At 67.2% G+C, this 56,703-nt stretch carries 51 protein-coding genes (2 of these 51 running past the window's edge); 22 read left to right on the top strand and 29 right to left on the bottom strand.

The window, feature by feature from the left end; genetic code table 11:
* On the bottom strand, positions 1-1,841 hold the 5' portion of the coding sequence (locus tag DWF00_RS23875; protein WP_114830999.1) for a class I SAM-dependent DNA methyltransferase. 1,579 nt of this gene lie to the left of the window's left edge; the window shows 1,841 of its 3,420 coding nt (coding positions 1-1,841); it begins with the start codon at positions 1,839-1,841; its stop codon lies off the left edge, out of view.
* A gap of 141 nt (positions 1,842-1,982) precedes the next feature.
* Between DWF00_RS23875 and uvrB the strand changes: the two genes are divergently transcribed.
* A complete protein-coding gene (gene uvrB, locus DWF00_RS23870) occupies positions 1,983-4,685 on the top strand; it encodes an excinuclease ABC subunit UvrB (RefSeq protein WP_114831000.1) in 2,703 nt (900 codons plus the stop codon).
* 57 nt (positions 4,686-4,742) lie between these two features.
* On the opposite strand, the gene DWF00_RS29185 is transcribed toward uvrB, so the two are convergent.
* From DWF00_RS29185 to DWF00_RS23840, 5 genes are all read right to left on the bottom strand, one after another.
* Positions 4,743-5,228, bottom strand: coding sequence for a hypothetical protein (locus tag DWF00_RS29185; protein WP_147283758.1), 486 nt, complete (start codon positions 5,226-5,228; stop codon positions 4,743-4,745).
* 928 nt (positions 5,229-6,156) lie between these two features.
* Positions 6,157-6,513 carry a GIY-YIG nuclease family protein gene (locus DWF00_RS23855; RefSeq protein WP_425453175.1) on the bottom strand — a complete coding sequence of 119 codons (357 nt, stop codon included), beginning with the start codon at positions 6,511-6,513 and terminating at the stop codon, positions 6,157-6,159.
* 160 nt (positions 6,514-6,673) lie between these two features.
* Complete coding sequence (locus DWF00_RS23850; RefSeq protein WP_114831003.1) at positions 6,674-6,955, bottom strand: DUF3175 domain-containing protein; 282 nt, start codon at positions 6,953-6,955, stop codon at positions 6,674-6,676.
* Positions 6,956-7,064: 109 nt separating this feature from the next.
* Complete coding sequence (locus DWF00_RS23845; RefSeq protein ID WP_114831004.1) at positions 7,065-8,795, bottom strand: type VI secretion system contractile sheath domain-containing protein; 1,731 nt, start codon at positions 8,793-8,795, stop codon at positions 7,065-7,067.
* Between the two features lie 88 nt (positions 8,796-8,883).
* Positions 8,884-10,086 carry a TIGR03862 family flavoprotein gene (locus tag DWF00_RS23840; RefSeq protein WP_114831005.1) on the bottom strand — a complete coding sequence of 401 codons (1,203 nt, stop codon included), beginning with the start codon at positions 10,084-10,086 and terminating at the stop codon, positions 8,884-8,886.
* Between the two features lie 148 nt (positions 10,087-10,234).
* On the opposite strand from DWF00_RS23840, the gene DWF00_RS23835 reads away from it, so the two are divergent.
* On the top strand, positions 10,235-10,555 hold the full coding sequence (locus tag DWF00_RS23835) for a YnfA family protein (protein WP_114831006.1): 321 nt from the start codon (positions 10,235-10,237) through the stop codon (positions 10,553-10,555).
* Between the two features lie 9 nt (positions 10,556-10,564).
* Here DWF00_RS23835 and phoB read toward each other — a convergent pair whose 3' ends face one another.
* From phoB to DWF00_RS23800, 7 genes are all read right to left on the bottom strand, one after another.
* A complete protein-coding gene (gene phoB / locus DWF00_RS23830) occupies positions 10,565-11,263 on the bottom strand; it encodes a phosphate regulon transcriptional regulator PhoB (RefSeq protein ID WP_114831007.1) in 699 nt (232 codons plus the stop codon).
* A 67-nt stretch (positions 11,264-11,330) separates the two neighbouring features.
* Positions 11,331-12,047 (bottom strand): phosphate signaling complex protein PhoU, encoded by a 717-nt coding sequence (gene phoU / locus DWF00_RS23825; RefSeq protein WP_114831008.1) that lies wholly within the window; start codon positions 12,045-12,047, stop codon positions 11,331-11,333.
* 40 nt (positions 12,048-12,087) lie between these two features.
* Entirely contained in the window at positions 12,088-12,894 is an 807-nt protein-coding gene (pstB, locus tag DWF00_RS23820) for a phosphate ABC transporter ATP-binding protein PstB (RefSeq protein WP_114831009.1), read from the bottom strand.
* A gap of 39 nt (positions 12,895-12,933) precedes the next feature.
* A complete protein-coding gene (gene pstA / locus DWF00_RS23815; RefSeq protein ID WP_114831010.1) occupies positions 12,934-13,824 on the bottom strand; it encodes a phosphate ABC transporter permease PstA in 891 nt (296 codons plus the stop codon).
* A 13-nt stretch (positions 13,825-13,837) separates the two neighbouring features.
* The gene (gene pstC / locus DWF00_RS23810; RefSeq protein WP_114831011.1) at positions 13,838-14,809 is read right to left on the bottom strand and encodes a phosphate ABC transporter permease subunit PstC; all 972 of its coding nucleotides are present in this window, start codon (positions 14,807-14,809) and stop codon (positions 13,838-13,840) included.
* Positions 14,810-14,919: 110 nt separating this feature from the next.
* Positions 14,920-15,945, bottom strand: a complete 1,026-nt coding sequence (pstS, locus tag DWF00_RS23805; protein ID WP_114831012.1) for a phosphate ABC transporter substrate-binding protein PstS — start codon at positions 15,943-15,945, stop codon at positions 14,920-14,922.
* A 140-nt stretch (positions 15,946-16,085) separates the two neighbouring features.
* Entirely contained in the window at positions 16,086-17,159 is a 1,074-nt protein-coding gene (locus tag DWF00_RS23800) for an ATP-binding protein (RefSeq protein WP_245974248.1), read from the bottom strand.
* A 141-nt stretch (positions 17,160-17,300) separates the two neighbouring features.
* On the opposite strand from DWF00_RS23800, the gene ppk2 reads away from it, so the two are divergent.
* A complete protein-coding gene (gene ppk2, locus DWF00_RS23795; RefSeq protein ID WP_114831013.1) occupies positions 17,301-18,269 on the top strand; it encodes a polyphosphate kinase 2 in 969 nt (322 codons plus the stop codon).
* A gap of 6 nt (positions 18,270-18,275) precedes the next feature.
* Here ppk2 and DWF00_RS23790 read toward each other — a convergent pair whose 3' ends face one another.
* From DWF00_RS23790 to DWF00_RS23770, 5 genes are all read right to left on the bottom strand, one after another.
* On the bottom strand, positions 18,276-19,223 hold the full coding sequence (locus tag DWF00_RS23790; protein ID WP_181832784.1) for a lysylphosphatidylglycerol synthase domain-containing protein: 948 nt from the start codon (positions 19,221-19,223) through the stop codon (positions 18,276-18,278).
* A gap of 202 nt (positions 19,224-19,425) precedes the next feature.
* Positions 19,426-19,851 carry a GNAT family N-acetyltransferase gene (locus DWF00_RS23785; RefSeq protein WP_114831146.1) on the bottom strand — a complete coding sequence of 142 codons (426 nt, stop codon included), beginning with the start codon at positions 19,849-19,851 and terminating at the stop codon, positions 19,426-19,428.
* 74 nt (positions 19,852-19,925) lie between these two features.
* Positions 19,926-20,489 carry a hypothetical protein gene (locus tag DWF00_RS23780; protein WP_210207914.1) on the bottom strand — a complete coding sequence of 188 codons (564 nt, stop codon included), beginning with the start codon at positions 20,487-20,489 and terminating at the stop codon, positions 19,926-19,928.
* 50 nt (positions 20,490-20,539) lie between these two features.
* The gene (locus DWF00_RS23775) at positions 20,540-22,411 is read right to left on the bottom strand and encodes an ABC transporter ATP-binding protein/permease (RefSeq protein ID WP_181832785.1); all 1,872 of its coding nucleotides are present in this window, start codon (positions 22,409-22,411) and stop codon (positions 20,540-20,542) included.
* A 298-nt stretch (positions 22,412-22,709) separates the two neighbouring features.
* The gene (locus DWF00_RS23770) at positions 22,710-23,012 is read right to left on the bottom strand and encodes a DUF6958 family protein (protein ID WP_114831016.1); all 303 of its coding nucleotides are present in this window, start codon (positions 23,010-23,012) and stop codon (positions 22,710-22,712) included.
* A gap of 251 nt (positions 23,013-23,263) precedes the next feature.
* Here DWF00_RS23770 and DWF00_RS23765 point away from each other — a divergent pair, with 251 nt between their 5' ends.
* The 3 genes from DWF00_RS23765 to DWF00_RS23755 are packed head-to-tail and all read left to right on the top strand — an operon-like array spanning position 23,264 to position 24,475.
* Complete coding sequence (locus DWF00_RS23765; protein WP_114831017.1) at positions 23,264-23,533, top strand: hypothetical protein; 270 nt, start codon at positions 23,264-23,266, stop codon at positions 23,531-23,533.
* Positions 23,523-23,840 carry a hypothetical protein gene (locus DWF00_RS23760; RefSeq protein WP_114831018.1) on the top strand — a complete coding sequence of 106 codons (318 nt, stop codon included), beginning with the start codon at positions 23,523-23,525 and terminating at the stop codon, positions 23,838-23,840. The genes DWF00_RS23765 and DWF00_RS23760 overlap by 11 nt, the downstream gene beginning before the upstream one ends.
* Positions 23,841-23,851: 11 nt before the next feature.
* A complete protein-coding gene (locus DWF00_RS23755) occupies positions 23,852-24,475 on the top strand; it encodes a nitroreductase family protein (protein ID WP_114831019.1) in 624 nt (207 codons plus the stop codon).
* Between the two features lie 15 nt (positions 24,476-24,490).
* Here the strand turns inward: DWF00_RS23755 and DWF00_RS23750 are convergent, their stop codons facing one another.
* The gene (locus DWF00_RS23750) at positions 24,491-25,393 is read right to left on the bottom strand and encodes an AraC family transcriptional regulator (protein WP_114831020.1); all 903 of its coding nucleotides are present in this window, start codon (positions 25,391-25,393) and stop codon (positions 24,491-24,493) included.
* A gap of 473 nt (positions 25,394-25,866) precedes the next feature.
* Here DWF00_RS23750 and DWF00_RS29180 point away from each other — a divergent pair, with 473 nt between their 5' ends.
* Positions 25,867-26,175: a hypothetical protein gene (locus tag DWF00_RS29180; protein ID WP_114831021.1), complete on the top strand. Its 309-nt coding sequence runs from the start codon at positions 25,867-25,869 to the stop codon at positions 26,173-26,175.
* 6 nt (positions 26,176-26,181) lie between these two features.
* Here DWF00_RS29180 and DWF00_RS23745 read toward each other — a convergent pair whose 3' ends face one another.
* Positions 26,182-27,420 (bottom strand): glycosyltransferase, encoded by a 1,239-nt coding sequence (locus DWF00_RS23745; protein ID WP_114831022.1) that lies wholly within the window; start codon positions 27,418-27,420, stop codon positions 26,182-26,184.
* Positions 27,369-27,878: a MarR family transcriptional regulator gene (locus tag DWF00_RS23740; RefSeq protein ID WP_114831023.1), complete on the bottom strand. Its 510-nt coding sequence runs from the start codon at positions 27,876-27,878 to the stop codon at positions 27,369-27,371. Before DWF00_RS23740 ends, DWF00_RS23745 begins: the two co-directional genes overlap by 52 nt.
* A 468-nt stretch (positions 27,879-28,346) precedes the next feature.
* Here DWF00_RS23740 and DWF00_RS23735 point away from each other — a divergent pair, with 468 nt between their 5' ends.
* The 14 genes from DWF00_RS23735 (at position 28,347) to DWF00_RS23670 (ending at position 47,255) form a co-directional block, all read left to right on the top strand.
* Positions 28,347-30,104 (top strand): type I secretion system permease/ATPase, encoded by a 1,758-nt coding sequence (locus DWF00_RS23735; protein ID WP_114831024.1) that lies wholly within the window; start codon positions 28,347-28,349, stop codon positions 30,102-30,104.
* Positions 30,101-31,453 carry an HlyD family type I secretion periplasmic adaptor subunit gene (locus DWF00_RS23730; RefSeq protein ID WP_114831025.1) on the top strand — a complete coding sequence of 451 codons (1,353 nt, stop codon included), beginning with the start codon at positions 30,101-30,103 and terminating at the stop codon, positions 31,451-31,453. The genes DWF00_RS23735 and DWF00_RS23730 overlap by 4 nt, the downstream gene beginning before the upstream one ends.
* 327 nt (positions 31,454-31,780) lie before the next feature.
* Positions 31,781-32,575, top strand: a complete 795-nt coding sequence (locus DWF00_RS23725; RefSeq protein WP_114831026.1) for a calcium-binding protein — start codon at positions 31,781-31,783, stop codon at positions 32,573-32,575.
* Positions 32,576-32,635: 60 nt separating this feature from the next.
* A complete protein-coding gene (locus tag DWF00_RS23720; protein WP_114831027.1) occupies positions 32,636-34,915 on the top strand; it encodes a glycosyltransferase in 2,280 nt (759 codons plus the stop codon).
* Positions 34,912-35,748, top strand: coding sequence for a class I SAM-dependent methyltransferase (locus DWF00_RS23715; RefSeq protein WP_114831028.1), 837 nt, complete (start codon positions 34,912-34,914; stop codon positions 35,746-35,748). The genes DWF00_RS23720 and DWF00_RS23715 overlap by 4 nt, the downstream gene beginning before the upstream one ends.
* A complete protein-coding gene (locus tag DWF00_RS23710; protein ID WP_114831029.1) occupies positions 35,745-36,998 on the top strand; it encodes a glycosyltransferase family 4 protein in 1,254 nt (417 codons plus the stop codon). The genes DWF00_RS23715 and DWF00_RS23710 overlap by 4 nt, the downstream gene beginning before the upstream one ends.
* Positions 36,995-37,744, top strand: a complete 750-nt coding sequence (locus DWF00_RS23705; protein ID WP_114831030.1) for a hypothetical protein — start codon at positions 36,995-36,997, stop codon at positions 37,742-37,744. The genes DWF00_RS23710 and DWF00_RS23705 overlap by 4 nt, the downstream gene beginning before the upstream one ends.
* 4 nt (positions 37,745-37,748) lie before the next feature.
* Entirely contained in the window at positions 37,749-39,932 is a 2,184-nt protein-coding gene (locus DWF00_RS23700) for a glycosyltransferase family 2 protein (RefSeq protein WP_114831031.1), read from the top strand.
* The gene (locus tag DWF00_RS23695; RefSeq protein WP_114831032.1) at positions 39,932-41,239 is read left to right on the top strand and encodes a glycosyltransferase family 4 protein; all 1,308 of its coding nucleotides are present in this window, start codon (positions 39,932-39,934) and stop codon (positions 41,237-41,239) included. Before DWF00_RS23700 ends, DWF00_RS23695 begins: the two co-directional genes overlap by 1 nt.
* Positions 41,240-41,283: 44 nt before the next feature.
* Positions 41,284-42,492 carry a polysaccharide pyruvyl transferase family protein gene (locus DWF00_RS23690; protein ID WP_114831033.1) on the top strand — a complete coding sequence of 403 codons (1,209 nt, stop codon included), beginning with the start codon at positions 41,284-41,286 and terminating at the stop codon, positions 42,490-42,492.
* A 173-nt stretch (positions 42,493-42,665) separates the two neighbouring features.
* Positions 42,666-43,829: a hypothetical protein gene (locus DWF00_RS23685; protein WP_114831034.1), complete on the top strand. Its 1,164-nt coding sequence runs from the start codon at positions 42,666-42,668 to the stop codon at positions 43,827-43,829.
* A complete protein-coding gene (locus DWF00_RS23680; protein ID WP_114831035.1) occupies positions 43,826-45,286 on the top strand; it encodes a polysaccharide pyruvyl transferase family protein in 1,461 nt (486 codons plus the stop codon). The genes DWF00_RS23685 and DWF00_RS23680 overlap by 4 nt, the downstream gene beginning before the upstream one ends.
* An 18-nt stretch (positions 45,287-45,304) precedes the next feature.
* On the top strand, positions 45,305-46,165 hold the full coding sequence (locus DWF00_RS23675) for a glycosyltransferase family 2 protein (protein WP_114831036.1): 861 nt from the start codon (positions 45,305-45,307) through the stop codon (positions 46,163-46,165).
* A gap of 55 nt (positions 46,166-46,220) precedes the next feature.
* Entirely contained in the window at positions 46,221-47,255 is a 1,035-nt protein-coding gene (locus DWF00_RS23670) for a GSCFA domain-containing protein (protein WP_114831037.1), read from the top strand.
* A gap of 212 nt (positions 47,256-47,467) precedes the next feature.
* Here DWF00_RS23670 and DWF00_RS23665 read toward each other — a convergent pair whose 3' ends face one another.
* From DWF00_RS23665 to DWF00_RS23640, 6 genes are all read right to left on the bottom strand, one after another.
* Entirely contained in the window at positions 47,468-48,004 is a 537-nt protein-coding gene (locus DWF00_RS23665) for a hypothetical protein (protein ID WP_114831038.1), read from the bottom strand.
* Between the two features lie 280 nt (positions 48,005-48,284).
* Positions 48,285-49,889 carry an ABC transporter substrate-binding protein gene (locus DWF00_RS23660; protein WP_114831039.1) on the bottom strand — a complete coding sequence of 535 codons (1,605 nt, stop codon included), beginning with the start codon at positions 49,887-49,889 and terminating at the stop codon, positions 48,285-48,287.
* A 48-nt stretch (positions 49,890-49,937) separates the two neighbouring features.
* On the bottom strand, positions 49,938-50,930 hold the full coding sequence (locus DWF00_RS23655) for an ABC transporter ATP-binding protein (protein ID WP_114831040.1): 993 nt from the start codon (positions 50,928-50,930) through the stop codon (positions 49,938-49,940).
* Positions 50,930-52,012: an ABC transporter ATP-binding protein gene (locus tag DWF00_RS23650; RefSeq protein ID WP_245974246.1), complete on the bottom strand. Its 1,083-nt coding sequence runs from the start codon at positions 52,010-52,012 to the stop codon at positions 50,930-50,932. The genes DWF00_RS23655 and DWF00_RS23650 overlap by 1 nt, the downstream gene beginning before the upstream one ends.
* 11 nt (positions 52,013-52,023) lie before the next feature.
* Positions 52,024-52,971: an ABC transporter permease gene (locus DWF00_RS23645; RefSeq protein ID WP_114831041.1), complete on the bottom strand. Its 948-nt coding sequence runs from the start codon at positions 52,969-52,971 to the stop codon at positions 52,024-52,026.
* 16 nt (positions 52,972-52,987) lie between these two features.
* Entirely contained in the window at positions 52,988-53,920 is a 933-nt protein-coding gene (locus DWF00_RS23640; RefSeq protein WP_114831042.1) for an ABC transporter permease, read from the bottom strand.
* 195 nt (positions 53,921-54,115) lie between these two features.
* Here DWF00_RS23640 and DWF00_RS23635 point away from each other — a divergent pair, with 195 nt between their 5' ends.
* A complete protein-coding gene (locus tag DWF00_RS23635) occupies positions 54,116-54,826 on the top strand; it encodes a cysteine hydrolase family protein (RefSeq protein WP_181832786.1) in 711 nt (236 codons plus the stop codon).
* 373 nt (positions 54,827-55,199) lie between these two features.
* Here DWF00_RS23635 and DWF00_RS23630 read toward each other — a convergent pair whose 3' ends face one another.
* The gene (locus DWF00_RS23630) at positions 55,200-56,624 is read right to left on the bottom strand and encodes an amidase (RefSeq protein WP_114831044.1); all 1,425 of its coding nucleotides are present in this window, start codon (positions 56,622-56,624) and stop codon (positions 55,200-55,202) included.
* A 4-nt stretch (positions 56,625-56,628) separates the two neighbouring features.
* Positions 56,629-56,703: the final stretch of a hypothetical protein gene (locus DWF00_RS23625; RefSeq protein WP_114831045.1), read on the bottom strand. 114 nt of this gene lie beyond the right edge of the window; the window shows 75 of its 189 coding nt (coding positions 115-189); its start codon lies beyond the right edge, outside the window; the stop codon is at positions 56,629-56,631.

The following is a 56,703-nucleotide window of genomic DNA, read 5'->3' as shown; positions in this document are numbered from 1 at the left end:
AGCACCGTGCCGGTCCGCGTCAGCAATTCGGCGGCGCGGTCCCACCAGTACATCACGAGGTCGGCGCTCTCGTTCATCTGCGGATGCGCCGCCCGGAGCGCCTCGACATAGGCGTCGCCCTGGCGGGCGCGGATGTCCTTGCCGCCCATGAAGGGCGGGTTACCGACGATGAACTCGGCCTCCGGCCAGTCCGGACGGCGCGGGTTCGGCAGCGCCTCCTTGCCATCAAGCCATTGCGGGATCGGCCAGCCATCCCAGCACAGCACGGCGTCGCGCTTGTAGATATGGTCGAGCTTTTCGAGGATCGGCTCCCGGGACGCCAGGCCGCGCGTGCGAAAGTGCCATTGCAAGTGACCGATCCAGAGCACGAGATCGGCGATCGCCACCGCCCGCCGGTTCATGTCCATGCCGAGGAACTGGTGCGGCCCGACATAGAGGTCGGCAATGCCGCCCAGCCGCTCGCGGCTGCCGAGCTCGCCCGCCGCTTCCAGCACCTCGGCTTCGAGCTTCTTCATCAGCTCCTGCGCGACATGGAGGAAATTCCCCGTCCCGCAGGCGGGATCGAGCACCCGCGTCCGGCAGAGCTCGGCGTGAAAACCCTCGACCAACACCAGCGCCTTCTTGGCGTCGCCGGTATCGCGCGCCTGCTGGGCGGCGCCGAGCACGGCGCGCCAATCCTCGCGCAGCGGCGCGATCACGGTCTCCACCACGAGCCGCTCGACATAGGCGCGCGGCGTGTAGTGCGCGCCGAGCCTGGCCCGCTCGGTCGGATCGAGCGCCTGCTCCAGCAAGGTGCCGAAGATCGCCGGCTCGACCTCCTTCCAATCGTGCTCGGCCGCGGCCAGCAATTCTCCGATCTCCTCGCGTCCAAGCGGAAAGACCCTGGCGTCCTCGTAGAGCTTGCCGTTGAAGCGCTTCATCCGCTCGCGGACGGAGGTCGAGTACTCGCCCTTGTCCATGGCCTGCCAAAGCTCCGAGACCAGCGGCAGGAAGGAGGACGGGTCGTCGCGGCATTCGCGCAGCAGGGTCTTGAACGAGTCCTTGCGGATCAGCGCGACGTCCTCGGCGAACATCGTGAACAGGCAGCGCATCAGGAACAGCGCCACCTCCTCCGGGTCATGCTGGCGCTCCAGCGCCTTCGACACCGCCGCCAGCCGCTCGGCGATGCCGCGGGTCACCCGCGCCGCGTAGCGCGTCGGGTCGAGCGTCTGCGGCTCGGTCCAGATCGTGGCGATGCGCTGGCGGATCTCCGGCTTGTGGAGGTCGTCGAGATAGACGCGATAGCTCTGCCGGTCGGGGAACTGGACGTAGTTCTTCCCCTGCCCGGTGAAGTCGGCATAGAATTCGAAGCAGTGCCCGACATCGCAGATGATCAGGAAGGGCGGCCAGCCATGCGCCGCCGGCAGCGCCTTGGCGTAATCCTCCGCCTGCCTGCGGGCGTTGAGCATCAGCACGTCCCAGGCGCGGTCGGCGCCGCGCCGGCCGCGCGGCCCGGCCGGCTCGGCCAAGGGCAGATCGCCCTGCGCCGGCAGCACCTCCTTGCTCCCGCCCTTCAGCCGGCTCTGCTTGGCCTCCAGCACGAAGCAGCCCTTGCTGTAGAGGTCGATGCGGCCGGTCGAGCTGCCCCCGGCGGCATCGTGGAACTTCACCGGGTATTCGAAGCGATAGGTCACCGCCTCCGGATCGCTGGTCGGCGGCTGCGGCCCGCCGACGCCAAGCAGCGCGCAGAATTCGTCAAGGAACTGGGCGTAGGCCGCGCGCTCCGCCCCTTCCGAGATGCGCCAGCGCGCGACGAAGGCCTCGACCTCCGCGCTGCTCGCCCCGGCCCCGCCCCCCGACATGGCCGCACTCCCAATGCGTGCTAGAATTGCTATATGCAATCTAACGTTGCGTAACGTACTGCTGTCAACTCCTGTCAGCTATCCGCCCTCCGCAGGCGCTTACCCCTCGCGCCCGGCCGCGTTCCGCCCCATATTGCGGCCATGCCAAAAGCACCCGATGCCGCCGCCAAGGCGAAGCCCGCCAAGAAGCCGTCCAGCGCCCGCACGCCGAACTCCAAGGCCTCGCGCGAAGAGCTGAAGCCGCTCGAGGGCTATCTGGCCGATCTGCTCAATCCCGCGATCAACCGCGGCAATGCCGTGCCCGGCGGCGCCTCGGGCTTCAGCGACCAACCGCAGGCGGGCTATGGCCAAGACAACTTGGGCCAAGCCGATGCGCCTGACGCCCGCCCCGGCGATCCGAACGTCAAGAAGAAGCAAAAGAAGAAGAACGACCCGGCCTCGGCCTTCGACGATGCCGAGAGCGAGACCGCCGCCTCGGTGACGGCGCTCGCCCTGCGCGGCCTGCTCGAGAGCGGCAGCCCGTTCATCGATCCCGGCAAGGCCTGGACGCCGCACCGGCCGCCGCGCCCGGACAAGTCCGAGGGCGGCATCGCCTTCCGCATGCAGGCCGATTTCGAGCCCGCCGGCGACCAGCCGACCGCGATCGCCGATCTCGTCGACGGCATCAGCCGGCAGGAGCGCGACCAGGTCCTGCTCGGCGTCACCGGCTCCGGAAAAACCTTCACCATGGCGCAGGTCATCGAGAAGACGCAGCGCCCGGCGCTGATCCTGGCGCCGAACAAGACGCTGGCGGCGCAGCTCTACGGCGAGTTCAAGAGCTTCTTCCCCGACAACGCGGTCGAGTACTTCGTCTCCTACTACGACTACTACCAGCCGGAGGCCTACGTCCCGCGCTCCGACACCTATATCGAGAAGGAAAGCTCGATCAACGAGCAGATCGACCGGATGCGCCACTCGGCGACGCGCTCGCTGCTGGAGCGCGACGACGTCATCATCGTCGCCTCGGTCTCGTGCATCTACGGCATCGGCTCGGTCGAGACCTATACGGCGATGACCTTCGCCATCAAGCTCGGCGAGCGCATCGAGCAGCGCCAGCTCATCGCCGATCTCGTCGCCCTGCAATACAAGCGCACGCTCGGCGATTTCGCCCGCGGTACCTTTCGCGTACGCGGCGACGTCATCGAGCTGTTCCCGGCGCACTATGAGGACCGCGCCTGGCGCATCGGCCTGTTCGGCGACGAGGTCGAGAACATCAGCGAGTTCGACCCGCTCACCGGCCAGAAGACGGCCGACCTGGAATTCGTCAAGGTCTACGGCAACTCGCACTACACCACGCCGCGCCCGACGCTGACCCAGGCGGTCAAGTCGATCAAGCAGGAGCTCAAGGGCCGGCTCGACGAGCTCAACCGCATGGGCCGCTATCTCGAGGCGCAGCGGCTCGACCAGCGCTGCACCTTCGACATCGAGATGATCGAGGCGACCGGCTCCTGCAACGGCATCGAGAACTACTCGCGCTACCTCACCGGCCGCAAGCCGGGCGAGCCGCCGCCGACGCTGTTCGAATACCTGCCCGACAACGCGCTGGTCTTCACCGACGAGAGCCACGTCACCGTGCCGCAGATCGGCGGCATGTACCGGGGCGACTTCCGCCGCAAGGCGACGCTGGCCGAATACGGCTTCCGCCTGCCCTCCTGCATGGACAACCGGCCGCTGCGCTTCGAGGAATGGGACGCGATGCGCCCGCAATCGGTGCATGTCTCGGCCACGCCCGGCAGCTGGGAGATGGACCGCACCGGCGGTGTCTTCACCGAGCAGGTCATCCGCCCGACCGGGCTGATCGACCCGCCGGTCGAGATCCGGCCCGCCAAGCACCAGGTCGCCGACCTGCTCGACGAGATCAAGGAGGTCACCGAGAAGGGCTACCGCAGCCTCGTCACCGTGCTGACCAAGCGCATGGCCGAGGACCTGACCGAGTACCTGCACGAGAACGGCATCCGCGTCCGCTACATGCACTCGGACATCGACACGATCGAGCGCATCGAGATTCTGCGCGACCTGCGCCTCGGCGCCTTCGACGTGCTGGTCGGCATCAACCTGCTGCGCGAGGGCCTCGACATTCCCGAATGCGGCTTCGTCGCCATTCTCGACGCCGACAAGGAGGGATTTCTGCGCTCCGAGACCTCGCTGATCCAGACCATCGGCCGCGCCGCGCGAAACGTCGACGGCAAGGTCATCCTCTATGCCGACCACATCACCGGCTCGATGGAGCGGGCGATGGCCGAGACCAATCGGCGGCGCGAGAAGCAGGAGGCCTATAACGCCGAGCACGGCATCACGCCGCAGACGATCAAGCGCGCCATCGGCGACATCCTGGGCTCGGTCTACGAGCGCGACCACGTCACGGTCGACAAGGGGCTGGTCGACGCGCCGATCGCCGGCCACAACCTCAAGGCCGCCCTGGCCGATCTCGAAAAGCGCATGCGCGAAGCCGCCGCCGACCTCGAATTCGAGACCGCGGCAAGGCTGCGCGACGAGATCAAGCGCCTGCAGGCGACGGAACTCGCGATCTCCGACGACCCGCTGGCGCGGCAAAGCGATGTCGAGGCGAGCGCCGGGAAGTACAAGGGCGAGCGGTCTTATGGCGCGAGCGCCAACCTGCCGACACGGGCGCGGAAACCCACCGACGCGGATATGGGACCGCATAACTGGGGCGGCGGCGAGGCCAAGCCGAAGGCAAGCGTGGCTCGGCCGCGGAAGCCGGGGCTGGACGAGATGGGGCCGGTGCCGGAGTCGCGGCCGTTGGGGGCTGGGGAGGAGCGTGGGAGGCGGAGGGGAAGGCGGTAGCAAACGCGCTGAGTTGAAAGGCAGTGCCCCGCAGACCGCGAAGACTGCTAATCGCTATTAGCCGAATACATCTGGCGGCGGCGTATAGCTGGCCGGTTCGTATGGAAGATTGGCCGGCCAGTATCCGAAATTCGGAAGCCGAGCGATTTTTTTCCGCATACGCCACAGCATCGTTGAGAGAACCATTTCAGGATCGGCGCCCTCAAGGACAACACCTTGTTTTGCGAGGGAGTGGAACAGATCAGATCTATTCATTGGCTTGCCGTATTCGCGTATGATCTCCAGAGCCGATTCGATTACGACCTCCTTGGAGGGATTTTTAGGGCGAGGCCGAGGCGTATCCTCCCTGGAATCGGCCACATGCACGCTATCCACAGCGACACCGGGCGGCATACCGCCAGCGAATTCAACCCAATCGTGCAGGAATTTATCGATGCGGGCCACTTCGCGACGAACCTCCTCAAGCCTTTGTTGTAGCTTATTAATTTCCTTGGCAAAGGCATCGCGCCGGGCCGCCGCATTCCGATATGCCGTGTCAGACATGATGTGCCCCTTCCGTTCCCCTTCTAGATTTACACAACTCGGAGAGGCAGCGCAACGAAATCTCGCTTGAATGCGATATGCGGTCGCTGTATAGAGTTACCGTCGCGGGAACGCGACAAAGGCCCCGGTAGGTTCCGGGGCCTCCGTAGTGTGGCATACCGGCGGATGGACCGCCGTGAGAAAGGGGAAGAGCTCAATGGAGAATGGCATCTCCGGGCGGCGGCGGCTGGTACCCGTTCGCTACCCATTGCTCTTGTTGTAGAGTCAGAGCGGCGGGGCCTAAGGCCCCGCCGTTTTTGTTTGTTAGCATACGGGCGGCAAAATCGCAAGGATTGGTCGCAGGCTGCTTCGGAAAGCCCTATGATTCCGTCAGTTCGTCGCATTCGCAATACAAGAGGACGCAAACCTCAGCGCTAATGCGCTTTGTTTGCAACAACCTGCACGCGCGGCTATCAGAAACTTGGGCTAGCTAGGGGATGGGGCAGTGCCACTGTCATGCTTGACCGCGAGCAGCCGTCGATACCTCAATCATTGCTAAGCCCGATGCAACGGGATTCCCAAGGGCCTTCCGTCTACTCGGCACGTTGCAAGGCGTAGATGCTCGCCACAAGGGCGAGCATGACGGTAGCGGCTCGATAGGCAGTACACACGAATAGGTCATTCCGTGAAATCACACGCGTCATGGTCGGCCTTGTGCCGACCATCCACGTCTTTGCCACGCTGAGGCCTGGCGCAGCGGGCGCCTTCTTGCCCTCCACCCGCTCCACACGTCGCAAGGCGTGGATGCTCGGGACAAGCCCGAGCATGACGGGAGGGGCGTCTGGGGGACAGACGGGGCCGTCGGCGCTTTGCCTCTGGCTGCGCCAAGGCGAGGATGCTCGCCACACGGGCGAGCATGACGATGACGGCCCAGCGGGCACCGGGCGCGTCAGGCCAATTCGTCGTAGAGGTCGTTCCAGTCCGGGTTGCGCGCCATGATCGTGCGGGTCTTGTAGGCGCGGTACCAGCGCTTCATCGAGGTCTCGCGCTGGATCGCCAGCTCGATCTCGTCATGCCATTCGTACCAGACGAGGCGCTTGAGGCCGTATGTCCTGGTGAAGCCCTTGAGGAGCCCTTCGCGGTGCTCGTAGACGCGGCGCGACAGGTCGTTCGTCACACCGAGATAGAGCGTGCCGTTGGGCCGGTTCGTCATGATGTAGACCCAGCCGCCCTTCTGCTTCATGCCGGCAGGATGGAGAGCGGCGACGACAGCCGCAAGACCGCCGATGAAGCCCTCCGCCGTCATGCTCGGGCTTGTCCCGGGCATCCACGCCTTGCGGCGCTGATGGCGGGCATGGCCGATCGCTGGTTTCGCCCGGTCGATCCGGCGTGAAGACGTGGATGGTCGGGACAAGCCCGGCCATGACGGCGGAGGGTGCTGCCGACGGGTGGAAGACAGCCGGCGATCACTCGCGGTGGAAGAGCTGGCGCAGCCGGTGCTTGGCGGCGTCGAGCGTCTTGAGCCTCTCCTCCGGCAGGTTCGTGCCGGCGCGGTTGACGTAGAAACTCAGCATCGACATGGCCGAGCGGAACGGGCTCGACTTGCGCCGGTGGCTCATCTCGGCCGAGCGCTTCAGCGAGCGCGCGATGCGGCGCGGATCGTCCGAGGCGAAGACCGATGTCTCAAGGTCGAGCGCATCGCTCTCGCGCGTCACCTTGCCCGACCATTTGCGCTTTCGCTCCGTCATCGCAGGCCTCACTTTCGGATCAGGCGTCCGGCCCACGCCAATACAGCCGCTGCGGCACTTCGCCGGCAGCGCGGTCAACGCGCGAGTGAGACAGAAATCTCGCGCCGGCTCAAGCCTCGATGTCGAAGGAGAAGCCGAAGCCGCCCATCACCTCGCGGCCGAGCGTGACCGAGACCTCGAGGGCGCGGGCGGCCTCGCCCGAGGGTGCCACGGACGAGACGGTGACAGAAGCACCCGGCCCGCTGGTCTGGATGAGATCACTGAGCGCCTGCTCGATCATCGCAGCCGCGTCGGCCGCGGAGGCGCCGCGCGGCAAGGTCTCGACCAGCTCGCGGCTGACCGATTCCAGCAGGCTCGAGACGAAGCGGAAGGGCAGGCCGGCAAAACCCTCCATCGCCGCCTTCATCTCGTCGGTGACGGCGCCGTATTGGTGGACGGCGGCGGCGCGGACCAGCCAGGCCTGGTCGCGATCGGCCCGGGCGGTGAGCGCGATCAGCCCGTCGCGGGCGAGATCGCGGGCCATGGCGGCATCGAGCGGCGCGCGCAGCGGCAGGGCGATGGTCCTGCCGCCGCGCACCGGCGTCTCGACCACGTCGAGCCCTTCGACCGGATTGCCGCTGCCGAGGATCTCGGTCGGCCAGCCCATGCGCGACAGGCTGGCAAGGATCTGCGCGGCGACGACCAGGCCGGCATCGCCCCAGAGCGGCGCTTCGCCCGCGCCGGCGCGCAGCACGACATCGTTCCAGCAGGCGAAGAGGAACTGGCTTTCCTCCCGGTCGCGCAGGCCGCGCCAGGCGGCATGGGCGGGGCCGTCGAGCAGGGCGGCGGGATTGTCCATCGCCGCGACCTCGCTCGCGGGCTTGCCGAAGAAATCGGCGGCCAGCGAGACGATGACCGGGGTCTGGCTGCCATAGCCGAGCAGGGCGAGATGGCGCAGCGCCTCGAGATCGGCGGCGGAGGTGCCGAGCGCGCCAATGACCAGGATCGCGCCCCAGCGCGAGTCTTCGGCGTGCTCGGCCAGCGCCGCGATGAGGCCATCGTCGGCGAGGGCTTCGCTGAGGCCGGCGCCGCCGATGTCCCAGAGCTTGAGTGACGGCTTGATGCCGCGACCGCGGGCAGAGAGGACGAGCTTCAAGCCGCGCCAGGCGGCCTCGGTCGCGAGCCAGGCGGGATGCGCGGCGATCGCCTCGATCTGGCGGGCAATGGCGTCGGGGCGATTAGTGGGTGCGGTCGCGGGCGTGCTCTGCGCCTCGCGGGTGGAGGAGAGGAAGGCCGAGATGGCCGCGCTGGCGGGATCGGCCTGCCGCGACGCGCCGGGCACGTCGACCAGCGAGAGGAGGCTGTCGAGGGAGTTGTCTTCGGCTGCAGCCGGCATGGAACTGGCGGCTGCGGGGCGTTGCGCGGGGAGCCGCTGGGCCAGCGCCGCGGTCAGCTTGTCGAAGCGCGGGCTCTTGGCCTCGGTGTCGAGCCCGGCGAGCGAGCCGGTGCGGGCGACCTGCTGCGCGATTGCCTCGGCCTTGACGATCTCCGGCACGCGGCCGGCAAGCGTCTTCGGGTCGAGGTCGCGCAGCGTGCGAATCGAGAGGTCGATCGCGAGCGCGGGCGGTTCGCTGCCGAGATGGTTGGGCACGTCGAAGCGCAGGCTCGCGCCATGGCCGGCGAGCGCGGAGGCGATGTCCTCGTTGGTGAGGTCGCGAAGGCCGGTCTCGCCGCCGAAGGCGCCGACGATCATGAGCTCGAAGCGGGGCGCCGCGCCGATTTCGCGCGGCGTGCGGGCCTGCAGCCCTCCGAAACCGGCATTCAGGTGAACGCCGCCCTGCGGCCGATCCTCGCCCGTCATCGTCTGCCCCTGCCCTGATGCCGGCCGCAGAGCGCGGCCTGTTCAGGTGCTTAGCAGGCTTATCCGACAGTCTTTCGACAAAGCTGCCCTAACGTCGCAGCCAGCTTTCCAGTCCCGCCGCGGCAGCGACGCCGGTGGCGAAGCAGGCCTGGAGCAGGTAGCCGCCGGTCGGCGCCTCCCAGTCGAGCATCTCGCCGGCGGCGAAGGCGCCGGGCAGGCGCTTCAGCATGAGGTTGTCGTCGAGTTCGGCCAGCGCGATGCCGCCCGCGGTCGAGATGGCGCGCTCGATCGGGCTGAGACCGCTGAGCGTCAGCGGCAGGGCCTTGATCAGGGCGGCGAGCGCGGCGGGCTCCTCAGGAAGGCGACCGGGTTCGCGCAGCAGCGTGATCGCGACGGGGGAGAGGCCGGCGGCCTTGCGCAGGTGGTTGCTCAAGGTCTCGCCCTTGCGGCGGCTGGCGAGGCGCTCGGCAAGGCGGGGCTGGTCGAGATCAGGACGGAGGTCGAGCGTAACAGTCGCCGTGCCGTCGCGCAGGATCGCCTGGCGCAGGCTGGCTGAGAGCGCGTAGACCGCGCCACCCTCAAGCCCTGCGGCATCGATCATCGCCTCGCCCCTCGCCTCCTCGTCGCCAAAGCGGATGGCGATGCGCTTCAGCGGCTGGCCGGCGAAGCGCTCGCGCAGGACCGGCGACCAGGCGATGGCGAAGCCGCCATTGGCGGGGCGGAGCGGCGATATGGCGATGCCGCGCTCGGCCAGCAGCGACGCCCAGCCGCCATCGGAGCCAAGCCGCGGCCAGCTCGCACCGCCGAGCGCGAACAGCGTCGCGGCGGGGCGGACCTCAACGGCCGCACCATCATGGTCGAAGAGCAGCGCGCCATCCTCATTCCAGCCGCGCCACTGGTGGCGCGGGGCGAAGGTCACGCCGAGCGCCTCCAGCCGGCGCAACCAGGCGCGCAGCAGCGGCGAGGCCTTCATCGCCTTCGGGAAGACGCGGCCGCTGCTGCCGATGAAGGTTTCCTGGCCGAGCTCGTCGGCCCAGTCGCGCAGCGCCTGCGGCGGGAAGGCGCGCAGGGCGGGCTCGAGCCAGGGGGCGGCTTCGCGATAGCGGGGGAGGAACGCGTCGAAAGGCTCGGAATGGGTCAGGTTCAGCCCGCCGCGCCCGGCGAGCAGGAGTTTGCGGGCCGGCGAGGGCATGCGGTCATAGAGCGTGACGCTATGGCCGGCACCGGCCAGCCGCTCCGCGGCGATCAGGCCGGAAGGGCCTGCGCCGATGATCGCGATGTCAGTTGCCATGGCTTCGGCGCGTCCTCGAACTGGTGCGCGTCATCCCGAAGCGCGGCCGCGGCGCAGCTTGCCGGGGATGACGCGGATAGGCTTCCGCCAGATGAGGCTCTAGACTCATGCGCGCGTTTGGCAAAGCCGGCGCCTCGCGGGAGACACGATGCCGAGCCTTGCCATCTATGCCGCAGCGGCGCTTGCCGAGATCGCCGGCTGTTTCGCCTTCTGGGCCTGGCTCAAGCTGGACAAGCCGATCTGGTGGCTGGCGCCGGGGCTGGTTTCGCTGGCGCTGTTCGCCTGGCTGCTGACGCTGATCGACAGCCCGGCGGCAGGACGCGCGTATGCCGCTTATGGCGGCGTCTACATCGTGGCGTCGCTGCTCTGGCTCTGGGCCGTGGAAGGCTTTCGGCCGGATCGCTGGGATATCGCCGGCGGGATCATCTGCCTTGCCGGTGCCGCGATCATCATCGCGGCACCGCGCTGAGGAAAACGCTCAGCTCCGCGCAAACGTCTCGTCGAAGGCGTAGCCGGCGCCGCGAACGGTGCGCAGCGGGTCCTTGGCGTTGTCGGGCGTGATCGCCTTGCGCAGGCGGCCGACATGGACGTCGACCGTGCGCTCGTCGATATAGACGTCGCGGCCCCAGACGGCGTCGAGCAGCTGGGCGCGGGAATAGACCCGGCCCGGCGCCTGCATCAGGAATTCGAGCAGGCGGAACTCGGTCGGGCCGAGATGCAGCTCCATGCCGGAGCGGCGGACGCGGCGGGTGGTGCGGTCGAGCTCGAGGTCGCCGGCGGCGAGCAATCCGGCGACATGGCCGGGTTTGGCCCGGCGCAGCAGCGCCTGGATGCGCGCGATCAGCTCCGGCAGCGAGAACGGCTTGACGACGTAGTCGTCGGCGCCGGTGGCGAGGCCGCGCACGCGCTCGGTCTCCTCGCCGCGGGCGGTCAACATGATGATCGGCACGCGCTCGGTGTCGCGCCGCGCGCGCAGGCGGCGGCAGAGCTCGATGCCGGAGAGGCCGGGCAGCATCCAGTCGAGCAGCACGAGATCCGGCGTATGGTCGCGCAGGTGCAGCTCGGCGTCGTCGCCGCGGGCGACGCTGTCGACCTCGAAGCCCTCGGCCTCGAGATTGTAGCGCAGGAGCAGGGTGAGCGGCTCCTCGTCCTCCACGATCAGGATGCGTGCGGGCATGTCTCAGCGATCCAACAAGCTAGAGCGATGCCGGGGACCGGCACCGCTCCAGGGTTCTGACTTAACGTCACTTTCCGGGCGCGACATCGACCAGGATATTGGTCGTATCGACCTTCGGGCGCGAATCCAGCGTCTCGCCGGTGACGAGATAGTGGATCGTCTCGGCGATGTTGGTGGTGTGGTCGCCGATGCGCTCGACATTCTTGGCGCAGAACAGGAGATGCGTGCAGAAGGTGATGTTGCGCGGATCTTCCATCATATAGGTCAGCAGCTCGCGGAAGAGCGAGGTGTAGAGCGCGTCGATCTCGTCGTCGCGGCGCCAGACGTCCATCGCCTTCTGCTCGTTGCCGGCGGCATAGGCGTCGAGCACGTCCTTGAGCTGGGCCTGGACCAGGCGGCTGATATGCTCGAGGCCGACCACGGCGCGGTGCGGCGGCTGGAACTGGCCGGAGATCGCGACGGCGCGCTTGGCGATGTTCTTGGCGAGGTCGCCGACGCGCTCGATATCGGCGGCGATGCGGATCGCCGAGATCAGCTCGCGCAGGTCGTTGGCGAGTGGCTGGCGCCGCGCGATGGTCAGCACCGCCTTCTCTTCAACGTCGCGCTGGAGGTTGTCGAGGCGCTGGTCGGCGCTGATCACCTTCTGGGCGAGCGTGGTGTCGCGGCGCACCAGGGCGACGGTGGAATCGCCGAGCATGCGCTCGGACATACCACCCATCTCGGCAAGGCTGCGGCGGATCCCTTCGAGATCGGCGTCGTAGGAGCGGACGATATGTTCGGTCATCTCGGCATATCCTTTGTCAGCAAACGGGTTTCGTCGTGGATCAGCCGAAGCGGCCGGTGACGTAGTCCTGCGTCTGCTTCTTGCTCGGGTTCATGAAGATGTTGTTGGTGGCGTCGAACTCGATCACCTCGCCGAGATACATGAAGGCGGTGTACTGCGAGATGCGGGCCGCCTGCTGCATGTTGTGGGTGACGATGACGATGGTGAAGTCGCTCTTCAGCTGCTCGAGCAGATCCTCGATCTTGCCGGTCGAGATCGGGTCGAGCGCCGAGGTCGGCTCGTCGAACAGGATCACCTCAGGCTTCTGGGCAATGGTGCGGGCAATGCAGAGGCGCTGCTGCTGGCCGCCGGAGAGGCCCATGCCGGAGCTCTTGAGCTTGTCCTTGACCTCGTCCCAGAGCGCGGAGCGGCGCAGGGCACCCTCGACGCGGTCGTCGAGCTCCGACTTCGGCGGCTTCTCGTAGAGGCGGATGCCGAAGGCGACGTTGTCGTAGATCGACATCGGGAAGGGCGTCGGCTTCTGGAAGACCATGCCGATGCGCGAGCGCAGCTCGTTGACGTCGACGTCGTTGGAGATGACGTTGCGGCCGTCGAGCAGGATCTCGCCGGTGGCCTTCTGCTCGGGGTAGAGCGAGTAGATCCGGTTGAAGATGCGCAGCAGGGTCGACTTGCCGCAGCCCGACGGGCCGATCAGCGCCGTGACGTGGCGGTCACGGAAGTCGAGGTTGATGCTCTTCAGCGCCCGGTGCTCACCGTAGTAGAAATCGAGGTTTTTGACCGCGATGCGGATCGGGGCATCGGTATCAAGCGATTGGGGGCTCAGTTCCAGCGTCGAAAGCATCGACATGTTCCTTCAGATCGAACGCGACGAGGGTTTAGGGGGCGTTCACTTGCTGCCACGCACGATGCGGCGGGCGACAATGGACAATAGCAGAATCGAGACGGTGATGATCAGCGAACCGGCCCAGGCGAGCTGCTGCCAGTTCTCGTAAGGGGCGGAGGCGAACTGGTAGATCGTCACCGGCAGGTTGGCGACGCCACCCGAGAGGTTGAGCGCGAACCAGGAGTTGTTGTTGAGCGCGGTGAAGATCAGCGGCGCGGTCTCGCCGGCGATGCGGGCCAGCGCCAGCAGGATGCCGGTGACCATGCCCGACTGGGCGGCGCGCCAAGTGATGCTGGTGATGACGACCGACGGCGGCGCGCCGAGCGCCGAGCCGGCCTCGCGCAGCGGCGCCGGCACCAGCCTGAGCATATCCTCGGTGGTGCGCACGATGACCGGGATCGCGATGATGCCGAGCGCGACGCCACCGGCCCAGCCGGAATAGCCGCGGAAGGGCTCGACCATGACGACGTAGACGAACAGGCCGATCAGGATCGACGGGGCCGAGAGCAGGATGTCGTTGATGAAGCGGATCAGGTCGGCGAGCTTCGAGCCACGGCCATATTCCGCCAGGTAAGTGCCGGCGAGCACGCCGATCGGCGTCGCCACGACGATGCCGAGGAAGGTCAGCACGACCGAGCCGACGATGGCGTTGGCGAGGCCGCCGCCCTCGCTGCCGGGGCCGGGCGTGATCTGCGTGAAGGTGGCGACGGAAAGCCCGCCGATGCCCTTCACGATCAGCATGCCCAAAATCCAGAACAGCACGAAGATGGCGAGGAAGGTGAAGCCGGCGGCGGTGACCTTCATCACGCGATCGGCCGTGCGGCGCGACTGGCGGACGCGGCCCCAGGGAGCGACCGGCAGCTCGCGGACGGTGGACGGAGTCGTGAGGCTCATGATCCGGCTCCGCTCAGAACGACTTGACGCGGGCGACGAGGACGCGCGCGATGACCAGGACGACGAAAGTGACGAAGAACAGGATGCAGCCCAGCGCGATCAGCGAGTTGAGCTGCAGGCCCATGGCCTCGTTGAACTCGTTGGCGATGCGCGAGGCGATGGTCGAGCCCGGATCCATGATCGAGGCCGAGAGCCGGTTGGCGTTGCCGACGACGAAGGTGACGGCCATGGTCTCGCCGAGCGCGCGGCCGAGGCCCAGCATGATCGCGCCGATGATCGAGACGCCGGCCTGCGGCACCAGCACGTGGCGCACGACCTCCCAGGTCGTGGCGCCGATGCCGTAGGCGCTCTCGCGCAGCACCGACGGGATCTGGTCGAGCATGTCGCGGGTGATCGAGGCGATGAACGGGATGATCATGAACGCCAGGATGATGCCGGCGGTGAGGATGCCCAGGCCAGACGGCGAGCGCGAGTACAGCACCGTGCCGACGACCGGGATGCCCTCGACGATGTTCGAGAGCGGGATCTGCACATAGGCCGCAAAGAGCGGGACGAAGACGAACAGGCCCCACATGCCGTAGATGATCGAGGGCACGGCGGCGAGCAGCTCGACCGCGGTCGAGACCGGCTGCTTGAACCAGGGCGGCGCGAGCTGGGTGAGGTAGACGGCGATGCCGAGCGAGAGCGGCACGCCGATGAGGAGCGCGATCAGCGCGGTCGACAAGGTGCCGACAATCGCCGGCCAGGCGCCATACTGCTCGCGCTGCGTATCCCAGACGCTGGAGGTGATGAAGCCGAAGCCGAATTCGCGGAAGGCGGGCCAGCCGCCGATGACCATCGAGAGCATGATGCCCGCGAGCAGCACCAGCACGAACAGCGCGGCCAGGAAGCTGGCATTGCGGAAGATGACGTCGAAGGTGCCCTTCGGCGTCTTGCGAATGGCAGGCACGCCAGGCGCGGCCATCTGATCTGTCACGGCAGCCATCCGTGGTACTCCGGGGTCGCAGGAATGAAGGCGAAAGCGGGAAATCTTAATCTGGTGTCACAAAGCGGGGGCCATGGAGGCCCCCGCTCGATGTCTCGGAGGGCAAGCGATCAGAAGATCGGCTTGCCGGAGTTGTCGGTAACGCCCTTCCAGGCGTTGCGGACCTGATCCTTGACGTTGGCCGGGAGCGGCACGTAGTCGAGGTCGAGGGCGAGCTGGTCGCCGCTCTTGTAGGCCCAGTCGACGAACTTCAGGGCGGCCTGGACCTCTTCCGGCTTCTCGGGCTTGGCGTGCACGAGCAGGAAGGTGGCCGAGGTGATCGGCCAGGCGTTGGCGCCCTTCTGGTTGTTCAGCGAGATGCCGAAGCCGGGAGCCGCATTCCAGTCGGCGTTGGCGGCAGCGGCCTGGAAGGCCTTGTCGTCCGGAGCCGGGAAGTTGCCGTCGGCGTTCTTGACCAGCGCGTAGGCGAGCTTGTTCTGCTTGGCGTAGGCGTACTCGACATAGCCGATCGAGTTGGCGACCTGCTTGACCGAAGCCGAGACGCCCTCGTTGCCCTTGCCGCCGATGCCGACCGGCCACTGGACCGACTGGTTGGTGCCGATCTTGGTCTTCCAGTCAGGCGAGACGCGCGAGAGATAGTCGGTGAACACGTAGGTCGTGCCCGAGCCGTCCGAACGATAGACCGGGTTGATGTTGGCGTCCGGCAGGGTGACGCCGGCGTTCAGCGCAACGATCTTCGGGTCGTTCCACTTCTTGATGTCGCCCAGGTAGATCTGCGCGATCAGATCGCCCGAGAGCTTGAGCTTGCCGGCTTCGACGCCAGCGACGTTGATCGCGGGGACGACGCCGCCCATGACGGTCGGGAACTGGATCAGGCCGTCCTTCTTCAGGTCGTCGCCCGGGAGCGGGGCGTCGGTCGCGCCGAAGGCGACGGTCTTGGCCTTGATCTGACGGATGCCGCCGCCCGAGCCGATCGACTGATAGTTCAGCCCGACATTGGTCTCTTTCTTGTAGGCTTCAGCCCACTTCGAATAGATCGGGAAGGGGAAGGTGGCGCCAGCGCCGGTGATGTCGGCGGCCTGGGCAACGCCGGCAAGGCCGACCGTCGCAGCCGCGAGAATGAGAATTTTGCGCATTGGGAGGAGCCCTCTGTGGGTCACAGGTTTAGCGGCCCTGCTCAAACACCCTCTCTGTGACACTCACATGACACGCCGTCATCTTAGCCGTCTTATATCCGTCATGTGACAACCTGCCGCCATGACTTTCGGTAACCATCTCAGGCCGATGTCGAGCGGCTTTGCGGGCTCAGCCGCGGCAAAATCGCCTTGAAGGTGGCGCCCTGGCCGAGTGCGCTCTCGATGGTGAGGCGGCCGCGGTGACGCAGCACGATGTGCTTCACAATGGCGAGACCGAGCCCGGTGCCGCCGGCCTCGCGGCTTGCGGCAGTGTCGACCCGGTAGAAGCGCTCGGTCAGGCGCGGCAGGTGCTCGGGCGCGATGCCCGGCCCGTCGTCGCGGACGCTGACGCTGGCCTCGGCCGGGCCGTCGGCGACCTCGATGAAGACCTCGCCGTGCTCGCGGCCGTACTTGATGGCGTTCTCGACGAGGTTCTCCATCAGGCGCAGCAGCTCGTCGCGGTCGCCGGCGACCTTGACCGGCTCGGCCGGCATCTCCAGGCGCAGGTTCACGTTGCGCTCGCGCGCCATCAGGGTGAGGGAATCGACGATCTCGCGCGAGATGCCGGCAAGGTCGACCGGGGTCTCCGGCGCCAGGTGGGCGCGCAGCTCGATGCGCGAGAGCGAGAGCAGGTCATCGACCAGGCGCGCCATGCGCAGGCCCTGCTCGCGCATGATCGAGAGGAAGCGGTCGCGCGCGCCGGTGTCGTTGCGGGCCGGGCCCTGCAAGGTCTCGACGAAGCCGAGCAGCGAGGCGAGCGGCGTGCGCAATTCGTGGCTGGCATTGGCGACGAAATCGACGCGCATGCGCTCGGTGACGCGCAATTCGCTGAGATCCTCGAAGGTCAGCATCACCGCGCGGCGCCAGCCGCCGCCCTTGAGGGCGGCGATGTGGATGCGGAAGGTGCGCTCGACCGGCACGCGCTCGATCAGCTCGACGATCTTGCGGCCGCCATGGCGCGAGACCTCCTCGATCGCGTCGATCAGGTCGGGGTCGCGCAGCACCAGCGTCAGCGGCTGGCCCTTCTCCAGCGCGGGAATCAGCGCCAGCATGGCCGGGCTCAGCGCCTGGGCGACGCCCTGCGCGTCGAGCAGCACCACGGCGGAGCCGAGCGCCTCGACCAAAGCGGCCGTGACCGGAGCCTGAGGATCGACGACATCGAACATGCGGTCCATGCCCTCCCGCTGGGTTATGCCTGTGCCCTATAGGGTGCGCCGGGCGCTCTGCCAATCGTGCCGCCTAAGGATAAGTGCGGCGCGGGCATTTCCCTGCTCAAGCTGCCGGTCTAGCTTGGCGAGCCAGCAAAGGAGTATGCGATGGCGAAAGCGGCGTCGGGACTCAAGGCGAAGCGGGCGGCCCGGTCGGGACCGAAAGCCAAGGTGAAGCGCCAGGCCAAGGCCGTGGCCATCGTCCCCGTCGCGCGCCGCAAGGCCACGCCGCGCCTGAGCTTCAACATCGAGGCGGAGGAGCTGCCGACCGCGATCGAGAGCGCGGCCTTCCGCAGCGGCGACTACCCCTATGACAAGCGGATGAAGCGCAAGCGCTACAACCGTGAGCTGGAGCCGCTGCAGATCGAGCTGCTCAAGCTGCTGAGCTGGGCCCGCGACAAGGGCGAGCGCATCGTCATCGTGTTCGAGGGACGCGACGGCGCGGGCAAGGGCGGCGCGATCACCCGCTTCACCCAGCACCTCAACCCGCGCCAGGCGCGCGTCGTGGCGCTGCCCAAGCCCTCCGACATCGAGAAGGGGCAATGGTATTTCCAGCGCTACGCCGCGGAGATGCCGTCGGCCGGCGAGATCGTGTTCTTCGACCGCTCCTGGTACAACCGGGCCGGGGTCGAGCGCGCCATGGAGTTCTGCACGCAGGCGCAGACAGACATCTTCCTGCGCGAGGCGCCGGCCTTCGAGGGCATGCTGGCGCGCGACGGCGTCCGGCTGATCAAGCTCTTCCTGACGATCGGGCGGGAGATGCAGATGAGCCGGCTGCATGCGCGCTGGCACGACCCGCTCAAGCGCTGGAAGCTGTCGCCGATCGATTTCGAGGCGATCCCGCGCTTCGACGCCTATTCGCAGGCCTTCGAGCAGATGCTGGCGCGGACCTCGTCCGATGGGGCGCCCTGGACCGTGATCCGCGCCAACGACAAGCTACGCACCCGGCTCAACGCCATCCGCCACGTGCTCCACACCATCCCCTACGAGGACAAGGACGAGGCGGCGATCGGCGAGACCGACGCGGAGATCGTGCTCAGCGCGAAGGACTACCTCGACGACGGCGGGGAGGCGTGAGCGGCCTCAGATGTCGTGCCGCTTGATCCGCTTGATCATCTCGCTCAGGGCCAGCAGGGCGAGCGCGAAGACGAAGGGCACGAGGTAGTAGATGATGCGGAAGAGCACGAGCGCGCCGACGACCTGCTCGTAGGGCAGGCGGTTCAGCGCCAGCAGCATCGTCGCCTCGAACACCCCTGCCCCGCCCGGCGCGTGGCTGGCGATGCCGATGAGGCAGGCGAAGATATAGGCCGCCAGGAAGGCGGGATAATCGAGGTTGTGCCCGCCCGGCAGCAGCACGAAGAGCACGGCGGCGGCGGCGCAGACCTCGCAGGCGCCGAGCGCCATCTGGGCGAGCGTGATGCCGAGCCCGGGCAAGGGCAGGTTCCAGCCGCTGACGCGCAAGGTGCGCTCGTCGGTGGCGACCCAGACGAGGTAGCCGAGCGTGCCGAGCGCCACCGCCGCGCCGACGCCCTGCACCACCAGCGGCGAGGTCCGCGCCAGCATCGCGACGGAATCGGTGGCGTAGAACAGGCAGGCGCAGAGGATCGCGCCCAGGCCGAGCCAGAAGGTCAGGCCGGCGATCACGGTCAGGCTCGCGACCTCCGAGGCGCGCACGCCCTTGGCGGAATAGATCCAGTAGCGCACCGTGCCGCCGGTCACGAGCGGGAAGCCGAGCGTGAAGGAGACGGAATAGCTGGTGAACGAGGCGAGCGCCGTGGTGCGGTAGGGAATGGAGAGGCCGAGCCGCTTCAGCGCCAGCGCGTCATAGCCGGTGAGCAGCAGGTAGCTCAGCGCGGTGAAGCCGAGCGCCAGCCCGATCTGGCGCCAGCTCGTCTTGGAGAAGGTGTCGGCGATCGCCGACGGGTTCATCTCGCGGACGATGTACCAGAGCACCACCAGCGAGGCGCTGAAGATGATGAGGCTCGCCAGCGGGCCGAGCCACCACCAGCGGCTGCGCTTGCGCAGGGGCATTCCTGGCTCATGCGGGCCGAACGACATGCGGACTCATGGTCGGTTGCGGGGCCGGCCTGTCGAGACGGCGCCGATTGCAGGCGGGAGGGCGAAGCGCCCCGGCCCCGACAGATAGCGCCTCAGGCTCGATGCACAAGCCGGGATAGCGCGGCGAATGCGCGCCATGAGGCCGGCGCAGGACAACGCCGCCACAAATCCGTCGTCAGAACTCGCGCTTGAACCAGAACGCGTCGTCCACCCGCGCCATGCCGACCTTCTCGTAGAAGCCGACGGCCTCCGGCACCGAGGCGAGGATCAGGCTGACGCTCGGCCCGACCTGCCAGCGCACCTCCTCGAGCAGGCCCTTGCCGATGCCCAGCCCCTGCGCCGCCGGCGAGACCGCGAGCTCGGAGAGATAGCAGCACCAGGCGAAATCGGTGACGCAGCGGGCGACGCCGACCAGCGGCCGGCCCGGCTGGTCCAGCCGGGCGGTCATGAGCAGGTTGGCAGAGGACAGCATCTTCTCCAGCCGCGGCTCATCGCCGATCGGCCGGATCCCACCCAGGCCGGAATCGACCAGGATGCGCCGGAACTCGAAGACGCCCAGATTGGGCTCCTGGGCATAGATCACGCGGGACAGCTCGCTCATCAGGGAAAGCTGCATCATCCGCCCGGGAATTCAAGCCGGTTTCCGCCCCAGGTTGCAGTTAATCGAAGTGCTGGTCATTTTACCTTGCGGAATATCCGCAGCGTCTTGAAGCCCTCGACCTCCTCGACCGGGTGCGACTTCGTCCAGTCCGCGATCAGCCGCTCGGGCACGTCATAGGCGTAGGAGCCGGTGTAGAACAGGATGTGGCCGCCCGCGTCGGTCTGATCGGTGAAGAGCTGCATCACCTCAAGGTCGGTCAGCGCGCCATAGGCGTCGTTCTTCTCGCTGCGGAACTCTCCGGAATGGAAGAGGGTGACGATGTCGAAGCGCGGCAGCAGCTTCGCGTTGCTGGTGTAGATGTCGCCGAAATAGGCCGAGTAGGTCTTGGTGAGGGTGGGCTTCTCGGTCGCGAGCTCGATGAAGGACTCATACTCCTTCGGCGAGGCGGTGATGCCAAGCACGGTGTTGTTCAGCTTGGGCTCGGCGCAGCGGATGCCGACATAATGGTGCCCGCCCGTGCCGAAATGGTAGATGCGCTTGCCGGTGAGGCCCTGCTGCTCCAGCCATTCGACGAAATGCACGTCGCAGGGGCATTGCTCGACTTCAAGGCCCCAATAGGCATCCCAGATGTTCAGCATGAATCAGCTCCGTGAGGGGTTGGACAGAAGGTCGAAGAGAAACTCAACCCTCATCCCGAGGAGCCGCAAAGCGGCGTCTCGAAGGATGATCCAGTGTCCTCTGGAGCATCCTTCGAGACGCGGGCCGAGGCCCGCTCCTCAAGATGAGGGCTATGGGTCTTTGGTTCCGTGTCATGCCCGGCCATGCGGGCGACGCCGCCGGCGCGCTTCATCACGAGGCGGTGGCTGGCCGCCTCAGTGAAGCCGGCGCTCTGGCCCATCAGCAGCATGATCGCGTCGGGGCGGGCGGCGCGCAGTTCGGCGATCAGGTCGAGCGCGGCATCGACCTCGAGCGCGCTCGTCGCCTCGTCGAGCAGGAGCACGTCCGGCGCCTCCAGCTCGGCGCGGGCAAGCGCCAGGCGCTGCCTGTCGCCGGTCGCGAGCGCCTTGTCCCAGTCGTTGTGCTCGTCGAGGCGCTGGGCCAGGCTGGAGAGGCCGTAGCGGCGCAGCGCGTCGGTGAGGCGTTCGGTCGGCAGCGGTTGGGCCGTGTCGAGCACCGCGCGCAAGCTGCCCTCGGTCAGGTGCAGCGTATGAGGCACGATCGTGACCTGTGAGGCAGCGGGCAGTGCGATCTCGCCCCTGCCCCAGGGCCAGAGCCCGGCCACGGCCTGGATCAGCGCCGCCTTGCCGAGGCCGAGTTCACCTGAGACATGCAAGGTCGCGCCCGGAGGGGCGACCATGTCGAGATCGGCGACGAGGTTGCGGCCGTCGCGGTCGGTCAGCGTCACCTCGGCGAGGCGCAAGCAACCGTCCGGGCTCGGCAGCACGGCAAGGCGGTCATCCGACTGGCCGGCGCCGAGCCGCTCCAGCGCGTCGGCCAACTCGTTGACGCGCCGCGCCGCCGCGAGCCACTCGGCGATGCGCATGAAATTGTCGAGCACCCAGTTGAAGGCGTTCTGCACGGCCACAAAAGCCGCCGCGACCTGCACGACGCCGCCGAGCGACATTTCGCCGGAAAGGTACTTCGGCGCCGCCAGCAGCAGCGGCACGACCGGCACCAGCGCGCTGCTGCCATTGGTGATCCAGGTCAGGCGGCCACGCTGGCGGATCATCGCGAGCCAACGCTGGGCCAGGCTGTCATAGGTGCGCGCCACGGCTCGGCGCTCGCCGGCCTCGGCGCGGGCCAGCGCAATGGCCTCGCCATGGTCGCGAATGCGCATCAGCGAGAAGCGCAGCCGCGCCTCGCCCTCGTTGCGCGCAGCGGCGAGGCCCGGCAGCCGGCGGCCGACGAAGGTGATCAGGGCCGAAACCACGACCGCGTAGACGATCGCTGCCAGCACGAGATAGGCGGGGATGATGATGACGCCATCGCCCACCGGAACCGTCAGCCCGCCGCCGATCTCCCAGAGGATCTCGATGAACATGATGATGGTGATCAGCGCGGAGAGCAGGCCGATGGCGAAATCGACCAGCGGCTCGGTCGCCCAGCGCACGTCGTCGGCGATGCGGTATTCGGGATTGGCGGGCTCGTAGCCCGAGAGCGAGAGGCGGTAGAAGCGGCGCTCGCCGACCCAGCCATCGGCCAGCTTGGCCGTGACCCATTGCCGCCAATGCACCTGAAGCGTCTCGCGCGTCACCAGGATGCCGACGCCGACGCCGGCAACGATGACGGCCAGGACCGGGAAGACCGCCATCGCGGTCAACGCGCTCTGCGCGTCCTTCTTCTCCAGCGCATCGAAGAACCAGCCGTTCCAGCGGTTGACGGTGACGTTGACGAAGACCGTGACGATGACCGAGGCCGCGAGCGAGAGCGTCCAGAAACAGGCTGTCCGCGCCGTCGCGCCGCGCCAGAAGCCGCTGGTGAGGACGGCGAAGCGCCGCGCCACCTGCCGGTCGCTCGGCGGAGTCGGACCTTGACCGGGCGCAGCGGCCGGCTTCAGCACAGGCGGATTTCCCCCGAACTCGAACACACGCATGTCCGCAGCCGGATTTTTCCGTGCCGCGGATATCCCCGGTCTCGCGCCTAGCGCAGGCTGGATGAACCGGGGCTGAATGCAGAATGCAGGGCGCGCGGACTCAGTGTCCGACTGGATATTCGAGCCCTCACCCTGAGGAGCCGCTTCAGCGGCGTCTCGAAGGGTGAACCAGTGGGCTTCCGAACCTCCTGGAGCATCCTTCGAGACGCGCTCCGCGCTCCTCAGGATGAGGGCTCAGGGATTTATGAGCCAGATTCTCAAGAAGTCAGGCCTTGTGCAGCCGGAGCGGCGTGGTCTTCTCGCGGGCGACGATGCCCTTCGCCTCGAGATCGAGCTGGACGGCCTTGACCCACCAGCCGGCCGTGGCCCCGCCGGGGAAGAGCTCCTCGGGAAGGTGAGGCAGAATGCGCTCCCGGAGCTCGGCGACGGTCAGCCCCGGCGCCGCCTGCGGCAGCACGCTCAGGAAGGCGCTCTTCATCGCCTCGTACTTCACCGGATCGCCGGATTGTGTCTTTCCCGGATGGTTCACGTTCTCGAGTTGGATCTTGGCGGTCTTGGTGGCTGCCATCTCTCCGGTTCCTGACTGGATGCGACAAAGGCCGTTGTCGCTAGGACTGCGGGATATCTAATCACACACGATGGGAAACGTCCCAATGCGCGGGAATGGCGTCACAGCAAGCCATATGAGCTGGCCTCTTAGCCGTGGATCCAGTTTCGAATTGTTCTATTTTTCCAATAAAAACAATATCTTGCGCGGGTATTCCTGCGAGCGTATCCCTCTCCCTACTGCAAGAAGTCGATTCAACGCGGGGATTCGATATGGGCGAGATCTCGGGCCGTGACGTCACCGCGGCGCTTGGGCCGGTCAACGAGCTCATCGTGCGGGAGGTGCTCAGGACCGGGGCGACGCAGCTCGAATTCAAACGCGCGCTCGCCTTCGCCAAGGGGCCGGCCAATGCCAACGCCGTCGCCTATTCCGTCCTGACCGAGACGTTGCAACGGCTGGTCGACCTGCTGACGGTCGCGCTGGAGCAGCGGCCGGAGCGTCCGCGCGGCGCAAGCGTGGAGGGCGGGCACCGTGCCGCATGATCCCGCCCGCGAGACCGAAGCCTTGCGCGCCGAACTCAGGCAGGCGCTGATGAGTGCCTTCTGCAACGCGCTGCACAATTCGCAGCTCTCGCCGCTCGCGGTGATGGAGCTGACCGCGGAGGCGGTCGGCGCGATCTACCAGGAGGTCGTCGAGGCGCACCGGCTCGACGGCGATTGCCCCTGCGGCTGGCGCCCGAGCGCCGAGGCCGATATCGAGACGCTGCGGGCCGCGCTGGACAGTGCGGCGCGGCCAGTGCCAGTCACCGATTTGCGGCTGGTCAGGGCCGCCGGCCGGGCTTGGGCGTGAATAGGATGAGCATGAGCAACAACCACGCCGCCGCCGCGACCGAAGCCCTCTCCCATGATGGCGAGGCGCTGCTCTCGTTCCTGGAGAGGCGCCGCTCGACCGGCATGACCGCGCTCAGTGAGCCTGGGCCGAGCGAAAGCGAGCTGCGCCGTATCCTGACCATCGCGGCGCGCGTGCCCGACCATGGCGGCATCGAGCCCTGGCGCTTCATCGTGTTGGCGGGCGACGCCCGGCAGCGGGCGAGCGAGGGCGTGTCGAAGCTCTATGCCGCAGAGAACGCGGCGATGGACCCGGAGCGGCGCGAAAAATTCACCGCGATCATGGGCCGGGCGCTGACCTATGCGCCTGTGATCGTCCTCGTCGTCAGCCGCAGCGACGCGCTGGCCCGCGTCCTGGTCTGGGAGCAGGAGCTTTCGACCGGAGCCGCCTGCATGAACCTCGTCATCGCCGCCCAGGCCTCGGGCTATGGCACGACCTGGCTGACCGGCTGGGCCGCCTATAGCCCGGGCGTCGCGGCGCTGTTCGGCCTGTCCGGCAGCGAGAAGGTGGCTGGCGTCATCCATATCGGCACGGCGAAGGAAATTCCGCCCGACCGCAAGCGGCCGGATATCGACGCCCTCACGACCTATTGGTGAGCAGGCGCCCGGACCTCAAATCAGCGCGGCGCTTTCCGGCGCCGCCCGCATCCGCGCGATGTCGCGGATCGGCGGGGCGCCGAAGAGGCGGCTGTACTCGCGGCTGAACTGCGAGGGGCTGTCATAGCCGACATTATGGCCGGCGGTGGCGGCATCCATGGCCTGGCCGAGGATGAGCCGGCGCGCCTCCTGCAGGCGCAGCTGCTTCTGGTATTGCAGCGGACTCATCGCCGTCACCGCCTTGAAGTGCTGGTGCAGGGCGGACGCGCTCATGCGCGCCTCCTGCGCGACGTTGTCGATGCGGAACGGCTTGTCGTAGTTGCGCTTGATCCAGCCGATGGCGCGGTTGACCTGCTGCAGCTTGCTCTCGGCATGGGCGATCTCGCGCAGGCGCGGCGCCTGGCTGCCGGTGAGCAGGCGATAGAGGATCTCGCGCTCCGCGAGCGGGGCGAGGATCGGCGCATCGCGCGGCGCCGCCAGCAGCGTGACGAGCCGGCTGGCGGCGGAGAGCAGCTCGGGTGTCACCGGGTCGAGGCACAGGCCCGCGCCGGGATTGTCGCTGGCGCCTGAATCGAGCCCGGCTTCCATGATCAACGCGCCGAGCACGCCCGGGTCGAGATCGAGCCGGAAGCAGAGATAGGGCTCGCCCGGGCTGGCCTCGGTCACTTGCCCGACGATCGGCACGTCGACGGAGACGACGAGATATTGCTCGGGGCCGTAGCGGTAGATTCGGTCGCCCAGCATCACCTGCTTGCGGCCCTGGACGACGATGCAGAGCGCCGGCTCGTGCAGGGCATGGATCGGCTCGGTCGGCGTCGACATCCGGATCAGCGACAGGCGCGGGATCGCCGTCGCATGGGTGCCATCGCTCGTGGCGTATCGGGCAATCAGGTCGGCGAGCGCGTTCTGCTCGGTCATGTCGCGTATCCCCGGATGGAGCCGTTTCCGTAGCCGGCGTCAGCCTCGCACCATCTACGGTTGTTCTATTATAGATGCCCGGCCGGCAAGGACGAAGGCATCTGACAGAATGTCAGGAGGATCGTGCAAGAATTGCGGAGCTTCGTTTCATCGTGCGCCCGGCCCGCCGAGCCTGTTCCGCCCAAGGCGCGGGCCGCAGTGTCGCGCTTTCCTCAAAAGCCACAGCCCGAAGCAATGCGCGAGCCGATTGGATCGTTCAATCGCTCGGATGCTCCGTCTTTTCACATCGTCTTCTCATGGGCCGGCGCCCCCGCCGTCCGGCGATGCTCTAAAGCGCACCGCCACCCGCATCTGACCCAAAAGTCTGAGCGTATAGTTTTGCGTTCTACAACGGTCATCTGCTATAGTCAGTATTTCTCAACTGAGGCAGATGCGGCACAGGCACAGCTATATAGACGGAGAGTCCATCGGCCATGTTGACTGGCACCGAGCAACTCCAGATCTGGGAAGTGATGTCGTCGCCCGCAGGTCATGCTGCGCTGCAATACGCAGCAGAATGCGGTCACCCGCCGCTCGAGCCCTTGATCAATCTGATCGAAGAATGGTGGGGTCCTTGGCTTTCCAGTGATCGCGAGGCCCATCTTCAATGCGTGCATGGCATGGTTGCTCGCCTGATGGCTGCCGATGGCTGGCAGGAGACCGGCTTCCGCCCGGTCCGGCGCGGCCAATTGATCACGGAGGCGATGACCTTCCGGCGCGCCGGGGAGCATATGATCCAGTAGGCGGCGCTAGCCGGCCGCTAGCCCGTCCATCTGCGCGAGAGCGGAATCGTTCTGCGCCACCAGACGCTCGACCAGCCCCATTTGCCGGTCGAGGCAAGCCTCCAGATCGAACCTCCCCAGCACGGCGGCGCGCGCGGCCTGGCGCAGCGGCTCGTATTCCACCTGTCGCTCCAGCGCGGCGGCGATCGTGCCCGCGAGCGCCGAGCGGTCGAAGAACGGCGCGAGCAGGCCGTTGCGGCGATCGCTGACGACCTCCTGCACCGGGCCGGTGCGCGAGCCGACGATCAGGCAGCCGCAGGCCATCGCCTCCAGCAGCGACCAGGACAGCACGAAGGGCACGGTCAGGTAGACATGCGCCGCCGAGACCTGGAACAGGCGGATCAGGTCCTCGCGCGCCAGCCAGGGGATATGGACCATGCGCTCGCCCAGGCCGGTCTCGGCGAGCATAACCTCGCGCCAGAGCCGGCCATCGGATCGGGGCCGGCCATAGCCGACGCCATCACCGCCGACCACGACGAAGAGCACGCCCGGCCGGGCCTGAGCGACCAGCGCTGCCGCGCGCATGAACTGGGGATAACCACGATAGGGGTCGAGATCGCGGGCGACGAAGGTGACGACCTCGTCGCCCCGCCTCAGCTCGCGGCCGTCGGGCAAGGTGAAGCTCGCGTCCGGGTCGGGGCGGCACAGGCGCGTGTCGATGCCGTCATGGCAGATCGCGATGCGGTCGCGGATAGCGGCCGGGTACTGCCGGTGCTGCCAGCGCGTCGGCGTATAGGCGGCATCGACCGCCTGCAACGTCACGAGTTGCGCGGCGTTGCGCATGCGCAGCCGCATCCGCTGCGCCTCGGAGATGCCGAAGGCCGGGTCGAAATCGAAATCCGAATCGTCGGCGTTGTAATAATACTCGCAATAGCCCAGCAGCGGCGTCCCGGGCAGGACGTCCTTGACGAAGAGCAGGCCGCCCCAGCCGGTATGGCCGATGATCAGGTCCGGCCTATCCTCACGACGCAGCCGTCTCAGCACCGCGGCCACCGCCTCGCCCGTCCTGACGTGATACTCCGTCGCGGCGAGGCTCGGGCTGGCCGCCAAGCCCGCGTCCAACGCATAGGCGATCTGCCGGAGACCGGGGCGGCTGTGCTCCGCCCGCTCCGTCACCAGCGTGACCTCCGCCCCCTCAGCGAGGAGGCGGTCGATCAGGTGAGAAAATTGACCAGATCCGGAGCGATGAACGAATAGGACGTGCATGACGCGACCAGGACCCCTCCATACCGCAACGCATCGCTGCACCATTGCTCGAGGCGGCGCAGCGTATCGTAGGTCGTCTGCAGATCGGGCTCGATATCGATATCCTGGCTCAGCCCGAACTGGTTGGTCTCGTCGAGCATCCTGAGCCGCTCGCAGAGCAACTGCCCTTTCGGCGAGAGCGAGATGCGCGCCAGCCTGCGGTCGCGGGCCGAGGCGCCGCGATCGAGATAGCCGTTCTCGACCAGCTGCTTGAGGTTATAGGACGCGTTCGAGCCGAGGTAGTAGCCGCGGTCGAGCAGGTCCCGGACCGAGATCTCTCCGGTGCCGATCGTTAACAGCACCATCACTTGCGAGGGTGAGATGTCGTCGACGCCCAGCCGCGTCAACTCGAGCCTGAGGTAATCGAGGAAGCGCCGGCTGACCCGTTCGATCATCCGCGCCAGTTCGAGCTGGGACATCACTATGCGTGGAACTCCGTTGTCCGAATCAGCTCGCCGTCCGTTTCTCTGCTCGCGATCGAGCACCGTGCCTAGGAATTGGTCGCCGTAGTGCGGTTTCGAATGCATTCTCTACTCCGCCTGGTTTCGAAATGAGCAATTTTTCCCCAATGTCCCCTTTTTGACCCCAACCCACCCCCGTGAGTCGAATAGCCTACACGCAAAGCACATGCCACCCCCGATATCCAAAAACTAAGATTGTAGCAATTTTGAGATAGATATAATCTGTTTCGAAATTCGAAATATTCACTAATCAATCCATGGCTTCCGATACTATTCAGCGATATTCGATTCTTTATCTGTCATATTAACGACACAGCCTACGTGACACGTTAGTAAGAAGATGGCATCCTCAGATGCAACCTTACGTGCCGGCCGCCTGTCTACAACCGTGGCCCGCTCCTGACGACCATCAAAGCGGAGATCGGAATGAAGGCGGCACCCTCGGCGCCCGACGGCTTGGTCCGCGAGCTTCAACGTTCCTTTGCCGGCGGGCTCGCCTATGCGGGCTTCCTGAGCCTGTGCGTCAACATCCTGCTGCTGACCGTGCCGCTGTTCATGCTGCAGGTGCAGGAGCGCGTCATCGTCAGCCGCAGCTTCGACACGCTGACCATGCTGCTGGTCATCGCGGTCGGCGCGCTCTTCCTGTACGGCGCGATCGAGTTCATCCGCTCGCTGACCTTCCAGGCGATGGCGAGCATCTTCGCGCGCCGGCTCAACCTGCCGGCGCTGGAGGCGGCGGTCTCGACCTCGCTCGAGCAGGGCTCGGCCCAGGCGACGCAGGCGATCCGCGACCTCAACGACATCCGCTACTTCATCGCCAGCTCGTCGATCGCGACGCCGCTGGAGGCGGCCTGGTCGCCGATCTTCCTCGCCGTGCTCTTCGCCTTCCACCCGATCTACGGGCTCGTCGGCGTGATCTCGCTGATCATCCTGCTGACGCTCGGCGTGCTCGCCGACGTGCTGACGCGGCGCGTGATGAAGGAGGCCAACGAGGCCGGGGTCGACAGCGTCAACGATGTCGGCGCCAGCCTGCGCCATGCCGAGACGATCGAGGCCATGGGCATGCTGCCGGCGCTGGCCAAGCGCTGGCGCGGCAAGCAGGTCGCGATGATCGAGCTGCTCGACCTCGGCACGCGCCGGGCCAAATTCATCGCGGCCCTGACCCGCTCCTCGCGCATGACGATGCAGCTCGCGATCTACGCGACCGGCGCGACGCTGATCATCAAGAACGAAGTCACGGTCGGCACGCTGATGGCGGCGAGCATCCTGCTCGGGCGCCTGCTGGCGCCGTTCGATTCGATGATCAACGACTGGCGCGCCTGGGTGCTGGCCGCCGCCGCCTGGAAGCGGGTGCGCGAGCTGCTGCTGACGCGGACCTCGCAGCGCCAGACCATCCCGACACCGGTGACCACGGGCGATCTCGTGATCGACCGCGTCGTCTACGCGCCGCCAGGCGCCGAGCAGACCGTGATCAAGAGCGTCTCCTTCTCGCTCTCGCCCGGCGAGGTGCTCGGCATCGTCGGGCCGTCCGGGGCGGGCAAGTCGACCCTGGCGCGGCTGCTCGTCGGCGTGCTCAAGCCGAATGTCGGCGGCGTCTATCTCGACGGCCACAACGTCTTCCTGTGGGAGCGCGGCTCCTTCGGCGACATGGTCGGCTACCTGCCGCAATCGGTCTCGCTGCTGAACGGCACGATCGCCGAGAACATCGCCCGCATGCGCGTGCCCGATCCGGCCTCGATCCTCGAAGCCTCCCGCACCGCCGGCGTGCACGAGCTGATCGGACGCTTGCCGCTCGGCTACGACACCAGCGTCGCCGATGGCGATTTCAGGCTGTCGGGCGGCCAGCGCCAGCGCATCGGCCTGGCGCGGGCGCTCTACGGCTCGCCGCGCCTGCTGGTGCTGGACGAGCCCAACGCCAATCTCGACGCCGAGGGCGAGCAGAGCCTGATCCGCGCCATCAACGCGGCCCGCGAGACCGGCGCGATGGTCGTGCTGATCGCGCACCGGCCCTCGGTGATGCAGATCGTCGACAAGATCATGATCCTGCGCGAGGGCCGCATCGCCCAGTTCGGGCCGCGCTCGTCCATCGCCGGGATGATCACGCCCGGCGGGCTTGTCGAAATCGAGCCGGCAAATAAACCGAGCAAGCCGCTCGAGGCGAGGCCGCGCGAGGTGACGGCATGAGCAAGCTCCCCGACCTGAAGCCCAACCGCGCGCTGGTGCCGTTCGATCCGCCTGCGGAACCGGAGGAGCGCGTGCCCTCGCTGCGCAATCTCGTGCTTGCCGGCGTCAGCGCCATCGCGATCGGCTTTGGCGGCTTCGGCGCCTGGGCGATGACGGCGCGGCTCGACAATGCCGCCGTCGCCGCCGGCACGGTGATCGTCGACAGCAAGCGCAAGACGATCAGCCATCTCGAAGGCGGCATCCTGAAGATGCTGCTCAAGACCGAGGGCGACCGCGTCAGGAAGGGCGAGCCCCTGCTGCGGCTGGAGGATGCCCGCGCCAAGGCCGAGCTGCAGCAGCTCCACGGCAAGCGCATCGGCTTCGAGGCGAAACTGGCCCGGCTGCGGGCCGAGCAGGCCGATGCCAGGCAGATCGATTTTCCGGATTCGCTGGAAATGGCGGGAACGCCGATCGCCGAGGAGGTGATCCGGGCCGAGCGCAAGCTCTTCCAGGCGCGGGCGCAGGTCTATGACGGCAAGACCCGGATCCAGCAGCGCGTCATCGAGCAGCACCAGGCCGAGGCCGAGGCGCTGCAGGCGCAAATCGACGCGACGCGGCATCAACGCAGCCTGATCGACGACGAAGTGAAGATGGTCGCCGAGCTCTACGAGAAGCGCTACGCCAAGCGCACGCAGCTGGTCGACCTCCAGACCAGGCAGAGCGAGCTCGTCGGCCGCGGCGGCGAGACCGCGGCGCGCAAGGCCAAGGCCGAGCAGGCCGTCGCCGGCGCCGAACTCGAGATCAAGTCGATCAGCCTGGAGCGCCAGGGCGAGATCGCCAAGGAATTGCAGGAGAGCCAGCTGGCGCTCTCCGAGGTGGTCGAGCGCATCGTCCAGGCCGAGGACGTGCTGCGCCGGCTCGTCGTCACCTCGCCGCAGGAAGGCATCGTCGCCAATATCCGGATGCGCACCGGCGGCAGCGTCGTCGGGGCGGGCGAGCCGATCCTCGACATCGTGCCGGAGAAGGAGCCGCTGATCGTCGAGGCCAAGGTCGACCCGCGCGACATCGACTCGGTCAGGCTCGGCGCCGAGACGCGGGTCCGGCTCACCGCCTTCAACGCCCGGCTGCTGCCGCCGCTCAGTGCCAAGGTCAATTATGTGGCAGCCGACCAGCTCGTCGACGATAAAACGGGCGTCGCCTATTTCCTGGTGCGCGCCGAGATCCCGCCGGAGAACCTGGCGGAGTATAAAATCACGCTGCATGCCGGCATGGCGGCCGAAGTGCTGATCGTCAACGGCTCGCGCCGGGCGGTCGACTACCTGCTCCAGCCCTTTACCGACAGCTTCAACCGCGCCTTCCGAGAGGATTGATTTCATTCGCGAATTTGCGATGCATGGCGACTCACTTCGAATTCCGAAACAATATTCGATCGTATAGTTTTGACCGATAGTTCGATTTTTGAAACGTATTCGAGCAACACTAGTAATTTACTTGCGAGACATAACATCTAAATCTTTTTGCATCGCAATATCATCACAATAAAAGGCTTGCTGCGCCGCACATATTGCCTCAGTCTACTCATGTCGAGCGATGGCGGGCCTGGCGCTTGTCATCGGAATTGCGTCAACAGTCCGGGCGAATGGCGCATGCGCCGCGGTCCCGGCAGACGCTTCCCAGATCGCCCCAGGAGGTGACAGATGGCCACGATCGAAGGCAGTGCATTCGATGACTTTTTGATTGGTAGCCGGTTCAGCGACGTAATCCTCGCCGGTGGCGGCGATGACATCGTCAAGGGCGGCGACCAGGTGGATTCGCTCTTCGGCGAAGACGGCGACGACCTGCTCTACGGCGACGGCGGCAATGACGCGCTGTTCGGCGGCGAGGGCAACGATTCGATCTTCGGCGGCCTCGGCGACGACGTCGTCTCCGGCGACGACGGCGACGACGCGCTGTTCGGCGGTGAGGGCCACGACGTCCTGACCGGCGGGCTCGGCGACGACATCCTGCGCGGCAATGACGGCGACGACGTCCTGATCGGCGGCGCGGGCAACGACATCCTCCAGGGTGGCCCCGGCGACGACATCCTCCAGGGCGGCATCGGCGACGACCTGCTCCAGGGCGGTGACGGCGCCGACATCCTCGATGGCGGCATCGGCAACGACATCCTGCAGGGCGGCGCGGGCGACGACGTGCTCTTCGCCGGCGCCGGCAACGACATCCTGTCCGGCGGCGCCGGCAGCGACGTCTTCATCTTCAACGGCGGCGGCGGCAACGACCTCGTCCTCGATTTCGAGGCCGGCTCGGACATGCTGCAGATCGCCTCCGACATCAACGGCACCGGCGTCTCGTCGGCCGAGGACGTCGCGGCGCGCGCCACCACGGTCAACGGCAACACCGTCGTCGACCTCGGCAACGGCGACACGCTGACCCTGGTCGGCGTCACCGCCGAAGACGTCCAGGGCGACCCCAACTCCTACTTCACCGTCGCCTGATGACCCTCGCGACGCCGGCCGCCACGGCCGGCGTCGCACCCCTCCCCGGGATATCTCGCCATGCTCACGATCGCCCCGGCCCAGGCGGCCGGCGACCAAGTCAACGCCACCGAACTGGTCCGCCTCAGCGGCTCGATGTTCCTGCTGAGCTGGACGCTCGACGGGTCGCCGCTGGCGAGGCAGAGCGTCTCGCTGACCTGCGGCGGCAAGCGCGCAGCCTCGGCCTCGCTGACCCTCGAGCTCGGCGACGGGCGCGCCCGCATCGTCTCGGTCTTCCGCCATGGCGGCCATGAGGAGATCACCGCCAAATTGTCGGGCGGCCAGCTCGGCCCGGACGTCTTCATCTCCTTCGACCCCGAATTCACCCATGCCATGGCCGACGCGTCCGAGATCGCGCGCGACCTGGCTCCGGCCGCCCGGATCGCGCTGGCCAATGCGCTGATCGGCACCTGGCCGACCCTGTTCAGCCTGCGCGAGAGTGGCGCCTATCTCGCCTTCCTGCGCCAGTTCCTGCTGGCGCTCTCGCGCAAGCCGGGACCAGCCATGCCGGTCGCGGCGCTGCCCGCCGGCAGGACGCTGCTCGAATCCTCGGTTCCCGGCCGGCTCGGCGCGATCAAGGCGGCCTATTGGCTCGACCAGAACCACCTCGCCCGCATCGAGGCGCGGCCCCGGCTCGGCCGGCCCGACAAGGCCGGGCGCAAGCCGCTCCACCTCATCGCCGAGGCCTTCCAGCCGGGCCATGCCGGGCTCGTCATCCTGCAAAGCGATGTCGGGCTGATCGTGCGGATTCTGCCCGAGCGTGCGCCGGTGCCGACCCTCGGCCGCTGGTGGGCGAGCAAGGCGAGCGAGCGCGACGACCTCCGCAGCTGGCTCGTCGAGCAACTCGCAGGCATTTCGGAGCAGGGCCGCCTGCTCGCCATCGAGATGCAGCGGCGCCTGCCGCTGCCGGTGCAGAATGTGCGCCGGCGCGACGAGCTGCCCTCCGCCGAGATCGACCTCGCCGTCTGCAACGAAGCCGGCCTGCTGCTTGGCGGCTGGTATCGCGACCCCGATGGCTCGATCGAGCAGGTCCTCGTCCATCGCAGCGAGGGCGAGCCCCTGCCCATCCTTGACCGCCTGGAGCGCTTCGGCGCGCTGCTGCCGGCCGAGCCCGGCGGCGACCGCCGGACGGCGACGGGTTTCCTCGGCCTCGTGCCCGGCTACGCCTCGGGCGCGCCGGTGCTTCAGCCACGCTGCGAGATCAGGCTGAAATCCGGCACCTCGCTGTTCCTACGTCCCGCGCCACAGCCGGCCGATGCCGTGACGATCCGGGCGCGGGCGCTGGCCTCGATCCCGCCGCAGCATCTCACCAGCGACATCCTCGAACGCACGCTGGCGCCGGTGCTCGCCGCCTGCCAGGCATCGCTGCGGGCGAGCCAGCCCGAACCGAGCCTGCGGCTGATCGGCAGCCTGCCGGCGCGGCCCGCCATCTCCGTGGTGATCCCGCTCTACCGGGTCTACGAGTTCCTGCGCATCCAGGTCGCGTCTTTCGCCGGCGATTCCTGGTTCCGCGACAAGGCCGAGCTGATCTACGTGCTCGATTCGCCCGAGCACGAGGCGGAGGTCGCGCATCTGCTCGGCGGGCTGCATCTCGCCTATGGGCTGCCGATGCAGCTCGTGGTGATGGGCCGCAATGGCGGCTTCTCGGCCGCCTGCAATGCCGGCGCCGCCGTGGCGCGGGCCGAGACGCTGGCGCTGGTCAACTCCGACATCATCCCGGTCGAGCCGGGCTGGCTGCCGGCGCTGGCGCGCAGGCTCGACCGGCGCGGCCGCGTCGGCGCCGTCGGCCCCAAGCTGCTCTATGACGACGGCTCGCTCCAGCATGCCGGCCTGCTGTTCAAGCGCGACCGGCACGGAATCTGGCTCAACCACCACTTCCACAAGGGCATGCCGAGCAATTACGGGCCGGCCAATGTCGAACGCATGGTGCCCGGCATCACCGGCGCCTGCATGGTGATGCCGCGCGCGCTGTTCAACGACGTCGGCGGCTTCGACGGCAGTTACGTCATCGGCGACTACGAGGACAGCGACCTCTGCCTGAAGATCAGGAAGGCCGGCCTCGGCATCAAATACGTGCCGGGCGTGGCGCTCTACCATCTCGAGCGCCAGTCGATCGCAAAGAGCCCCGACTATACCCGCGGCGTCGCCTCCCAGCACAATGCCTGGCTCCAGACGCAACGCTGGGACAATCAGATCGAAGCGCTGATGGGCGGCGACCTTGCCCCGGCCGCCAAGCCGCCGGCGATCCGCGAACCCGACATCCTCTCTCGCACCGTCCTCAGGAGGGCTACCGCTGCATGACGGCGACCCTGGCTCTACGCCCCATCGACCCGCCTCCCGCCATTGCCGTGCCCGCCCCGCCGGGCAGGGAGTTCGACTGGCTGCTGGACCATGTCCAGCGCAACCGCTTCCTGCCGCATCCCCCGCCCGAGAGCATCTTCGTCGGCGATGGCGACTACCGCACGATCGGCGCCGAGTTCCTCGGCCATTTCGTCCGCCTCGGCCGGCTCCAGCCGCATGAGCGCGTGCTCGACATCGGCTGCGGCATCGGCCGCATGGCGGTGCCGCTGACGCAGTACCTCGACCCCGAGCGTGGCAGCTACGATGGCGTCGACCCGGTGATGGATGGCATCCTCTGGTGCGCCCAATCGATCACACCGGCCTATCCGCGCTTCCGCTTCCAGCGGCTCGACATCGCCCACCCGCTCTACAATCCGAAGGGCTCCCTGCCGGGCACGGAGGTGCAGTTCGGCTTCGCCAATGGCAGCTTCGACTTCGTCGCGATGGTCTCGGTGGCGACGCACCTGCCGCCCGACGAGCTGAGCGTCTACCTCAACGAGGCCTCGCGCCTGCTGGCGCCGGGCGGGCGGCTGTTCCTCACCGCCTTCGCCATCGATGGCCAGACCACCGGCCAGGAGCGCCTGAAGTTCAAGCGCTGGCAGGACGGGCCGGGCTGGTACGCGATCGAGGAGGCGCCGCTCGCCGCCGCCGGCATCGCCGACGAGTTCCTGCTTTCGCAGGCGCAAGGTGCCGGATTGCTGGTCGAGAGCCTGCGGCCCGGCCATTGGCGCGGCATCAGCGCGGCGCATTACCAGGACCTGCTGATCGCCACCAAGCCGGAGCGCAGCCGATGACGCGCCGCATCCTCGTCGCCGCGCATAACCACCCCGACCTGCATCCCGGCGGGACCGAGATCTTCGCGCATGACCTGGCCAGCGGCTATCGCGAGCAGGGCTGCGAGGTGCTCTTCCTCGGCGCGACCAACGCGATCCATCGCGAGGCGCATCCGGGCACGGCCTTCCAGACGACGGGCCCGGACGGCGACCTGCTGCTCTGGAGCGGGCATTTCGACCGCTTCTTCCTCAGCCAGATCGACCATTACGGCACCTTGCAGGATCTTGGCGGGCTGCTCGAGGAATTCCGGCCGGATGTCATCCACATCCACCATCTCGTGCTGATCGGCGCCGAGTTCCTGACGCTGGCACGCCGGCTCTTGCCCTCCGCCAAGATCGTGATGACGCTGCACGACTACTACCCGATCTGCCACAATGACGGACTGATGGCGCGGCCGACCGACAAGCAGCGCTGCTCCGGCGCCTCGCCGGCGAGCTGCCGCGGCTGCTTCCCCGAGATATCGGCCGACCGCTTCCTGCTGCGCGAGCGCTTCCTGAAGACGCATCTCGCCGCGGTCGACCAGTTCGTCGCGCCGAGCCGCTTCCTGCGCCAGCGCTATGTCGACTGGGGCCTGAGGGCCGACCGGATCGACGTGATCGAGAACGCGCGGCCGCCGCGGCTGTCGATGCCGCATGCGGTCAAGGGCGGCAAGCGCGCCAGCTTCGGCTATTTCGGCAACCTCAACCCGTGGAAGGGCGTGCTCGAACTGCTCGGGGCGGCGAAGCTGCTGCAGTTGGCCGGGGAAAGCGAGTTCGAGCTGCGCATCCATGGCGGTGCGCCGTTCCAAAGCGAGGCTTTCGTCGCCGCCTTCGATAAGGCGCTCGGTGAGGCCGGCGCCGCGGTGACCCATTGCGGCCCCTACCAGCGCGAGGAGCTGCCGGAGCTGATGGCCGAGATCGATTGGGTGGTGATGCCCTCGATCTGGTGGGAGAACGCGCCGCTCGTCATCCAGGAGGCGTTCCAGCACCGCCGCCCGATCATCGCCAGCAACATCGGCGGCATGGCCGAGATGGTGCGCGACGAGGTCGATGGGCTGCATGCCCGCCCTAGTGACCCGGCCCAACTCGCCCGCGTGATGCGCCGGGCGATGGACGAGGAGGGCCTGTGGGACCGGCTGGTCGACGGCATCCGCCGGCAGCCGACCATCGCGGAATGCGCCCGCGCCCATCTCTCGCTCTTCGACAAGCTCAAACTCGCGGAGGCCGCATGAGCGTAGCGCGCGATGCCGACGGAACCGAGCGGTTGCCCAACGTGGTGCCCGCCCGCATGAACGGCCGGGTCGACGCCCTCGACGGCAACCGGCTACATGGCTGGATCTGGGACGAGGCCAGGCCCGAGGAGCGGCTCAGGGTCAGGCTGATGCTCGACGGCCGCGTCGTGGCGGAGGTCGTCGCCGACCAGGGCCGCATCGACCTGCGCCGCAACGGCATCGGCGACGGGCGCCACGCCTTCTCGATGGAGCTCGACGACGCGACCGTGGCCGTGCGCGAGCGGCTCGTCATCCTCGGCCTCTCGCCGGCGACGGGCACCGAACTGGAACTCAGGCTGCCGCCGCCGGCCGAACTTGCGGCCGAGGCTGCGATCGCGGTGCCGCTGGCGCGCTTCTTCGACCGCGTCGAGGCGCTGATCGCGCTCAACCGGCGGGGACAGCTGGCCCAGAAGGAGCTGGTCGAGAAGCTCGACGAGGTCACGGAGCGTCTGGGCGGCAATTCGGTGCAGCGCGACGAGGCGGCCGAGACGGCCCGCGCCGACCATATCTCGCAGCGCCTCAGCGAGCTCGACGTCTTCCTGATGCGCTTCGACACGACCATGCGCGGCTTCGACGAGCGGCTGATCGCGATCCGCAAGGAGGCGCAACGCCCGCTCAGGCAGGCGACCATGCTGCTCGGCTTCATGTCGGGGCTCGCGGCGCTGATGTCCTTCGTGACGCTGGCCGTCACCCTGGCGAGGCATTGAGCCCATGAACGAAGTCATCGTCCCCGAGCAGACCAGGATCAGCCCGGCCCCGACCGTGGCCTGGACGCCGCTCGGCGAGAACGCCATCCTGATCGTGAGCTGTTGCGACGCCATTCCCGGCAAGGTCGCGATCGCGGTCGACGGCAATCCGCGCAACAAGGCCGAGACCATGGCGCTGACCTGGCGCCGGCCGCAGGCCGAGGCCTCCGCCGCCATCGGCTTCCTCTGCCTGGCCCCCGCCCCTGCCACCGACCGCACCGGCTCGGGCGCACTGCTGATCGGCCGGCCGGGCCGGCCGCTGCGGCTGGTGCTCTCGCCGAAGCCGCTGCCGATGCAATCCTTCCTCGCGGCACTCGCGGATGAGGCGGGACAGGCCTTTCCGACCGTCGTCGACGGGCTGCTCGAAATCCTGCTCACCGCCAAGCCGAACCCGCGCCGGCTGCGGGCGGCGGCACTGCTGCTGCAATCGATCGCCAAGCCCGGCGGCTTCGTCGAGGTGATGGGCGCGCTCGACGAGAGCGTCTTCATCCAGGGTTGGACCTCCGATTTCAGCGGCGGCCGCACCAAGCTCTTGATCGCCCATGGTGGACTCTCCTTCGCCGCCCTGGAGGCCGGGACCTTCGAGCGCGACGACCTCGCCGATGGCGCGCGCGGCTTCTTCGGCCTGCTGGAGGATTGCGCGATCCGCCATCCCAGCGAGATCGAGCGGCTGTTCTTCCGCGCCAATGATGGCTGGCGCGCGCTCGACGTCTACGAGCGCCATGTCCTGCTCGAACCGATCACGGTGCCCGGCCATCTGCGCGACGGCCTGCAGCGCGGCAGCGCCCCGCAGGCGACGGTGGACAAGCTCCGGCGCGCCTCGCAGCGCTTCGACGGGCGCGACACGGTCTGCCTGCTCGATAACCCGGTACGCGCCGGCATCGACGACGCCACGGTGATCGAGAGCGCCGGCACGCTGATCATCGGCTGGCTGTTCGACCCCGACCGGCATGTCAGCGCCGTCACCCTGCGCTCCGGCAGCCAGTCCTGCGTCATCGACCGGCTCTGGACCCGGGTCTCGCGGCCGGACGTGGTCGCGGCCTTCGCCGAGGACCCGCGCTTTGCCCATATGCTCGGCTCCCGCCGCAACAGCTACGGCTTCATCGTCTTCGCACCCAAGCTCGTGCCGGAACCCGGCCAGCCGCTCTACCTCGAATTCGAGATCGAAGGCTCCGGCCCCGCCTTCCTGCCGCTGGAGGCCGGCCGCGGCCAGGCCAGGCGGACGCTGGAGCGCGTCTTCGGCCTGCTCGACCCGCGCTCCTCGACCGCGACCTCCGTGGTCGAGCGCCAGATTGCGCCGGCCTTGCAAGCGGCCGAGATCCCGCCGCCGCGCGTGATCGAGACCTTCGACCTCGGCGCCTTTAAGGCCGATGCGCCGCTTGGCCTCGTGATCGGGCTCGACCATCGCCAGCGAGAGCTCTCCTCGCTCTTCGCGCTGCTCGCCATCGACCCAGAGGTCAAGCCGGTGCCGATCGTGCTCGCCGTTCCCGGCGAGAGCTTCGACCGGATCGGCGCCGAGGCGCGCCGGCTGGCGCGCTTCTACGGGCTCTCGATCCGACTCGCGCTGGTCGACGGCGTCGAGGATGCCTGCGACGCGCTGGAGGCCGGAGCGCGCGCCTGCCGCTTCCAGACCGTGGCGCTGCTCTCGGGCTCGGCGCAGATCCGCATGCCCGGCTGGCTCGGCCGGCTGGAGCGCGCCTTCCGGGCCCGTGGCGGGCAATGCGTGGCGAGCCCGACGCTGCTCTTCGAAGACAACTCGATCCGCTGGGCCGGCGCCTGGATGGAGGGCGAAGGCCCGAACCGGCGCGTGTTCAATCGCTTCGTCGGCTATCCGCTCGATGCGATCGGCAATCTCGGTCCGATGGAGGTCGCTGCCGGCGCGACCGAATGCTGCGTGCTGTCGCGCGCCGCCTTCATCGAGGCCGGCGGCTTTGCCCGCAACTACTTCACCACGGCGGAAAAGGGGCTCGACCTCTGCCTCAAGCTCAGGATGAACGGGGCGCCGTCCGTCTGGGTGCCCGAGGTCGAGATCTACGTGGTCGACGATGGCGAGTTGGCGCGGCCGCATGTCGGCGCGCTGGCAAGCCAGGCCGACCGCGCCAGCTTCGACCGCCGCTGGGCGCTGGCCGTTTCCAATATGCGAGGGTGATGATGCGCGTACTCGTCGTGTCCCATGGCCATCCGAGCCTGTCGCTCGGTGGCGCCGAGATCGCCTCCTACAACCTGCACAAGGGCCTGCAGGCGAGCGAGGGCGTCGATGCGCATTACCTCGCCCGCGTCGGCGCGCCGACACCGCGCCATGCCGGCACGGCGCTGATGAGCCTGCGCCAGCGCGGCGGCGAGCTGCTCTACTACGCCGAAGAATACGACCACTTCCTGATCTCCAACCGCAACACCGAGGAGATCGAGCGCGACTTCGTCCGCGTGCTGCGCGACCTGAAGCCGGACGTGGTGCATTTCCACCATTTCATCGGGCTCGGGCTCGAATGCCTCTACGCCGTGCGCGACACCTTGCCGGACGCGCTGATCGTGGTGACCTTCCACGAATATCTCTCGATCTGCCACCATCACGGCCAAATGGTGAAGACCGGCGCGTTCAAGCTCTGCTACCGCTCCTCGCCGACCGACTGCAATGCCTGCTTCCCCGAGATCTCGCCGGCCCGCTTCCTGGCGCGCGAGACCTTCATCAAGGGCATGCTCAACCTCGCCGACCATTTCGTCTCGCCGAGCCGCTTCCTGGCCGAGCGCTTCCAGGACTGGGGGCTCGCCGCCGACCGCTTCAGCGTGATCGAGAACGGCATCGACGTGCCCCATGTCGCGCCGCCGCGGCCGCTGCCGGACGCCAAGGCACGGCGCTCGCGCTTCGCCTATTTCGGCCAGCTGACGCCCTACAAGGGCGCCGACGTGCTGATCGACGCCGTCACCCGCATTCCCGACGCTGTCTGGGGCGACGACGCGATCCTGCTGGTCTATGGCGGCAATCTCGAGCGCCAGCCCGAGGCCTACAAGAAGAAGTTCGCCGAACTGGTCGAGAGCGCCGGCCGCCGCGTGCGCTTCTGCGGCGCCTTCCAGAACCACGAGATGCCCAACCTGATGCGCTCGGTCGACTGGGTGGTGATGCCCTCGGTCTGGTGGGAGAACTCGCCGATCGTGATCCAGGAGGCCTTCTTCCATGGCCGCCCGATCCTCTCCAGCAACATTGGCGGCATGGCCGAGAAGATCGTCGACGAGGTCAACGGCCTGCATTTCCGCTCCGGCAGCCCGGAGGACCTGGTCGACTGCATGACGCGGGCGCTGAGCGAGCCGAAGCTATGGGAGCGCCTGCGCGGAGGCATCACGCCGCCGCTGACCCATATCGGCTGCGCGGCCGAGCACATCGCCCTCTACCAGCGGCTGATCGAGCAGCGTGGCATGCCGATGCCCGCCAGTCGCGCTGCCACGCCGATGATCGCCTGATGCCGGAAGAAGCAACTAACGGGACAACAAGGGGAGACAAAACCATGGCCCGCATCCTCGTCATGATCCCTTCCGGGGAGGTCTACGACCACGACAACGTGCGCTGGTACCGGCACGCCGATTTGGCGAGCCATATCAACCACTACCACAATATCGGCGACGCCTTCGTCTTCGACTCCTCGCTGAAGCTGCTCAACTTCGAGAAGCTCGACGTGCTGCCGATCGCCAATCCCGACATGGCGCTGATCGACCGCATGAACGCGGAATACGACTACGTCTTCCTGCGCGGCTCGAACTACGTCCATGCCGAGATGAAGTGGAGCCAGACCGCCGACGTGCTGCGCCGGCTTAAGATCCCGGTCATCGCCTTCGGCATCGGCGCCCAGGCACCGGTCAGCGGAAAGCTGGAGCTGAGCCAGGACACCAAGACCGTGCTCAGGCTGATGGCGGATTCGACCGCGTCGATCGGCGTGCGCGGCGCCTATTCGGCCGAGATCATGAACGAGATCGGCATCAAGAACGTCCGCGTCATCGGCTGCCCGACGGCCTTCCGCGCCAACAACCCCAACCTCGCGATCAAGCTGCCGCCGCTCGACAGCGTCAAGAAGGTCGGCATCACGCTGCGGCGCGAGGTCTCGCCGACCTATGCGCGCAACATCAAGCGCTACCTGACCTTCCACCGCGACCTGGTGAAGACGCTAGCCGGCCGCTTCGACGCGACGCTGATGGCGCAGGGCGAAATCGAAGAGAAGAAGCTCGCGCTTGGCACGCTGGAGCAGAAGGAAGAGGCGATCGCGGCCCTGCGCAAAAACGAATGGGCGACGTCCTGGTATCTCGACGCCGAGATGGAGCAGCTCTACCGCAGCCGGATGTTCTATTCGGACGTGGTCGCCGAGTACGAGCAATTGGTGCGCAAGCTCGACCTCGTGCTCGGCTACCGGCTGCACGGCAACCTGATGGCGCTCGCCAACGGCACGCCGTCGATCTACTTCACCTATGACAGCCGCACGGTCGAGTTCGCGGATACGTTCAAGATCCCGAGCTACGACGTCTTCGCCGGCCCGGACTTCAAGCTGGAGGAGTACTGGGACCAGGCCCTGTTCGACCGCTTCAACGCGACCTACGCCCAGGTCTACACGGCGATGCGCGACTTCCTGGTCGAGAACAATATCGACACCAAGATGGTCGGCGCCCCTCCAGTGGCCAAGGCCGCGCCGCCACCGCCCCCCGAGGCCGAGCGCAAGGTCGCGTGAGCATGGTGTTTCGGTTCCTCAAAGGGCGCGCGCCTCTTCCCCCTCCCCCCGCTTGCGGTGGGGAGGGCCGGGGTGGGGGGAAGAGTCGCCAGGCGAGCAGGTCGAGCATTGTCCTGCACGCCCCCCCATCCCTAGCCCTTCCCCACCGCAAGCGGGGGGAAGGGGACAGGGCAGTGCGGATTGCAGCGGCGGCGCTGCTCCTGCTCGTCTGCTCACCCGCCGTCGCGACCGGCCAAGCGCCGGGCTATCGCGTCGAGATCGCACCCGATGCGCAGGAGGAGGTCGTCTATTCCTGGGCGCGTGAGCGCTGCGAGGAATGGGACCTGCCCGACGCCCCACTGCGCGCCTTCCGCGACGACAAGGGCGAGGTCGTCGCCTTCGCCAGCCACTACCGCAACCGGCCGCTGATCGGCGCCGACCTCGCCACGATCCGCAAGAGCTGCGCGGTCTCGTTCCAGGCCAGGAACAGCCCCGATCCGAGCCAGTTCAGCGACATGAGCTGGATCGCCGCGACCTGGACGGCGAATGGCCGCGACGTCTTCGCGCTGCTGCACGACGAGTACCATGCCGACCGCCACGCCGGCGCCTGCCGCTTCAAGGACGGCATGAGCTGCTGGTACAACGTCGTCACCGCCGCGCATTCCAATGATGGCGGCATGAGCTTCTCGGCCGAGCCGCGCCAGCTCGTCGCCGCGCCCACCTTCAAGCAGGATGTCGGCCAGGGCCGGCATCGCGGCTTCTTCAACCCGTCCAACATCATCGAGCGCGGCGGCGCCTGGTACGCGCTGATCGCAACGACCGGCGGCGAGGGCCAGAAGGGCGGCGTCTGCATCTTCCGCAGCACGAAGATCGACGACCCGACCGCCTGGCGCGCTTTCGATGGCTCCGACTACACGGTGCGCGCGGTCGATCCCTATCGCGAGGACACGACGCAGGCGAAGCCGTGCCAGCCGCTCAAGGTGCTGCCGACCACGGTCGGCTCGATCACGAAGCATGAGGCGAGCGGGCTCTACCTCGCGATCTTCCATCTCGGGCCCGATGCCAGCCAGGGCATCAGCGGCGGGCGCGTCGCCTATAGCTGGTCCGCCGACCTGATGCGCTGGTCGCCGCTGCAGACCCTCATCGTCCACCCGACGATGTGGAGCAAGAACTGCGCCGACCGCACCCGCTACGCCTACGGCTCCGTCGCCGACCCGGCCTCGCCGTCCCGGAACTTCGAGACCACCGGCAATGAGGCCTTCCTGTTCATGACGAAGATGCGGGTCGCCGACTGCAAGGTCGGGCCGGACCGCGACCTCGTCCGGATCAAGGTCCGCATCGTGAAAGACACCCCATGAACGCGCCCGTCCTCAACCTCACCGCAGCCCAGACCGCGGGCCACAGCATGAAGATCATCCGTGCCACGACGGAGGAGGTCGTCGTCTCGATCGTCCGCGAGCCGGGCAGCGGCTGGCCGGCGCTGACGCTCAAGCTCGACGGGCACGACTACGCCACGATCAACCCGAGCGCGCTCGTCACCGGCGATGCGGCGGTGGCCGAGCTGACCATCCCGCTGCCGAAGCTGCCCGACGGGCGCCCGCATTTGGTTGCCGTCGCCGACGCGGCGACGGGCGCGCTCGCGCCCGGCTCGAACCTGCGCCCGATCGCGACCGCGAAGAACCTGCGCGCGCTGGTGATCTACCCGGCCGGCGAGGTCTACGACCACGACAAGGTGCGCTGGTACCGCGCGCCGATGGACAAGCTGCTCTCCGACTATTTCAACATCGGCGACATGATCGTCTACGACTCGACGCTGAAGCTGCTCAAATACGCGCATCTCGAGCCCATGAAGATCATGAGCCCGACCGACGCGGACATCGAGCGCTACGCGAGCGAGTTCGACTACGTCTTCGTGCGCGGCTCGAACTTCATCCACGAGAAGATGGAGTGGTACCGCGCCGTCGAGGTGCTGGAGAAGGTCAAGCTGCCGGTCTACGCCATCGGCGTCGGCGCGCAGGCGAGCCAGAACCGGGCGATCGAGCTCTCCGAAGGCTCGAAGCGCTTCTGGAGCATCGTCTCCGAGCGCTCGGCCGCGATCGGCGTGCGCGGCGCCTTCAGCGCCGAGACCCTGCGCCATAACGGCATCCGGAACGTCGACGTCATCGGCTGCCCCTCGATCTTCCGCACCCGCAAGCGCGACCTCGTCATCAACGTCCCCGACCAGCGGAACATCCGCAAAGTCGCCTTCAGCCTGAGGCGCGAGGCCGACAGGAGCTACACCGCCGACCCTGCCGCCTATCTGCGCAACCAGAAGGCCGCGCTGCTCAAGGTCGACGACCAGAGCGAGATGGTGATGTCCTCGCATGGCGAGCAGGAGGAGAAGGCCTTCTTCCTGCGCGACCCGGCGGCGAAGGAGAAGGCCGTCGCCGAGTTCGTTCGGACGGGCTGGTGGAGCGGCTCCGACGACACGCAGATGCGCAAGATCTACGAGAAGCAGCTCTTCAGCTTCTTCGACGTCGAGCGCTACGACGAGTTCGCGAGGAGTATCGACCTTGCGGTCGGCTACCGCGTCCACGGCGTGCTGCCGGCGGTGGCGCAGGGCGTGCCCGGCGTGCTCGTCGCCTACGACACGCGCAGCCAGGAGCTGGCCGAGACCTTGAAGATTCCCGTCGTGCCGGAGGCGGCGCTGGCGGAAGGCGGCTGGCGAGCCGTCTACCAGGACACGCAGCTCAACGGGCTCGCGCGCTCCTACGCGCAATCCTACGACCGCATGAGGGGGTTCCTTGAAAAGAATGGCGTTCCGCACCGGATGTGAGCCGACGAGGCCGATGCGATGAAAAAGATTGCCGTCGTCACGATGCAGTACAACGAGGAGTTCTACGTCTCCCGCTGGATCGATTACTACGCCCGGCTCGTCGGGGTCGAGAATCTCTATGTCGTCGACCATGACAGCAATGACGAGGTCCGCGAGAAGCTCAGCCGCGTCAGCGTCGTCCGCTATCCGCGCTCGGCCTTGGACGACCAGGAGCGGGCGCGCTTCGTCTCAAAGTTCGTCGGGGCGCTGCTCGAGCTCTACGAGACGGTGATCTACACCGATTGCGACGAGTTCGTCAGCCACGACCCGCGCCGCTTCGCCGGCTTCACCGACTGGCTCGACGCGACCGATTTCGAGTACTCGACCTGCGTCGGCTTCAACGTGATGACGATGCTGGAGGAGGAGAACGCCGTCCTGCTCGAAGGCCAGGTGCTGGAGCAGCGCCGGCACGTCCGCTTCGTCTCGCCGATGTGCAAGACGCTGATCGTGCGCAAGCCGATCCGCTGGGGCGGCGGCTTCCATCATGCCAACCGGCCGCCCCACTTCCACGGCGCCTACCTCTTCCACCTGAAATATGCCGACCTCGCCGAGCGCATGCGCCGGCAGGCGATGACGCGCGGGCTCGACTTCGCCCAGGCCGACCAGGGCCACCACCAGCGCAAGAACGACCTCGACCTGATGAACATCTACCAGTCCTTCGCCCGCCTGGAGCGCAAGGAGTGGGAGGACGAGGCGATCGATCGCTATTGCGGCCAGTATCTCGAGGGCGTGACGCAGTCCGAACGCGGCGGCGAGGTCGGCACAATGTACGTCTCGCCGCTCAACATCGCAGCCGGCGAGGCGCTGAAGCTGCCCGAGAGCTTCCGGAATCTTTTCTGAACCTGAGGAGGTCCGCGGCAATGGCGCCGGCGGCCAGTAGCGACAGGAGTAGACGATGCGGATCGAATACGACGCGGGCACGGCGCTTTCCATCATGCGCGGCAACCCGGTGCGCGGCTGGACCTCGGGCAAGCCCGAGCGCATGGCCAAGGACCGGCTGACCACCGGCAGCTTCCTCTCGGTCGATCACAAGCCGAAATTCCAGATCGAGCCGTCCTGGCCGATCTTCACCATGGGCTCCTGCTTCGCGCGCGGCGTCGAGAACGTGCTGATCTCGCGCGGCCTGCTGCTGCTGCTCAACGGCCATGGCGTGCCGGCCGAGCATTTCGAGACCTGGAACGAGGAGACCGGGCGCGGCGGCGGCGCGGCGCGCGGCGAGCTCAGCCGCGGCGCGCTCAACAAGTACTCGGTGCGCTCGATGGCGCATGAGCTGAAGCGCGTGCTGATGAACGAGAGCTACCCCGAGGAGGGGCTGATCGAGCTGGCGCCGAACCAGTGGTTCGACCCGCATGCGAGCGGATTGAAGCTGCTCGACAAGGAGACCGCGCTGGCCAACCGCAGGAAGCTCACTGCGGCGACAGCGCAGATCAAGCAGGCGCGCATCTGCTTCTTCACGCTCGGCCTGACCGAGACCTGGCTCGATTCCGAGACGGGGCTGGCGATGAACACGCATCCCGGCCCGGTCTGGCTCTCGCGCATGCCCGAGCGCTTCCGCTTCGTCGACTACGGCTACGAGGCGACGCTGAGCGACATGCTCTCGATCCTGACGATGATCCGCCAGCATTGCCACCCGGAGATGCGCTTCATCGTCACGGTATCGCCGGTGCCGCTGGGGGCGACCTTCAAGGATGCCGACGTGATCGTCGCCAACAGTGCCTCGAAATCGGTGCTGCGGGCGGTGGCGGAAGAACTCTACCGGCGCTTCGACTTCGTCGACTACTTCCCGAGCTACGAGATCGTGCTGAACTCGCCTCGTACCCTCGCCTTCGAGGAGGACCAGCTCCACATCGCCCGCGACATGGTGGCGACCGTGATGGGGACCTTCGAGCGGAGCTATCTCGACGCCGGGCGGCAGGCGAACGCGGCTTAGGGCGCTCTCGTTCGTCCAGCCCACATAAACGTTGCTGCTTTCCTCTACGTCATGGTCGCCCTTGTGGCGACCACCCACGTCTTAGCCACGGATCGATCGGCCACGCTGGCTGACGCAGGTCGGAACCTGCCACCGGCGTCGCAAGACGTGGATGACCGGGACAAGCCCGACCATGACGGGGGAATGGGCGGCGTTGGGGAGCGTGGGCGCCCCTACTCCCGCTGGACGTCGACGACCTCGCCGCTGCGGTTGATGACGATGCGCATGTCGTCGCCGTTGCGGTCGATGCCGACGATGACCCAGCCGCGCCGGCCCTCGCGAACGCGGCCGACCCGCGCCAGCCCCTCGCCGCGAGCGATGCGCAGGGCGTCATCGGTGGTGATGCTCTCGAGCGGATCGCGGCGATAGCGTGGCTCCAGTTCGTCGGATTCTTCCGGCTCAGGTTGCCGGTAGCGCGGCGGCGTCACATCCTCGGGCTCGGCCTGGCCGTAGCGCGGCACGCCGCCTTCCGGCTCGGCGGGACGCGGCGCCTCCGCCTCGGGCTCGACGCGGCGGTAGCGCAGGCCCGGCTCGTCCGGCCGCGCCTCGCGATAGCGCGGCACCTGCTGCGGCACCGGCTCGGGCGGGCGCAAGCCCTCCTCTTCCTGCTCCTGCTCGGGCTCGATGCTTTGAGCCCAGGCATTGCCGGCGGGCATGACGAGCGTCGCCGCGAGAGCAGCCACGGCTGCCAGGGATGCAAGATGAAACATGATGGCCTCCCGCCTCAGGCATGGGAGACTGGCCTGCGATTTCGACGGGATTGCGCGTTCTTCGCGGCAGAATTGATGGTCGGAGGGCGGCCTTCGCCACAGGAATGAAAATGGCGGCTGCCACAGGTTCCTGCATGAAACATCCGAGCCGTCATCCCGGACGGAGCGAAGCGGAGCTCCGGGATCCATCATAAGACTCAGCGTCCTACGATGGATCCCGGAGCGGCGCCGCTAAAGCGGCTTGTCCGGGATGACGCGGAGAGGTTGCCGCCGATAGCGGCTACTTCACCACGGTGACCTGGGTCAGGTCCTGGAACCAGCTCTGGGCCGGAACGAAGCCCTTGACCTTGGCGGTCATGGCGCGCGGGTTGAGGTCGTGGACGATGAAGAGCCAATAGGCCTCGTCGACGATCTGGGCGTTGGCCTTGCCGAGCAGTTCGTCGCGCTTGGCGGGGTCGAAGGTGTTGAAGGCCTCGTCCAGCGCCTTGTCGACGATCGGGTCGTTGGTGACGCCCCAGTTCGAGCCGTTCGGCGGCATCGCGCTGGAATGGAAGAAGCGGTAGATATTGGTCGGGTCGCTGAAGGGCAGGCTGATATTGACGGCGTGGCTGCCCTGCGACATCGCCGCGGTCGGCGGGTTGCGGAAGGCGACCAGCATCGTGCCCCAGTCGACCACATTGTACTCGATGTCGAAGCCGGCCTCCTTGAGGTTCTGCTGGAGGAACTCGTTCATCGGGATCGGCATCATCTGGCCCGAGCCCGAGGTCGAGATCATGATCTTGGCCTTGACCGGCTTGTCCGGGCCGAAGCCGGCCTCCTTGAGCAGCGCCTTCGCCTTGGCGGGATCGAAGTTATAGGTCGTCTTCGGCTTGCCAAAGGCGGGATAGGTCGGGTCGTAGAAGCCGGTCGCGGGCTTGGCCGTGCCGTTGAGCAGGGCGACCAGCCCGTCGCGGTCGATGGCATAGTTCAGCGCCTGGCGGACGCGCTTGTCCTTGAAGGGCGAGTTGTCGGCGACGCTGAGCACCCAGGGCCAGAGATGCGGATAAGGCTTCAGGCTGATCTGAAAGCCGGCCGATTTCAGCGAGGGGATCGCGTCCGGCGGCGGCACCTCGATCCAGTCGACCTGACCCGAGCGCAAGGCGGCGAGGCGCGTCGTCGCCTCCGGCATCGGCACGAGCACGAGCTTCTCCAGCTTCGGCACGCGGGCCTTGTCCCAGTAATCCTCGTTGCGCGCCATCTCGATCGAGACGCGCTGCGTCACCTTGGTGACCTTGAACGGGCCGGTGCCGGCTGGCTGCTTGCCGAAATCGACCCATTTGCCGCCGACCTTGGCGAATTGCGTGGGACTGACGAAGAGCACGCGGGTGATCAGATAGGGAAACGGGCTGAACGGCTTCTTGGTCCAGAGCACGAGCGTGTCGTCGTCGAGCTTCTCGTATTTCTCCAGCATCGGCAGCGAGACGCGCACGATCGCCGCCTGGGCGCTGTCGTAATTCGCGGCCTTGTCGTTGAAGATGCGGTCGAAATTCCACATAGCGGCATCGGCGGTGAAGTCCGTCCCGTCATGGAACTTCACGCCCTTGCGCAGCTTGAAGATCCATTTGCGCGGCTCTTCCGGATCGGCCTTCCATTCGGTGGCAAGGCCGGGCGTCAGGTCGGCCGGCTGGTCGGTCTTGCTGAAGTCCCAGTTGACCAGCGCGTCGTAGACCGGGAAGCCGGTGAAGCGATAACCCTCGCTGCCATTGTCCGGGATGCCGCCGACCGTCGGGATGTCCGAGGCGGTCATGGCGATGCGCAGCGTCTGGGCCTGGACGCTGGGCCCGCTCAAGCCAAGCCCTACCGCGGCGAGCGCGGCCACAAAGGCGAATTTCGTGAAACGGGACATGGGCTCGGAACTCCTTGACTGGCGGACAGGGACGGACGGGCGAAAGGGCTATTCGGCTGCGAGCAGCGGCTGGGCGCGGATGCAGCGCACGAGGCGGCCGGGGCCGAGCGTGACGGAGGGCGCGTCGACGCGGTGGCAGCTCTCGGCCGCCTGATTGCAACGGGGCGCGAAGGAGCAACCGGGCGGCAGCGCCGCGAGGTTCGGCGGCTGGCCGCGGATCATGTCGAGCGGCTGTCCCTTCATGCCGCCATGCACGGTCGAGGAGAGCAGGCCCTCGGTATAGGGATGGGAGCGCTCGCTCAGCACCTCGTAGACCGTGCCGGTCTCGACCAGGCGGCCGGCATACATCACCGCGACCTGATCGGAGATCTCGGCGGCGACGCCGACATCATGGGTGACGAAGACCACCGCCATGCCCATCTCCTTCTGGATCTGGCGCAGCAGCAGCAGGATCTGGATCTGCACGGTGACGTCGAGCGCCGTGGTCGGCTCGTCGGCGAGCAGCACGCTCGGCCGGCAGGCGAGCGCCATCGCGATCATGGCGCGCTGGCGCATGCCGCCCGACATCTCGTGCGGGTAGTTCTTGAGCCGCCGCGCTGCGGAGGGGATCGAGACCATCTCCAGCAGTTCGAGCGCGCGCTTCATCGCGGCGCGATGGCTGAGGCCCTCATGCGTCCTGATGATCTCGGCGATCTGGTCGCCGATGGTGAAGACGGGATCGAGCGCCGTCATCGGCTCCTGGAAGATCATCGAGACGACCGGGCCGCGGATCTTGCGCAGCTCGTCCTTGGACATGCCGACGACGTCCTTGCCGGCGACCAGCGCCGTGCCGGAGACATGGGCGTAATCCGGCACCAGGCCCATCAGCGCCTTGAGCGTGACGCTCTTGCCCGAGCCGGATTCGCCCAAAATGGTCAGGACCTCGCCCGGCATCAGCGAGAAGGTGACGCCGTTGACCGCGGCGACGGATTGCTCGCGCCGCCTGAACTCGACCTTGAGGTCGCGGACGTCGACGATGGGTGTCTGCGCAGCCTGAGCCATCACGACAGCCCTCCCGAGATGGCGCGGCTATGGCCGGAGCCGGCCACGAACATGTGGCAGGAGACCTCGTGCTGTGGCGGCGAATCCGGCGTCGCCGCGAGCTCGGGCACCTTGGCGGCGCAGACGCTCTCGGCGAAGGCGCAGCGGGTGCGGAAGCGGCAGCCGGAGGGCGGGTTGAGCGGGCTCGGCGGATCGCCGGTCAGCGGCATCTCGGTGGTGCGATGCGCCGGGTCGAAGCTCGGCTTCGAGCGCAGCAGCGCCTTGGTGTAGGGGTGGCGCGGGTTGCGGTAGATCTCGTCGACCGGCCCGGTCTCGACGACCTTGCCGAGATACATCACCAGCACGCGGTCGGAGATGAACTCGACCACGTTGAGGTCGTGGCTGATGAACATGTAGGTGAGGTCGCGCTTCTGCTTGAGCTCGACCAGCAGGTTCAACACCTGCGCCTCGACCGACTTGTCCAGCGCCGAGACGGACTCGTCGAGGATCAGCAGCTTCGGCTCGAGCGCGAGCGCACGCGCGATGTTGACGCGCTGGCGCTGGCCGCCGGAGAGTTCGTGCGGATAGCGCCTGGCGAACTGCGCCGGGTTGAGCCCGACGTCGCGCAGCAGCCGCTCGGTCCGCTCGTCGGCCTCGGCGCGCGGCGTGCCGTGCATCTTGGGGGCGTAGGAGATCGAATCCGAGATCGAGAGCCGCGGGTTGAGCGAGGCAAAACTCTCCTGGAAGACCATCTGGACCTTGCGGCGCAAGGCCGAGACCGAGATGCCGCGGAAGGCACCGACGGGATCGCCGTCATAGACCAGCGTGCCGGCATCCGGCTTGATCAGCTGCATGACGAGGCGGGCGGTGGTCGACTTGCCGCAGCCGGACTCGCCGACGATGCCGAGCACCTCGCCCTTCTGGACCTCGAAGGTGACGTCGTCGACCGCCTTGACCATCGCGGTGACGCGGTTGAGCACGCCGCCGCGGACGGGAAAGTATTTTCGCAGCTTGTCGACGATCAGGAGGGGCTGGGCCTTGCCGCCGCGGATCTCCTCGGGGACCGGCGGCATGTAGACTTTGTAAGGCGCGGGCGTGGACATGGCTCTCTCCCTCATTTGTTGAGTTTGATGTCCATGGCGCCGCGGAAGCCGTCGCTCATGAGGTTGAAGCACATCGAGGTGATGAAGATCATGAAGCCGGGCAGCGCCGCGACGAGCGGCTGCACGTAGATCGCCTGGCGCAGCGAGGTCAGCATCAGCCCCCATTCCGCCTGGGGCGGCTTGGCGCCTAGGCCGAGGAAGCTGAGGCCGGCCGAGAGCACGATCGAGATCGAGATCAGGCTCGTCGCGTAGACGATGATCGTGCCCATGACGTTGTTGAGGATGTGGTGGCGGATGATCTGCGAGGTCGTGGTGCCGCTGGCGCGGGCCGCGTCGACGAAGTCGAGCGTGCGCACCTGCGTCGTGACGCTCTCGGAGATGCGCACCATCGGCGGGATGAAGACGATGGAGAGCGCCAGGATCGCGTTCGTCATGCCGCTGCCGAGCATGCCGCAAATGGCGATGGCGAGCAGGATCGACGGGAAGGCGTAGAACACGTCCATCGTGCGCATGATCAGCGTGTTGACGATGCCGCCGGCATAACCGGCAATAACGCCGAGCAGGCCGCCGACCCCGAGCGCCACGGCGACCGGCAGGATGCCCGTCAGCAGCGAGAGGCGCGCGCCATAGGCGAGGCGGCTCCACATGTCGCGCCCGGTCTCATCGGTACCGAGCCAGTGGCCGGGCGTGCCGATCGGCTTCAGGCGGCGCATGATGCCGCCGGCATAAGGATCGTAAACGGTGACATAGGGCGCGAAGATCGCCATCAGGACGATCAGGGCCAGGATGACGGTGACGGTCATCGTCACCTTGTCGCGCTTGAGCCGGCCCCAGACGGAGCGCCAGTAGCCCTGGCTCGCCTCGACAACAGGTTTTCGAATGTCTGCGTTACCGATTGGGACTTGGGCCGCCTGGGTCTGGGACCCCTGCGCCTGGGCGAATGCGGGCACGTTCGTCATGAGAGCGCAGGCTCCGTCAGCGGCGAATGCGGGGGTCGATCATCGCCTGGGCGATGTCGACGGCGAGGTTGAGCAGTACGAAGAAGAAGGCGAGCACGAGGATCGTGCCCTGCAGCACCGGGATGTCGCGGCGGAAGATCGCGAGGTTGAGCAGGTTGCCGGAGCCCGGCCAGTTGAACACGGTCTCGACCAGGATCGAGCCGCCGAGCAGGTAGCCGAATTGCAGGCCCATGATCGCCAGCACCGGCGGCGCCGCGTTCTTGGCGACGTGATAGAGGATGCGGCGCTTGCCCAGGCCCTTGGCCTCGAGCGCGCCGACGAAGTCCTGGCTGCGGATGTCGAGCACGGTGGCCCGCACCAGCCGGGCGACGACGCCCATCGGGATCAGCGAGAGCGTGATCACCGGCAGGATCAGGAAGGGGATCTGCTCGGCGAGCGAGCCCTCACCCATGCCCTGCGCCGGCAGCACGTTCAGCGTAACCGAGAAGATGACGACCATGATGATGGCGAACCAGTAATGCGGCAGGCTGACGCCGGCGATGGCGAGCGCCGAGAACAGCTTGTCGAGCCAATGGCCGGAGTTGAAGGCGGCGAGCATGCCGAGCAGGATGCCCAGCGAGAAGCCGAGCACGGCGGCAGGCAGCGCCAGATAAAGCGTGTTCTTGAGGGCGACCGCGACCTCGGCGTTGACCGGCTGGCCGGAGAAGATCGAGTTGCCGAAATTGCCGCTCAGCGCCCGCAGCAGCCAGTTGAAATATTGAATGTAGAGCGGCTTGTCGAAGCCGAACTCGGCCTTCATCTGCGCGATCATGTCGGGCGAGGCTTCGGGCGGGAGCAGGAGATCGATCGGGTTGCCGGGCACGATCTGGAGCAGCCCGAAGACGACGAGCGAGACCCCGAGCAGGATCGGCAAGGCCTGGAACAAGCGGCGCGTGGCGAAGAGGAACATGCGAGCGTCATCCATTCGACAAGAGAGCCGTTTGGATACTTGCAAAGCCTATGCCAGCATAAACACCGCGAAAAATCGCGGTCGACCGCCGCGCGTTTAGCCTAAATGCATACAATATGAGCTTACGCCAATTTTTGGATGGCGATTGGCGTATCGCTTGCTTGCCCTTTTCCTGCCCAGCAACAGGAGAGAGCGATGCACAAGATCGAGATTCCCGCCTACGCCACGCAGCGCGCGATGGAGCGGCGCGGCCGCATCCATCTGTTCGACCGCATCGATCCGGCCAAGACGGCCCATATCGTCGTCGACCTGCAGAACGGCTTCATGGCGCCTGGCCAGCCGGCGGAGATCGCGACCGCACGCGAGATCGTGCCCAATGTGAATGCGATCAGCACCGCCTGCCGGCAGGCCGGAGCGCTCAACGTCTTCATCCAGAACACGATCGACGCGGAGACGCATAGCTCCTGGGCGAATTGGTTCGCCTATTTCTCCAACCCCGAGCGGCGCAAGCGCATGGACGCCGCCTTCGCCGAGGGCAGCTTCGGCCATCAGGTCTGGCCCGGGCTGGAGGTCACCGAGGACGACCTCAAGGTGCTGAAATACCGCTTCGGCGCCTTCGTCGACGGCTCGTCCGGGCTGCACAAGGAATTGCAGGCGCGCGGGGTCGACACGCTGATCATCACGGGAACGGCGACCAATGTCTGCTGCGAGTCGACGGCGCGCGACGCGATGATGATGAACTACAAGGTGATCTTCGTCTCCGACGGCACCGCGACCTTCACCGATGCCGAGCATAACGCCACGCTGGCTAACATGATGACGATCTTTGCCGATGTGATGAGCACGGAGGAGGTGGTGGGGTTGCTCGAGGGCTCCGCGAAGCCTGCACTCGTGGCAGCGGAGTGAGGCGCGGGAGCCCCTCTCCCGGATGGGAGAGGGGTGGGGATGGGGGACCGCCGCTATTCCAGTTACCACATCGTCATGCTCGGCCTTGTGCCGAGCATCCACGACTTGCAACGGCAACGCTGCCGCGACGTAGCAAAGACGTGGATGGCGGGGACAAGCCCGACCATGACGGGTGGGGGGCGTTCAAAGCGTCTGATGGCGGGCCCTCATCCGCCCCTGCCGGGGCACCTTCTCCCATCCGGGAGAAGGGAAGAGGCGCGACAGCCCAGTCGCTCCGTCGCCCCAAGAATCAAAAAGGCCGCGGGAGTCTCCTCCCGCGGCCTTGCTTTTGGCCGGGCCCGAGGGGAGCCCGGCCCGGGACATCCATTCGACTTCAGGCGGCGACGGCCTTGGCCTGCCAGTCGAGCGCGATCGCCGGACGGCGCGAGCGCCAGGCGGTGGCGACCTCATAGGCATCGCCGACCGCCAGAACCGTCGCGTCCTGGAAGGGCTTGCCGACGATCTGGATCGAGAGCGGCATGCCGCCGGCATTGTAGCCGACGCAGACGGCATGGGCCGGCAAGCCAGTGACGTTGAACGGGCAGGTGATGCTGGGGCGGTCGTACATCATCCATTTCGGCACGGCGTCGATCTTCTGCGCCGGGAAGGGCGAGGCCGCCGTGATCAGCACGTCGACATCCGCCATCGCCGCGGCGACATCGAGCGAGAGCTCGCGGCGGCGCTTCTGGGCGTTGACGTAGTCGGAGCCCCGGATCAGCGCGCCGAGCATGATGCGGTCGCGGCAGATCTCGCCATAGAGCTCCGGCGTCGTGGTCAGGTAGGGCTCATGGATGGAATAGGCCTCGGCCGACATGATCACCGTGTTGACCGCGGCGAATTCGGCAAGCGGCGCCAGCGTGACGTCCTTGACCGTGCAGCCCAGCTCCTTGAAGGCGACCAGCGACGCTTCGATCGCGGCCTTCACGTCGTCGGTCGCGACATTGTCGGTCTCGTAGAAATGCCGGACGATTCCGATGCGCAGCCCCTTCAGCGACTTGCCCATCAGCGCGGAAAAGTCGGGAATCGGGACGTTGGCCGAGGCCGGATCGTCGGGGTCATGGCCGGCCAGGACCTGCATCATCAGCGCGCAATCCTTTGAGGTCCAGGCCATCGGGCCGGCATGGTCGAGCGATTGCGAGAGCGGCAGCACGCCCTTGCGGCTGAGCAGGCCATAGGTCGGCTTGATGCCGGCAATGCCGCAGAGCGCGGCCGGGCCGCGGATCGAGCCGCCGGTATCGGAGCCCATCGCGCCGAGCACCATGCCCGAGGCGATCGCGGCACCGGAGCCGGAGGAGGAGCCGCCGGTCTGGCACTCGGTGTTCCAGGGGTTGCGCGCCGGCGGGTGGAACAGGTCGAAGGACGGGCCGCCAATGGCGAATTCCCAGGTGCCGAGCTTGCCGGTGAAGACGGCGCCGCCCTCGCGCAGCTTGGTCACGGTGGTCGCGTCCTCGGTCGGGACACGGTCGAGCATCAGGCGGGAATGGCCGGTCGTGCGCAGGCCGGCGGTGTCGTAGATGTCCTTCAGGCCGACCGGGATGCCGTGCAGCGGGCCGCGCGTATTGCCGGCCATGATCTCGGCCTCGGCCTGCTTGGCGGCTTCCAGCGCCGCCTCGGGCGTGAAGGTGACATAGGTCAGAAGCGTCGAATCGAGCGCTTCCGTCTTGGCGATGCAGGCCTCGGCGAGATCGACCGGCGAGAGCTTCTTCTCGGCGATCAGGGTGGAGGCCTCGGCAATGGTGAGCAATGTGAGATCGGTCATGGCGTCAGACCTTCGGTGAGAACACGGCGGCGGGCTCGGCACTGACCGGGCGGGGCTTGCGCAGCCGCGCGGCCATGGC

The organism is Allobosea caraganae (assembly GCF_003351345.1).
Lineage (GTDB): Bacteria > Pseudomonadota > Alphaproteobacteria > Rhizobiales > Beijerinckiaceae > Allobosea > Allobosea caraganae.
This window is presented reverse-complemented; position numbering and strand designations above follow the sequence as displayed.

Bases quoted from the DNA above. Each gene is read 5' to 3' on its own strand.
- uvrB (WP_114831000.1), top strand. From the start codon at position 1,983: ATGCCAAAAGCACCCGATGCCGCCGCCAAGGCGAAGCCCGCCAAGAAG.
- DWF00_RS29185 (WP_147283758.1), bottom strand. From the start codon at position 5,228: ATGTCTGACACGGCATATCGGAATGCGGCGGCCCGGCGCGATGCCTTT.
- DWF00_RS23855 (WP_425453175.1), bottom strand. From the start codon at position 6,513: ATGACGGCGGAGGGCTTCATCGGCGGTCTTGCGGCTGTCGTCGCCGCT.
- DWF00_RS23850 (WP_114831003.1), bottom strand. From the start codon at position 6,955: ATGACGGAGCGAAAGCGCAAATGGTCGGGCAAGGTGACGCGCGAGAGC.
- DWF00_RS23845 (WP_114831004.1), bottom strand. From the start codon at position 8,795: ATGACGGGCGAGGATCGGCCGCAGGGCGGCGTTCACCTGAATGCCGGT.
- DWF00_RS23840 (WP_114831005.1), bottom strand. From the start codon at position 10,086: ATGGCAACTGACATCGCGATCATCGGCGCAGGCCCTTCCGGCCTGATC.
- DWF00_RS23835 (WP_114831006.1), top strand. From the start codon at position 10,235: ATGCCGAGCCTTGCCATCTATGCCGCAGCGGCGCTTGCCGAGATCGCC.
- phoB (WP_114831007.1), bottom strand. From the start codon at position 11,263: ATGCCCGCACGCATCCTGATCGTGGAGGACGAGGAGCCGCTCACCCTG.
- phoU (WP_114831008.1), bottom strand. From the start codon at position 12,047: ATGACCGAACATATCGTCCGCTCCTACGACGCCGATCTCGAAGGGATC.
- pstB (WP_114831009.1), bottom strand. From the start codon at position 12,894: ATGTCGATGCTTTCGACGCTGGAACTGAGCCCCCAATCGCTTGATACC.
- pstA (WP_114831010.1), bottom strand. From the start codon at position 13,824: ATGAGCCTCACGACTCCGTCCACCGTCCGCGAGCTGCCGGTCGCTCCC.
- pstC (WP_114831011.1), bottom strand. From the start codon at position 14,809: ATGGCTGCCGTGACAGATCAGATGGCCGCGCCTGGCGTGCCTGCCATT.
- pstS (WP_114831012.1), bottom strand. From the start codon at position 15,945: ATGCGCAAAATTCTCATTCTCGCGGCTGCGACGGTCGGCCTTGCCGGC.
- DWF00_RS23800 (WP_245974248.1), bottom strand. From the start codon at position 17,159: ATGGACCGCATGTTCGATGTCGTCGATCCTCAGGCTCCGGTCACGGCC.
- ppk2 (WP_114831013.1), top strand. From the start codon at position 17,301: ATGGCGAAAGCGGCGTCGGGACTCAAGGCGAAGCGGGCGGCCCGGTCG.
- DWF00_RS23790 (WP_181832784.1), bottom strand. From the start codon at position 19,223: ATGCCCCTGCGCAAGCGCAGCCGCTGGTGGTGGCTCGGCCCGCTGGCG.
- DWF00_RS23785 (WP_114831146.1), bottom strand. From the start codon at position 19,851: ATGAGCGAGCTGTCCCGCGTGATCTATGCCCAGGAGCCCAATCTGGGC.
- DWF00_RS23780 (WP_210207914.1), bottom strand. From the start codon at position 20,489: ATGCTGAACATCTGGGATGCCTATTGGGGCCTTGAAGTCGAGCAATGC.
- DWF00_RS23770 (WP_114831016.1), bottom strand. From the start codon at position 23,012: ATGGCAGCCACCAAGACCGCCAAGATCCAACTCGAGAACGTGAACCAT.
- DWF00_RS23765 (WP_114831017.1), top strand. From the start codon at position 23,264: ATGGGCGAGATCTCGGGCCGTGACGTCACCGCGGCGCTTGGGCCGGTC.
- DWF00_RS23755 (WP_114831019.1), top strand. From the start codon at position 23,852: ATGAGCAACAACCACGCCGCCGCCGCGACCGAAGCCCTCTCCCATGAT.
- DWF00_RS23750 (WP_114831020.1), bottom strand. From the start codon at position 25,393: ATGACCGAGCAGAACGCGCTCGCCGACCTGATTGCCCGATACGCCACG.
- DWF00_RS29180 (WP_114831021.1), top strand. From the start codon at position 25,867: ATGTTGACTGGCACCGAGCAACTCCAGATCTGGGAAGTGATGTCGTCG.
- DWF00_RS23745 (WP_114831022.1), bottom strand. From the start codon at position 27,420: ATGCACGTCCTATTCGTTCATCGCTCCGGATCTGGTCAATTTTCTCAC.
- DWF00_RS23740 (WP_114831023.1), bottom strand. From the start codon at position 27,878: ATGTCCCAGCTCGAACTGGCGCGGATGATCGAACGGGTCAGCCGGCGC.
- DWF00_RS23735 (WP_114831024.1), top strand. From the start codon at position 28,347: ATGAAGGCGGCACCCTCGGCGCCCGACGGCTTGGTCCGCGAGCTTCAA.
- DWF00_RS23730 (WP_114831025.1), top strand. From the start codon at position 30,101: ATGAGCAAGCTCCCCGACCTGAAGCCCAACCGCGCGCTGGTGCCGTTC.
- DWF00_RS23725 (WP_114831026.1), top strand. From the start codon at position 31,781: ATGGCCACGATCGAAGGCAGTGCATTCGATGACTTTTTGATTGGTAGC.
- DWF00_RS23720 (WP_114831027.1), top strand. From the start codon at position 32,636: ATGCTCACGATCGCCCCGGCCCAGGCGGCCGGCGACCAAGTCAACGCC.
- DWF00_RS23715 (WP_114831028.1), top strand. From the start codon at position 34,912: ATGACGGCGACCCTGGCTCTACGCCCCATCGACCCGCCTCCCGCCATT.
- DWF00_RS23710 (WP_114831029.1), top strand. From the start codon at position 35,745: ATGACGCGCCGCATCCTCGTCGCCGCGCATAACCACCCCGACCTGCAT.
- DWF00_RS23705 (WP_114831030.1), top strand. From the start codon at position 36,995: ATGAGCGTAGCGCGCGATGCCGACGGAACCGAGCGGTTGCCCAACGTG.
- DWF00_RS23700 (WP_114831031.1), top strand. From the start codon at position 37,749: ATGAACGAAGTCATCGTCCCCGAGCAGACCAGGATCAGCCCGGCCCCG.
- DWF00_RS23695 (WP_114831032.1), top strand. From the start codon at position 39,932: ATGATGCGCGTACTCGTCGTGTCCCATGGCCATCCGAGCCTGTCGCTC.
- DWF00_RS23690 (WP_114831033.1), top strand. From the start codon at position 41,284: ATGGCCCGCATCCTCGTCATGATCCCTTCCGGGGAGGTCTACGACCAC.
- DWF00_RS23680 (WP_114831035.1), top strand. From the start codon at position 43,826: ATGAACGCGCCCGTCCTCAACCTCACCGCAGCCCAGACCGCGGGCCAC.
- DWF00_RS23675 (WP_114831036.1), top strand. From the start codon at position 45,305: ATGAAAAAGATTGCCGTCGTCACGATGCAGTACAACGAGGAGTTCTAC.
- DWF00_RS23670 (WP_114831037.1), top strand. From the start codon at position 46,221: ATGCGGATCGAATACGACGCGGGCACGGCGCTTTCCATCATGCGCGGC.
- DWF00_RS23665 (WP_114831038.1), bottom strand. From the start codon at position 48,004: ATGTTTCATCTTGCATCCCTGGCAGCCGTGGCTGCTCTCGCGGCGACG.
- DWF00_RS23660 (WP_114831039.1), bottom strand. From the start codon at position 49,889: ATGTCCCGTTTCACGAAATTCGCCTTTGTGGCCGCGCTCGCCGCGGTA.
- DWF00_RS23655 (WP_114831040.1), bottom strand. From the start codon at position 50,930: ATGGCTCAGGCTGCGCAGACACCCATCGTCGACGTCCGCGACCTCAAG.
- DWF00_RS23650 (WP_245974246.1), bottom strand. From the start codon at position 52,012: ATGTCCACGCCCGCGCCTTACAAAGTCTACATGCCGCCGGTCCCCGAG.
- DWF00_RS23645 (WP_114831041.1), bottom strand. From the start codon at position 52,971: ATGACGAACGTGCCCGCATTCGCCCAGGCGCAGGGGTCCCAGACCCAG.
- DWF00_RS23640 (WP_114831042.1), bottom strand. From the start codon at position 53,920: ATGTTCCTCTTCGCCACGCGCCGCTTGTTCCAGGCCTTGCCGATCCTG.
- DWF00_RS23635 (WP_181832786.1), top strand. From the start codon at position 54,116: ATGCACAAGATCGAGATTCCCGCCTACGCCACGCAGCGCGCGATGGAG.
- DWF00_RS23630 (WP_114831044.1), bottom strand. From the start codon at position 56,624: ATGACCGATCTCACATTGCTCACCATTGCCGAGGCCTCCACCCTGATC.